This window comes from Bacillus rhizoplanae, assembly GCF_917563915.1.
GTDB lineage: Bacteria > Bacillota > Bacilli > Bacillales > Bacillaceae_G > Bacillus_A > Bacillus_A rhizoplanae.
The window spans coordinates 1-49,008 of record NZ_CAKJTI010000028.1; the positions used below are offsets into that span (position 1 = coordinate 1).

Annotated in this window: 38 protein-coding genes and 4 pseudogenes; 32 read left to right on the top strand and 10 right to left on the bottom strand. The window is 36.0% G+C overall.

The annotated features are described in order from the left end of the window. The first annotated feature begins 216 nt into the window (after positions 1 to 216). The 5 genes from LRP84_RS18355 (at position 217) to LRP84_RS18375 (ending at position 4,151) form a co-directional block, all read left to right on the top strand. Positions 217 to 648: a hypothetical protein gene (locus LRP84_RS18355; protein ID WP_230576391.1), complete on the top strand. Its 432-nt coding sequence runs from the start codon at positions 217 to 219 to the stop codon at positions 646 to 648. Positions 649 to 659: 11 nt separating this feature from the next. Beyond that, positions 660 to 1,334 (top strand): response regulator transcription factor, encoded by a 675-nt coding sequence (locus tag LRP84_RS18360; protein ID WP_098310290.1) that lies wholly within the window; start codon positions 660 to 662, stop codon positions 1,332 to 1,334. Then, positions 1,331 to 2,749, top strand: a complete 1,419-nt coding sequence (locus LRP84_RS18365; protein ID WP_230576392.1) for a sensor histidine kinase — start codon at positions 1,331 to 1,333, stop codon at positions 2,747 to 2,749. The genes LRP84_RS18360 and LRP84_RS18365 overlap by 4 nt, the downstream gene beginning before the upstream one ends. A 193-nt stretch (positions 2,750 to 2,942) precedes the next feature. Further along, the gene (locus tag LRP84_RS18370) at positions 2,943 to 3,542 is read left to right on the top strand and encodes an undecaprenyl-diphosphatase (protein WP_230576393.1); all 600 of its coding nucleotides are present in this window, start codon (positions 2,943 to 2,945) and stop codon (positions 3,540 to 3,542) included. A gap of 102 nt (positions 3,543 to 3,644) precedes the next feature. Then, a complete protein-coding gene (locus LRP84_RS18375) occupies positions 3,645 to 4,151 on the top strand; it encodes a DUF3189 family protein (protein ID WP_230576394.1) in 507 nt (168 codons plus the stop codon). A gap of 46 nt (positions 4,152 to 4,197) precedes the next feature. On the opposite strand, the gene LRP84_RS18380 is transcribed toward LRP84_RS18375, so the two are convergent. Continuing rightward, entirely contained in the window at positions 4,198 to 4,902 is a 705-nt protein-coding gene (locus LRP84_RS18380) for a hypothetical protein (protein WP_230576395.1), read from the bottom strand. A 593-nt stretch (positions 4,903 to 5,495) separates the two neighbouring features. On the opposite strand from LRP84_RS18380, the gene LRP84_RS18385 reads away from it, so the two are divergent. From LRP84_RS18385 to LRP84_RS18415, 8 genes and pseudogenes are all read left to right on the top strand, one after another. Further along, positions 5,496 to 6,719, top strand: coding sequence for an MFS transporter (locus tag LRP84_RS18385; protein WP_230576396.1), 1,224 nt, complete (start codon positions 5,496 to 5,498; stop codon positions 6,717 to 6,719). Between the two features lie 117 nt (positions 6,720 to 6,836). Beyond that, complete coding sequence (locus LRP84_RS18390; RefSeq protein ID WP_230576397.1) at positions 6,837 to 7,268, top strand: GNAT family N-acetyltransferase; 432 nt, start codon at positions 6,837 to 6,839, stop codon at positions 7,266 to 7,268. A 376-nt stretch (positions 7,269 to 7,644) separates the two neighbouring features. Continuing rightward, positions 7,645 to 7,905, top strand: a complete 261-nt coding sequence (locus LRP84_RS18395) for a heterocycloanthracin/sonorensin family bacteriocin (RefSeq protein ID WP_098310282.1) — start codon at positions 7,645 to 7,647, stop codon at positions 7,903 to 7,905. A 187-nt stretch (positions 7,906 to 8,092) separates the two neighbouring features. Beyond that, the gene (locus LRP84_RS18400; RefSeq protein ID WP_230576398.1) at positions 8,093 to 10,051 is read left to right on the top strand and encodes a putative thiazole-containing bacteriocin maturation protein; all 1,959 of its coding nucleotides are present in this window, start codon (positions 8,093 to 8,095) and stop codon (positions 10,049 to 10,051) included. Further along, a complete protein-coding gene (locus tag LRP84_RS18405; protein ID WP_230576399.1) occupies positions 10,048 to 11,991 on the top strand; it encodes a TOMM precursor leader peptide-binding protein in 1,944 nt (647 codons plus the stop codon). Before LRP84_RS18400 ends, LRP84_RS18405 begins: the two co-directional genes overlap by 4 nt. 22 nt (positions 11,992 to 12,013) lie before the next feature. Next, positions 12,014 to 13,585: a SagB family peptide dehydrogenase gene (locus LRP84_RS18410; protein WP_230576400.1), complete on the top strand. Its 1,572-nt coding sequence runs from the start codon at positions 12,014 to 12,016 to the stop codon at positions 13,583 to 13,585. Positions 13,586 to 13,752: 167 nt separating this feature from the next. Beyond that, a pseudogene (locus tag LRP84_RS22680) lies at positions 13,753 to 13,894 on the top strand (DDE-type integrase/transposase/recombinase); the annotation flags it as partial. 408 nt (positions 13,895 to 14,302) lie between these two features. After that, positions 14,303 to 18,784 (top strand): phosphodiester glycosidase family protein, encoded by a 4,482-nt coding sequence (locus tag LRP84_RS18415; RefSeq protein ID WP_230576401.1) that lies wholly within the window; start codon positions 14,303 to 14,305, stop codon positions 18,782 to 18,784. Positions 18,785 to 19,010: 226 nt separating this feature from the next. Here LRP84_RS18415 and LRP84_RS18420 read toward each other — a convergent pair whose 3' ends face one another. After that, positions 19,011 to 22,133 (bottom strand): efflux RND transporter permease subunit, encoded by a 3,123-nt coding sequence (locus tag LRP84_RS18420; RefSeq protein ID WP_230576402.1) that lies wholly within the window; start codon positions 22,131 to 22,133, stop codon positions 19,011 to 19,013. Between the two features lie 119 nt (positions 22,134 to 22,252). Next, entirely contained in the window at positions 22,253 to 22,852 is a 600-nt protein-coding gene (locus tag LRP84_RS18425; RefSeq protein ID WP_230576403.1) for an undecaprenyl-diphosphatase, read from the bottom strand. A gap of 222 nt (positions 22,853 to 23,074) precedes the next feature. On the opposite strand from LRP84_RS18425, the gene LRP84_RS18430 reads away from it, so the two are divergent. The 5 genes from LRP84_RS18430 (at position 23,075) to LRP84_RS18450 (ending at position 27,960) form a co-directional block, all read left to right on the top strand. Next, a complete protein-coding gene (locus LRP84_RS18430; RefSeq protein WP_230576404.1) occupies positions 23,075 to 24,364 on the top strand; it encodes a VTT domain-containing protein in 1,290 nt (429 codons plus the stop codon). 55 nt (positions 24,365 to 24,419) lie between these two features. Further along, complete coding sequence (locus tag LRP84_RS18435; protein ID WP_230576405.1) at positions 24,420 to 25,121, top strand: response regulator transcription factor; 702 nt, start codon at positions 24,420 to 24,422, stop codon at positions 25,119 to 25,121. A 1-nt stretch (position 25,122) separates the two neighbouring features. Further along, on the top strand, positions 25,123 to 26,481 hold the full coding sequence (locus tag LRP84_RS18440; RefSeq protein WP_230576406.1) for a HAMP domain-containing sensor histidine kinase: 1,359 nt from the start codon (positions 25,123 to 25,125) through the stop codon (positions 26,479 to 26,481). A gap of 608 nt (positions 26,482 to 27,089) precedes the next feature. Next, entirely contained in the window at positions 27,090 to 27,530 is a 441-nt protein-coding gene (locus LRP84_RS18445; RefSeq protein WP_335379671.1) for a phosphatase PAP2 family protein, read from the top strand. A gap of 286 nt (positions 27,531 to 27,816) precedes the next feature. Then, positions 27,817 to 27,960, top strand: a complete 144-nt coding sequence (locus tag LRP84_RS18450) for a hypothetical protein (protein WP_230576408.1) — start codon at positions 27,817 to 27,819, stop codon at positions 27,958 to 27,960. A gap of 72 nt (positions 27,961 to 28,032) precedes the next feature. Here LRP84_RS18450 and LRP84_RS18455 read toward each other — a convergent pair whose 3' ends face one another. Continuing rightward, positions 28,033 to 28,254 (bottom strand): hypothetical protein, encoded by a 222-nt coding sequence (locus LRP84_RS18455; RefSeq protein WP_230576409.1) that lies wholly within the window; start codon positions 28,252 to 28,254, stop codon positions 28,033 to 28,035. Positions 28,255 to 28,727: 473 nt separating this feature from the next. On the opposite strand from LRP84_RS18455, the gene LRP84_RS18460 reads away from it, so the two are divergent. Further along, the gene (locus LRP84_RS18460) at positions 28,728 to 30,212 is read left to right on the top strand and encodes a S8 family serine peptidase (protein WP_230576410.1); all 1,485 of its coding nucleotides are present in this window, start codon (positions 28,728 to 28,730) and stop codon (positions 30,210 to 30,212) included. A gap of 106 nt (positions 30,213 to 30,318) precedes the next feature. Here the strand turns inward: LRP84_RS18460 and LRP84_RS18465 are convergent, their stop codons facing one another. Next, positions 30,319 to 30,642, bottom strand: coding sequence for a hypothetical protein (locus LRP84_RS18465; RefSeq protein WP_230576423.1), 324 nt, complete (start codon positions 30,640 to 30,642; stop codon positions 30,319 to 30,321). A 5-nt stretch (positions 30,643 to 30,647) separates the two neighbouring features. Further along, positions 30,648 to 30,800, bottom strand: a complete 153-nt coding sequence (locus LRP84_RS18470; protein ID WP_176524671.1) for a hypothetical protein — start codon at positions 30,798 to 30,800, stop codon at positions 30,648 to 30,650. Positions 30,801 to 30,997: 197 nt separating this feature from the next. Here LRP84_RS18470 and LRP84_RS22510 point away from each other — a divergent pair, with 197 nt between their 5' ends. The 6 genes and pseudogenes from LRP84_RS22510 to LRP84_RS18495 all read left to right on the top strand — a co-directional run bounded on the left by LRP84_RS22510 (position 30,998) and on the right by LRP84_RS18495 (position 37,229). Continuing rightward, a complete protein-coding gene (locus LRP84_RS22510) occupies positions 30,998 to 31,123 on the top strand; it encodes a hypothetical protein (RefSeq protein ID WP_255258154.1) in 126 nt (41 codons plus the stop codon). A gap of 228 nt (positions 31,124 to 31,351) precedes the next feature. After that, a complete protein-coding gene (gene speD / locus LRP84_RS18475) occupies positions 31,352 to 32,188 on the top strand; it encodes an adenosylmethionine decarboxylase (protein WP_230576411.1) in 837 nt (278 codons plus the stop codon). Between the two features lie 172 nt (positions 32,189 to 32,360). Beyond that, positions 32,361 to 33,365, top strand: a pseudogene (locus LRP84_RS18480) (serine hydrolase domain-containing protein). Positions 33,366 to 33,647: 282 nt separating this feature from the next. Continuing rightward, entirely contained in the window at positions 33,648 to 34,850 is a 1,203-nt protein-coding gene (locus LRP84_RS18485; protein WP_230576412.1) for an L-lactate MFS transporter, read from the top strand. A gap of 552 nt (positions 34,851 to 35,402) precedes the next feature. Next, positions 35,403 to 36,227: a DUF2785 domain-containing protein gene (locus LRP84_RS18490; protein WP_230576413.1), complete on the top strand. Its 825-nt coding sequence runs from the start codon at positions 35,403 to 35,405 to the stop codon at positions 36,225 to 36,227. Positions 36,228 to 36,440: 213 nt separating this feature from the next. Next, complete coding sequence (locus LRP84_RS18495) at positions 36,441 to 37,229, top strand: hypothetical protein (protein ID WP_230576414.1); 789 nt, start codon at positions 36,441 to 36,443, stop codon at positions 37,227 to 37,229. Between the two features lie 324 nt (positions 37,230 to 37,553). On the opposite strand, the pseudogene LRP84_RS18500 reads toward LRP84_RS18495, so the two are convergent. Next, positions 37,554 to 38,987, bottom strand: a pseudogene (locus LRP84_RS18500) (IS4 family transposase). Positions 38,988 to 39,114: 127 nt separating this feature from the next. Then, positions 39,115 to 39,696: a peptidase inhibitor family I36 protein gene (locus tag LRP84_RS18505; RefSeq protein ID WP_230576415.1), complete on the bottom strand. Its 582-nt coding sequence runs from the start codon at positions 39,694 to 39,696 to the stop codon at positions 39,115 to 39,117. Positions 39,697 to 40,342: 646 nt separating this feature from the next. Between LRP84_RS18505 and LRP84_RS18510 the strand changes: the two genes are divergently transcribed. From LRP84_RS18510 to LRP84_RS18525, 4 genes are all read left to right on the top strand, one after another. Continuing rightward, positions 40,343 to 41,119, top strand: a complete 777-nt coding sequence (locus LRP84_RS18510) for a class I SAM-dependent methyltransferase (RefSeq protein WP_230576416.1) — start codon at positions 40,343 to 40,345, stop codon at positions 41,117 to 41,119. A gap of 586 nt (positions 41,120 to 41,705) precedes the next feature. After that, positions 41,706 to 42,290 (top strand): TetR/AcrR family transcriptional regulator, encoded by a 585-nt coding sequence (locus LRP84_RS18515; protein ID WP_230576417.1) that lies wholly within the window; start codon positions 41,706 to 41,708, stop codon positions 42,288 to 42,290. A gap of 387 nt (positions 42,291 to 42,677) precedes the next feature. Continuing rightward, positions 42,678 to 43,079 (top strand): DUF4064 domain-containing protein, encoded by a 402-nt coding sequence (locus LRP84_RS18520; protein ID WP_230576418.1) that lies wholly within the window; start codon positions 42,678 to 42,680, stop codon positions 43,077 to 43,079. A 349-nt stretch (positions 43,080 to 43,428) separates the two neighbouring features. Further along, a complete protein-coding gene (locus LRP84_RS18525) occupies positions 43,429 to 43,836 on the top strand; it encodes a DUF6223 family protein (protein ID WP_230576419.1) in 408 nt (135 codons plus the stop codon). A 509-nt stretch (positions 43,837 to 44,345) separates the two neighbouring features. Here the strand turns inward: LRP84_RS18525 and LRP84_RS18530 are convergent. Further along, a complete protein-coding gene (locus tag LRP84_RS18530; RefSeq protein WP_230576420.1) occupies positions 44,346 to 45,308 on the bottom strand; it encodes a helix-turn-helix transcriptional regulator in 963 nt (320 codons plus the stop codon). A 111-nt stretch (positions 45,309 to 45,419) separates the two neighbouring features. Here LRP84_RS18530 and LRP84_RS18535 point away from each other — a divergent pair, with 111 nt between their 5' ends. The 3 genes and pseudogenes from LRP84_RS18535 to LRP84_RS18545 all read left to right on the top strand — a co-directional run. Continuing rightward, entirely contained in the window at positions 45,420 to 45,899 is a 480-nt protein-coding gene (locus tag LRP84_RS18535; protein ID WP_230576421.1) for a GyrI-like domain-containing protein, read from the top strand. 22 nt (positions 45,900 to 45,921) lie between these two features. After that, the gene (locus LRP84_RS18540) at positions 45,922 to 46,386 is read left to right on the top strand and encodes a DUF8821 family protein (protein ID WP_230576424.1); all 465 of its coding nucleotides are present in this window, start codon (positions 45,922 to 45,924) and stop codon (positions 46,384 to 46,386) included. Between the two features lie 213 nt (positions 46,387 to 46,599). Continuing rightward, positions 46,600 to 46,860 (top strand): annotated as a pseudogene (locus LRP84_RS18545) (Tn3 family transposase); the annotation flags it as partial. A 308-nt stretch (positions 46,861 to 47,168) separates the two neighbouring features. Here LRP84_RS18545 and LRP84_RS18550 read toward each other — a convergent pair. Then, a complete protein-coding gene (locus tag LRP84_RS18550; protein WP_230576422.1) occupies positions 47,169 to 48,599 on the bottom strand; it encodes a PQQ-dependent sugar dehydrogenase in 1,431 nt (476 codons plus the stop codon). Positions 48,600 to 49,008 lie beyond the last annotated feature (409 nt).

The following is a 49,008-nucleotide window of genomic DNA, read 5'->3' on the forward strand; positions in this document are numbered from 1 at the left end:
AATTAATTATACACTTTCTCATCTAATTTTAATCTTTCTTTCATGCTCTTTTCTTTTTTTATGGTTAGAATATAAACCAACAATTACTTTACATAATCGCAGGGAGAAGGGAATGAAAATGTCAAGAAGTCTATTCAATCAAATTTTCATTTATCTATAAAAATTATAGGGTCTTGTATTATTGCATTTAGTGTTACAATGTTAGTGTTGGATTTCATGGTAGGAGATCAAATAGTATTAAAAGGACCGAATAAAAATCTTGGTTCTCTTGCAGAATATGGAGCGATTGCAGCAGGTTCTTTATGGTTATTTCGTAATATTTGGTTATATATGCATAAAAGGAAAATAACGGTTGCAAAATACACAAAAGAACTTTACATGTTATTAAAGCAATATCATACGTTTATCGGATATGCAGTTTTTTCAGTTGCTACTTGTCATGGTATATATTTTTTAATGGTAGGCAGCAGTCATATGATTCGGATTTATAGTGGAATTTTCACCTTGATAGGATTAGTTCTTGTTGCGATAGCAGGGATTCTATTACACAAACTAAAAGATAAGAAAAAATATATAACGTATCGAAAAGCTCATCAAATTGTTGCCATTTTATTTGGAATTGGATTACTCATTCACCTTGCCGTATAGGAGTGATAGTATTGCAACGTATTTTAATTATCGAAGATGAAGAAAGTTTAGCAGAATTTTTAGAGTTAGAACTAAAATATGAAGGATATGCAGTAGATGTTGTGTATGATGGACGAAAAGGATTAGAAACCGCTCTTAATCATAATTATGACATCATTCTTCTTGATTTAATGCTGCCTAATCTGAACGGGATAGAAGTATGCCGCCGATTGCGTGCAACAAAAGAAACACCTATTATTATGCTAACAGCTCGTGATAGCATCATGGATCGTGTAACCGGATTAGATAGCGGTGCAGATGATTATTTACCAAAACCTTTTGCCATCGAAGAATTATTAGCAAGAATGCGTGTAATTTTGAGACGGAATCAAAAAGAAGAACATAAAAATAAACTCCTTTTAAGATTTAAAGATTTAGAGCTCGATGTAGAATCTCGAACTTTGCACAAAATAGAAGAGATCATTGAATTAACAAATAAAGAATTCGAGTTGCTTATGATGTTTATGAAAAATATTAATCGTGTATTGACGAGAGATATGCTTTTGGAGCAAGTCTGGGGATACAATGCAGTGGTGGAGACAAATATAGTAGACGTATATGTTCGTTATTTACGTAATAAATTGAGTAGCCAAGACAAGGAAGATTATATTCAAACTGTCAGAGGCGTAGGGTATGTGATGCGATGATGAAGCAATTAAAGAATCGCATCCGAAATCTCCCTATAAAATGGAAATTGACAGTATGGTCAAGTACGTTATTATTTATCCTGTTCTTTTTATACAACATTTTACAGTATGTTATCATTGACCATTGGACGCTTAATTATGAAAAAAAACAAATTGACAGGCAAGTAAAAGAAATAGAAGCTTATTTTAATAATGAGAATACAAACTTTTCCGCAGATACGATTGAAAATAGCAGAGAGTTTCTTGCAAATATAAATGATAAAAATCAAATGATTCGAATTTTGGATGCAAAAGGAAAAGCGCTTGTCACTGTTTCCCGCGACTTTAATCCGAACTGGGTTGTTCCAAAGAATGTCGATCAATCAGAAACTTCTGTGACAAGGCATTTTGAGGATAGGGTACTTGTGCAGCGTATGCCTATTACAACGCGTACATTTACTGGCACAATTGAAGTTGGGCAAAATTTCGAAGCTTTCGATCATTTAATGAAGCTTATTTTTCTCGTTATGATAGCTGCTTGTATCGGTGGATTATTACTTAGCTTTTTGGGAGGTACAATTCTTGCAAAGCAACTTCTATTAAGTGTTCAAGCTATTACAGATACGATGAACAAAATTAAGACAAATGGTTTAAAAGAAAGAGTGCCGATTCACGAAAATAATGATGAATTTGCCAAGCTCGGATTACTTTTTAATGAGCTGATGGACAATTTAGAAACGTCCTTTGTACAACAAAAGCAATTTGTTGAAGATGCATCTCATGAATTACGCACACCACTTGCGATTATACAAGGACATCTCTCTATGCTAAATCGTTGGGGGAAAGATGATCCTGCTATCTTGCAAAAATCTCTACATTCGAGTTTAAAAGAAGTAGAGCGTCTCAATAAGCTTGTATCAGAGTTATTAGAATTATCCCGAGCAGAATCAGAACAAATGTATCCTGCTGCAGCCGAGCCTGTACATGTAAATTCAGTAATACAACAAGTCACACAAAATTTTGAATTGTTGCATGCTGACTTTCAATTCGCCAGACAGCTACATGCGAATCAGGCATATGTCTCTATTCCTGCTTCTTATCTCGAACAAATATTAGTCATCATACTAGATAATGCTATAAAATATACAAAAGAACATGAAAAATACATTTGTTTGCAAAGTGAGGTAGAAGAAGATAAAATTAAAATCACTATTGCAGATCATGGAGTCGGAATACCTGAATCTGACCTACCATATGTACTCAATCGTTTTTATCGAGTCGATAAAGCAAGAAGCCGGAAACAAGGTGGAAATGGATTAGGACTTTCCATTGCCAAGCGCCTTACAGAAAAATACAATGGACGTATCATGATAGACAGCAAAGAACAAGAAGAAACAAAGGTTACTTTATCGTTTTATTGTGTAAAAAATATATAACAAAAGCGGAAGATATATACGATATCTTCCGCTTTTGTTATTAAGGGGGGAGACTAGCATAGAAATTTTTAAGATACAGAAGAAAAATGAGAAAAAGATGAGAAAAATTTAAAGAGTATTTCATATAGCTCGTGTATACTGTGTAAATCAACAATAATTGATAACATGTTTAATTAATTAAGGAGAGACTGATATGAATTACACAATATTTCACTGGATCAATAGTTGGGCAGGATCATCTGCTTTTCTAGATAAAGGGATGATATTCATTACAAAAAGCGCACCCTATGTTGCAATTATTTTCCTACTTTCTTTATGGTTTAGCAACAAACAAAAAGGAACCGCTATTCGTAAGCAATATACAGCTTTGTATACGGTTCTTTCTCTTGTTATAGCATTACTTTTAAATGCTGTGATTCACTTAGTATATAATCATCCACGACCATTTATCACATACCATGTACACCAATTAGTACCGCACGCTAATGATTCTTCGTTTGTAAGTGATCATGCTGTACTTGTATTTTCTATTGCGTTTACAATGCTTTTACGTGGAGAAGCTTGGAGAAATATCGCTTTACTTTGGGCTATATTGGTCGGGATTTCACGTATATATGTTGGTGTCCATTACCCAGCAGATATTATAGGAGGAGCCGTTTTATCTTTCGTAACAAGCGCTTTAGTTATCAAATATACAAGTAAAATAGAACCTTTGGCACATCTAATATTCCAGATTTATGCTAAAGTAACAAAACGAATTCCATTGCTATCTAAGTATAATCACACAACTTGAAGTGTTCACCGCCTATCAATATAATAATGTCCTATTTATAGATTAGAATACAGATAAATGGTGATAATAGTAATACTGTACATCAATTTAAAGGATGATATTATGATCTATATCTATACTGACTATGGCGGAACACATACAACTTCACTAGCAGCAGCGTACCATCTGAAAAAGCTGCCTACTAATCGAAAATTAACCAAAGATGAAATATTAAACGTTGATTATTTCAATAAATTAAAAACCTCTGATATGGGGAAAATTATTTTTCATGGACGAGATGAAAATGGCAATCCTGTTTATACGGTTGGCCACGGTGCATCTAAAGTTGTCGTTCCAGCTTTAAAAAATTTAAGTGTACTATTACAAGATAAATATCAAAACCATGAAAAAATTGTGTTCTCTAATACATCACCAACTGTTCCAATCGCTATGACATTTGGTGGTTTATTTTCAAGAAGATTAAAAATCGATTTTATTGGTGTACCATTATTAGTTTTCGGCGCAAAACAAGCCTGTAATAATATTATCCGGCTTGTAGAATATACGAAACAAGCCGGAAGACTAACAAATGAAGATGTTGTGGTATTAGAAAATGAAAACTTTAAATAGTTTATAACAAAAAGGATGGCTAACAACATATTAGCCATCCTTTTTACTATAATATCTCAACTTTTTTTCGAATCACAATCTTGTCAATGTCCTCTTCTTCATCACCAACATATAGACCACGTTCTTTCAAATACACCTCAAAATACAAATCAGCTTCAGCACGCTCATCGTATGGCTTCACAGATAAAACAAATCCCATTTTATTTTGTTCTTCCAATTCAACCGTAGAAATATAGGCGGGGATTTTATTACGTAAAAATAACTCTTTAACTGGAATAATCATGTCTTTCATTAACTTTGATAAAAGACTCATTTCAAATTCAAAATTAAAGCGATCAATGCTAGATAAATCTGCAAAAACAACCCCAATAAAACCAGTATTAAAAATTTCTTGGTAATCTATCTCTTCTATCTTTCCATTGTAAAAATTCTTTTCAATTAAGTAATTTTTAAAATAAGCAACGCCTTCAGACTCTTTAAAAGGTTTCGTAGAAAGAACGAAACCGATTTTCTTTTGTTTATGTAAATACACGCATGATAAATAGGCAGCAACATTATGTTCAGCAAAAAGAGAGCTTGTTGCTTGTACAAGACCATCTAATACATGATGTGCAATATGTAGTCGTTTACGGGAAAAATAATATGATTTTTTTTGTAATTCCAGTGTATCGATAAACACAGAGCCAATAAAGCCTGTATTTGAAATGGTAGGAGTATGCTTTTTTCTTCCTCTGCGTTTATTTTGAGCCAATGTAATCCATCCTTCCTAATACCCATCCGATAGGGGAGAGGGAATATAAAGCGAACGTTTGTTCTTATATTAATATTGTACTATTTACTGGTTAAAAAGTAAATGTTTTATCTTCAAAAATAAATAAAAAGATGCCTCAAAAAGGCATCTAAATTAAGAAAAGGGGCGAGTAATCACCCCTTATGAATTATGTATATTTATATTAAGAAATGGATGCAATTTCTTCTGCATCTTCGACGTCTAAATGACAATCCATTGTACGTACATCTTGATCTTCATGGCTTCCAAAATAAATAGTAATTTTCATATGTATCGCTCCTTTATTTTAGGAATACCTAAAATAATCATTTATTGATTTCTATTATATACCACTTTACATATTCGTACAATCTTCTCAATATTAAAAAGAAATTTATTTAATATTGAGAAGATTGCTATAATAAAGTTATCTATACAGAAGGAGGAATTAACATGCAAAAAACACTAAAAACATTTTCAAATGAAGGAAGAGGAGTGAATATCAACTAACGCAAGATAACACTCCTACTTCCAAAATCATCATAAAAAACGAATGGTAGAAAGTAGGAGAACAATTGAAGAAACAAACTATCGCGTCACATAACATTGGAATTTTATTTTGGGTACAGTTTGTTGGAACGATAAGTTTTTTGCAGCCGGTAATGACACTTTTTTATATGGAAAGAGGATTAACGGCAGCAAATATATTTGTTGTACTCATGTGTTGGAGTGGGGCCGTACTTGTTTGGGAATTACCAACAGGTATTTTTGCTGATCGGTTCGGTGCAAAGTTGTCATTTTTAACAGGGTCGATCATAAAAACTTTTAGTATTTCTATCTTATTATTTGCAGATAATCTATGGCTATTTTGTCTATATAGTTTATTGAACGGTTTTTCGGTTACATTTTTCTCTGGCGCAGACGAAGCATTAATTTATGAGTCATTAAAGGAAACAAATGAACATCATTTAATGGATAAAGCAATGGGGAAAATCCAATCAGCAAGCTTTATTTCCATGTTAATCGCTGTAATCTTCGGTTCGTATTTCGCTAAAGATTTACGCGAAGAACAATTTACACTTTTAATTGTACTCGGAATATTATTTCATCTGATAGAACTTGTTTTACTATTTTTTATTAAAAGTCCAAAAAAACTATCATCTTACCGGGAAGAAACTTTTTCACAAGTAATCGAAGGAATAAAGGTTATTCGTAAAGCACCACAATTACTCGTTATATTTTTAAACGTCTCCCTTGTATTCATTCCGGCAAGTGCAGTATATGATGCGTTTAACCAACCATTGTTTACAAACGCAGGCCTTCCTGTATTTGCAATTGGTATTATGTATGCTTTAGCTGCCATCCTTGGATATTTTTCTTCGATATCAATCGGATGGCTTACTAGCAAATTTTCGCGTACAGTATTAATGAATGTAACAGGTGGTTTAGCTGTTGGTGGGTTGCTTTTATCAACATTTTATGGAAATACGCTATGGGTCGTATTAGGGGCGTTCTTTATTTTACGATTCGTACGTTCCATTCGATATCCAATCTATTTACAGCTTAGTAATGACATTATACCGTCTCATGTACGAGCAACAACGATTTCGTTATTGTCTATTCTAGATTCAATATTAGATCTTGTTATTTTCGGAACACTATCATTCTTAGCCGTTAATGAATTACCATTTGTATTTGCTGGCTGTGCATGTATTGCATGTATCGGAACCTTTTTACCGATTAAAAGTGTTAAAGCAGGCGTTGCAGCACATCATTCAATGAATCGAAATGTAGAGTAAAAAAACACCCCCAGAGCGTGCAATACGCTTTGGGGGTGTATAAAAAAGGTGTAAACAATATTAAAATTTATTGCTGGAAGTAGCTTGAAATGATTTTATATCACGGAGGTTAACACAATGCTATATATACAAAAAGCTAACCTAGATGATATGCAATGGGTTAATTTTCAATATGAAAAGGCTAATTTTGTGCCATCACATTTAGAAAATGAAGAGATTGGAATTGCATATTTTAATGGTCAAAAAGCGGGCTTAGGAAGGTTAGTAAAATTTGATGAAAACAACTTTGAAATGGGTGGAATATATACGTTAGAAGACTATAGAGGAAAGAAAATTGCTGATAGTATCGTTGCATTTCTTATTAAAGAAGCCCGGAAACTTCAAATTCAAAATGTATATTGCATTCCATTTGCACATTTAAAACCTTTTTATAGTAAACATGGATTTCAAGAAGTGGTAGATTTAGCTGCAATCCCTAAACAGATAATAGATAAATATAATTGGTGCCTAGAGCAATACGATATAAAAACATTATTAATGAAATTATAAGTTTGAAAACACACATAGGATGTGTGTTTTTCTTTTGTCAAAAAACGTTCAGGGAATGAAAAATATAGAAATATATACATCTTCTTTTACAGTTATATTTTTCATTCATTCATACTTCTCCTAAAACTATGAACAATTTACTTTATACTTGTTTCCTTATATTTATATTTTAAGTTTTGATTTTGGAGACTTTTGTATTCACAAGCTTAGAACTATGATTATTTTATATAACCCCAAATTAGGCATTTGAACAAGTTACAATACCTAATTATAGGTCATACTTTGTTGAAGAGTGCATTCAAAAAAACTATTGTTCTATCTATTACAGGACGTATTTTTATTATGGCTTGCTAATTATTTACATGGGGGTTATGAAATGAATAATTTTCAACATGAATTACAAGCGTTAAATCTGAATGATTATCAAACTGGAAATGTCGTATACTGGGATAGCCAAATTCCTTCTCCATACTATATTGATGAGGACTATACTCGTCGTTGCGGAGGATGTGGTCGTTGCGGAGGATGTGGCCGTTGCGGAGGATTCGGTCGTTGCGGAGGATTTGGATGCTTTGGATGCTTTGGATGCGGTGGATGCGGTGGTTGCTTCGGATGCTCGTTGTTCTGGTTTATTTAATACTGATTTGTTAACGGAAATTTTACTTCAAGAAAAGTGTTGCTACATGATTTTTGTTGTAGAAACACTTTTCTTGAACCGTTCTTCACTTTTCCATTTGACATAAGAAAAGATAGTATACATAAAATTGATATGACGGAAGTTATCACGCTCATTCAAGAACAATGAACAGAGAAGGAGGAGTACAATGACAAAATTAAACGCTTCTACACGTTTGAAAATGAGAAGAGATACTTTTTTTCTCTCTGATCCAAAAGGAGAAGTGTATTTTAGAAATAATGCCAGTTCATTCCGAATGGAAGGGCAGTCTATCAATCAATGGATTGAAAAACTGATACCAATGTTTAACGGAGAATACACATTAGGAAATTTGACAGATGGCTTACCTGAGCCGTATCAAAAGCGAGTATTTGAAATAGCAGAAATACTGTACCAAAATGAATTTGCAACAGACATAAGTCAAGATCATCCACACCAATTGCCAGAAAATATTCTTAAAAAATACGCATCTCAGATCGAATTTTTAGATAACTTCGGCGTTTCGGGTGCATATCGTTTTCAATCTTATCGCCAAACTGAAGTATTAGTTGTCGGCTCTGGTTCTTTTTTTGTTTCTCTTATTTCCGCATTACTTGAATCCGGGTTACCGAAATTCCATATGATGATTACTGATCCAGTATCAACCAATCAAAGACGAATAAAAGAATTAATAGAACATGCCCAAAAAACAGACCCCGAGGTAAAAGTCGAAGAAATTTTTCCACAAAAAGAAAATATTTTAAAAAAGGTTTTGCAGCCATTTCATACAATTTTGTATGTATCACAAGGAGAAGACATAGCGAAATTAAGAATTCTCCATGCCATTTGTAAAGAAGAAAAAAAGATTTTCATCCCTGCCATATCTATGCAAGGAGTCGGATTAGCCGGACCACTCGTACACCCAGAAAGTGATGATTGCTGGGAATCAGCTTGGCGACGTATACACAAGTCTGCATTTTCTAAAACTTCTCAAGAACACACTTTTTCTTCTACAACAGAAGCAATGTTAGCAAATGTAGTTGTATTTGAACTGTTTAAAAATGTTACAGATGTAACAAAATCCACGCAAACGAATCAATTTTTTCTGCTAAATTCGGAAACATTAGAAGGAAACTGGCATTCATTTCTACCTCATCCCTTAGTAACTGAAAAAATGGAAATCGGATGGTTCCAAGATTTCCATACAAGAATCAAACAGAACGGAAATAAAAATGAATTGAATGAATCTACTCTGAACTTGAATTACCTTGTATCAAAAGAAGCAGGGATTTTTCATATTTGGGAAGCTGGGGACTTGAAACAGCTGCCATTGGCTCAATGTCGTATTCAAACAGTTGATCCGCTGTCAGAAGGGCCTGCTGAATTATTACCAGCTATGATCTGTACAGGTTTAACACATATGGAAGCAAGATACGAAGCTGGATTAGCCGGAGTTGAGACTTATATGTCACAAATGGCTAGCTTACTTGTTTCAAAACTTCCCGAACATCAACAAATAAAGAACAGCATGATAGATTCTCAGGAATTTGTAGGAATTGGAACAGGGAAAACAATCGCAGAATGTGTTTTACGAGGATTACAAAAATGTTTAAATAAAGAATTTTATAAGAGACAGCAGCGTCAAAATATTGCCGTTTCTCGAATAGAGTTAGATGTCATAGACGATGAGCGTTGTCGCTTTTATTTGCAAGCACTTACCACCCTGCAAGGAACACCTACAATTGCTTTTGGAGAAGCCATTTTTGATTTCCCTGTTATATGGGTCGGCACGAATAATCGTTGGTACGGAAGTGTAGGATTCGATATAACTATAGCACTGCGAAATGCATTACAGCAGGCACTTATAGAAGCACAAAATTGTGATGATTGTCTTACATCACAAGCATTAGAGTCTTCATCAGTTTTATTACCAGATAAAACGCCATTACATTTCGTTATTTCTTCTTACGAAGACAAGACACAATTAGAAATATTACAATCTGCTGAACAGATACTAAAACAGAACGGAAAACGGCTCTGTGTATTTGAAATAACGCTAGAAGCAGTCTGGAAGGAGGAGTTGGCAGGAATATTTGGAGTATTATTGGGAGAGGAGGAATCCCAATGAGCACCTCCATTTTAATTATTGGAGAGGGACTATTGGCAAATCACGTATATGAAGAATTATCTGTCCAATATGAAATCAATCAACACACTGACTTTGATCTAAAAATACCCGCAACAACTGATTTAGTTCTCCTATTACACGATACTTGGAATCCTTCTTTTCATATAGAAGCAGAAAGTATACTTCAATCAACGAATATTCCTTGGCTGCGAGCCTTCGTTTCATTCGGAGAAGGAATAATCGGTCCACTAGTTCGTCCTGGCACATCAGGATGTTCCCAATGTGCAGATATACGCCGTACTTTCGCAGGAAATGATTCTAAAGAGATGTGGAAAATATTGCAGAGCCTAACAACAAAAAAGGAAATGCCCCGAGACACATGGGCATCAAGGAATGGATTATTACAGATGACGCATATTTTGTTAGAAGAAGTGCGGTGCATTTTACAAGATGATCATGCACGATTAGAAGGACACATGTTTTTCGTTAATTTACAAACATTAAAAAGCTCATATCATTTTTTTCAACCTCATCCTTTATGCTCAAATTGTAGTCAATTGCCTAATGATTCATCAAATTTAGCCGAGATTTCATTGCAATCAAGCCCGAAGATTAACATAAATGATTATCGTTGTCGTTCAATCTCTGAACTGAGTAAAGTATTAGTCAAGGATTATCTAGATTATGAAACTGGTTTTTTAAATGCTAAAATGTATAACCTTACACCTCCATTTGCCGAGGTAACTGTAAATCTTCCGTTTCTCTTTGGAAATGAAGTAACAGCTGGCCGTACCCATTCATATGCAACTAGCGAATTAACCGCTATTTTAGAAGGATTAGAACGATATTGCGGTCTAGAACCTCGGGGGAAACGTACAGTTATTCAGGACACATTCCGCAATTTAGCTCATCAAGCACTTAATCCCCTTGAAGTGGGTGTACATGCAAAGGAACAATATATGCAACCTAATTTTCCATTTAAACCGTTTCATCCAGATCGTCCAATGAATTGGGTATGGGGTTATTCATTTTTGCAAGAACGTCCAATTTTAGTTCCAGAACTACTTGCTTATTATAGTTTAGGCGGTAGAGATGGTTTTGTTTATGAGACTTCCAATGGTTGCGCATTGGGTGGCAGTTTAGAGGAAGCGATTTTTTATGGCATTTTGGAAGTGATTGAGCGCGATTCATTTTTGCTAACTTGGTATGCTCAGCTTCCTCTCCCGCGTCTTGATCTTTCTTCTGTCAATGATCAGGAGTTGCAGTTGATGGTCGAACGAGTGCATGCAGTAGGGGGATATGATATACATTTGTTTAACTCGACAATGGAGCACGGAATTCCAAGCGTCTGGGCACTGGCAAAAAACAGAAAGGAGAAGGGAATAAATATTATCTGTGCAGCTGGAGCTCATTTAGATCCGGTACGGGCAACGAAAAGTGCAATATATGAATTAGCTGGCATGATGTTAACGCTTGATAATGAATTTGAGGCGAATCGTAAGAAATATGTACAGATGTTCCATAATCCTTCCCTCGTGAAGCAAATGCCTGACCATCCTATGGTATGTGGTTTGCCAGAAGCGGAAGAACGGTTTCAGTTTTTGCTAGATAAGAATTGCTCGTTACAAATATTTGCTGAGGCATTCAAACAGAAAACAAGACATGCGGATTTGACAGATGATTTAAGAGAAATGATTCAGATGTTGCACCAGTTAAACTTCGATGTGATTGTAGTAGATCAGACAACACCAGAAATAATGCGAAATGGATTACATTGTGTGAAAGTACTCATTCCAGGAATGTTGCCAATGACATTTGGGCACCACCTTACGCGCTTAACAGGTTTAGAGAGAGTATTACGGGTACCAATGGAACTTGGGTATACGAAGCAAGCGCTAACGTTTGAACAACTCAATCCACATCCGCATCCGTTTGCGTAAGCGATGATTAGGAGGGAGAAGGATGGGTTTAGAGACATTTTTGAACAATTTACATTTTAATACCGACGAATCAACATCTTCGACTTGGGAGGTGGATTGGGAAGACGGTCCACTTTCATATAAGCTTTATCGGGACTTACCGGGAATTCCGTTATCTTCAGAAGTAACACTGACATTTGAAAATCTCGAAGTATCAACAGAACCTAATCTTCGTGAAATCGGTCATTTTCTCTGGTACGTATTTGGGATTACTCAATTCTGTCAGTCAACCTTACCAGCACCAGAAATAAATTTTATGCAGTCGTATCGGAGATTTGTTCCCTCGGGCGGAGGCTTATATCCAAATGAATTGTATATATATTTAAAGACAGAAAATGTGCCTGTTGGAATTTATCACTATGATGTAGCGCACCATCGCTTAGTGTTATTAAGAGAAGGTCATTTTGATTCATATGTAGCGCGGGCTCTTGGGAATAGTTGTGACATATCCACTTGTTTTGGTGTTGTTTTTGTATCGACAATGTTTTGGAAAAATTTCTTTAAATACCATAACTTTTCTTATCGTCTGCAAGGATTGGATGCAGGCGTGTTAATCGGACAATTGCTAGAAGTAGCAAAACGATTTCAGTTCACATCAAGCGTGCATTTTCAATTTCTAGACCGGGCCATCAATCATTTACTTGGGTTATCCGAAAAAGAGGAGAGTGCGTATGCAGTAATCCCTCTATCGGTAAATTCTGTAACCCCACAGTTTAATAATGAAGATGATACTGCGAATAAAGAAGTCTCTGCTACTCAATTATGCGAAGAATTACCAATTATTCATCATAATCACTACGTCCGATCACGAAAGATTGCGGAGTATCCGATGGTGATTCAAATGAATGAAGCATCTATACTTGAATCTACACGATCATTCCAAAAAATTAAGAGTGAAGCGAATAAAATGCATGATGGTCAATCGTTAGTTCTTCCTCGTATAAAGCGAATGTCGTATGACTTAGCAGCTGCGTGTCGAAATCGATTTTCACCGGAAATGGATTTTTCTTTTAGGAAAATGAGTCAAGAACAATTGACTACGTTACTATATGATGCAACTGCTTCTTTTACCTATCGAAACGATTTGGATGAAACGTACGAAGCACGCATGACCCGAGTCTCACTGTATGTATGTTTGTTTGGCATTGAAGGTATCCCAAACGGCGCTTATCATTATGACAGTGATGCTCATGCATTACGACAAGTATATCTTGGAGATCATCGACTCTTACTGCAAAGCGGGATGACATTCCACAATGTGAATCTCTTCCAAGTACCGCTTTGTATACATGTAGTAGGGGATAAAAATCATCTCAAAACAGCACTTGGCTATAGAGGATATCGCATTCAACAGATGGAAGCAGGCATCCTTGTACAAAAATTATTGTTAGCAGCTTCTGCCCTGGGGCTAGGAGGACACCCGCTTCTTGGGTTCAAAGCTAACGTGTGTGATGAAATTTACAAGCTAGATTCAGAAGAAAAAACAAGCCTAATCCAAATCCCGATTGGTTTCCATCGTCATCGTCCTTGGTTGAAAGGCAGTTTGCATAGTTAAATAGTTATAAATTAAAAATAGCCTAGTTTATAAGGAGTATTAGATAGCTTGAATTCAATTGAATTCAAGCTTTTTAATGCAGTAAAGACTTTTATAGGGTCACACCATATAGCCTTCAAGCTAAGATTTCATGATGTTCCCCAAAAAGAAAAATTGTGACTTTTATGGTAATAGGTCAATGGATGGTACTTCTATCATGCAGTCTATTCAAATGGGGATGCCATTGATTTTTTTCTTAGTAAAACGAGAGATGCCAAATTAGGCCAAGCGCTTCTTAAAAAAGCCTTGGCTTTTTCTTATGTTTCGAAAATTCCCAAGTGGAGAAGTCTGTCCAAAATCAAATGAATCTCATTCATCAACTATTCAGTAATCCAGCATAAAAGCGGATTCCATTAGGAATATCTTCTTTATCCCGCATTAACGGGGCAGTAAGATCCCCAAGCGAGGAAGATAGGTGGGGGATAACTGCCCGTAAAAGCCCGATTGATTCAACTAACCATCAGTGGGGATGAAAAAGCCCCCACTGATGGAAGTTTCACTTTACATCTTCAAAAAATGTTTGCATCAAAACCGTAAAAATTCCTCTTTTACACGCTGTGCACTTTTAGAATCTTTCTTTACAAATCCTTAACACTAAGTTTATTTCGACAACATAATAATTTGATAATTTTTAATAGAATGAATATTTTGTTAAAATATGACGAAGGAGTGTAGATGATGACGAAGGAATATTTGCCGATAAAAATACGGCAGATCAGTATTGTATGGCTGGTTGTTTTTTATGTTGTAAGTATGCTAGTATCAACTGTTTCTATGCCTGTATATGCGGCTGAGTCTTTATTTCAACCCGTTAAAGAAGACGACTTTACAGTTGGGCCTGGTGTGGTGCATAAGAGTCTCACTCTTAAGAATGAAACTCATATTGAAGCGGTAAATATGATAGAGGTAGATCCGCGCAATCCTCATATTAAGCTTGAAGTCACTTCTCCGAAAGGAAAAGTAGTGGCACTGGATACGGTGCGGAATCAAGCGAAGCAAATTGACCGCGAAGGATATCGGGTAATTGCTGGCTTCAACATGGATTTTTATAATACAGATCCGAACTATGCAGGTGTACCAAACGGATTGCAAATTACACAAGGAGAAGTGATAACTGCTCCTGTAAGTACGCAATCAGCGCTGGCTGTAATGGCAGATGGAGGCTTTAAGATTGCTAAGAATCTTAAAATGACAGGTACTATTTTGAATCCTGCAAACGGTCAGGAGAGAACGCTTGATGGAGTGAACAGACCACGTACAGATTCTGCTTCTAACAACCTGTACTTATATACTTCTAAGTTCAACTCTACTACAAAGTCTGCTGGCGCAGGAGTAGAGGTTGTGATAAATCCTTCAAACACGAAGCTTGAGGCAAATAAAGTGCTAACCGGAAAAGTAGAGGCTGTCTATGAAACAAATAATACAGCTATTCCTGATGGGAGGTGGGTTCTTTCTGCGACAGGCGATCAAGCAGCTTGGTTGAAGGAAAACTTTTTTGAAGGAAAAGAAGTGCAAATCAATATACAGTTCAATGAGGATTTTAACAATGCGGTACAAGCGGTTTCTGGCGGTGTTGTGCTTGTAGAAAACGGAAAACCTACTGAACAAGCTTTAAATGATGATAAAGATCGCCATCCGAGAACGTTTGTTGCTTCTAAGCAGGGAAAGCTGCATGTAATTACATTTGACGGAAGACAGCCGACATATAGTGACGGTGTAACTTTGGCGGAGGGTGCCAAATATCTTGCTGAGCTTGGTATGGAAACGGCCATTAATGTTGACGGCGGCGGCTCTACGACATATGCAGCTAGAATGCCGGGAGATCAAACACTTTCTGTTTTAAACAGTCCATCTGACGGCTATGAGCGTTCTAACTCTAATTCTTTAATGATTGTATCAACAGCGCCGGTTTCAGACCTTGCATATCTTATTCCGGTACCAAAAGGACCATTAAAGGTTCTTGCAAATGGAGTAATTGATTTTTCTGCAAAAGGACAGGACCAATATTTTAATGGTGTGCCTGTTGATACACAAAAGTTAACCTTTGCAGTAGATGGTGCAATTGGAAATATTTCCTCAGCTGGTAAGTTTATTGCAAGTAATACAGCAGGACAGGGAAATGTAAACATAAACTTAGGTGCTATTTCTCAATCTGTACCTGTAGAGGTTGTAAATGAACTTTCCTCAATTAAGATTTCGCCAAATCCGGTTATTGTCAATCCAGGGCAAAAACAAACTTTTAATGTAAAAGGATATGACCAGAGCGGAAATGAAATCATCGTTTCTCCAAATCTCCTTAAGTGGGAAGTGACAGGGAATATTGGCACCATATCTCCTAATGGGGAACTGACGGCTGTAAATGAAACGGCAACAGGATCTATTATTGTTTCCTATGGAAGTACAAAAGCGGAAGTCGCGGTAAGCGTCGGCAAGCCTCCTGTTGTGATTGAGGATTTTGAAGACCTAAACGACTTATATTTTTCCTCGGCAAGAGCAAATAGCGTAAGTCTGGATTTAATGAGTCGTTCAAAGCCTGTAAGAGTCGGCACCCATTCCGCAAGGCTTTCCTATGATTTTACTGGAACAATTGGAACGTCTGCAGCTTATGTAAACTTTAAAGGTGCAGATGGAAATATAGGACGTGAATTAGAAGGAAGACCTTCTAAGCTTGGATTATGGGTATATGGAGATGAAAAGAACCATTGGCTCCGTGCAGTTATTCAAGACGGCAACGGTAAAAACATTCCGCTTAGTTTAACGGGTGCAGGAGAGTTGAACTGGGAGGGATGGAAGTACGTATCAGTAGATATCCCATCTGATACAGTAACTCCAATTAAGCTGCGTCAAATTTATGTTGTGGAAACGAGTAATAGTAACAAAAATAAAGGCGCCGTTTATTTTGACCATTTGCGTGCAATTTACTCTGATACCGGAGAGGACCTAATAGGGCCCGTCTTTTCTGATGTGTCTCCCGCAAAGGGAAAGCGCGTCTATACGAATACACCTGATATTTCAGCAATCGTAAAGGATGAAGGAAAGGGTGTAGACACTGGTTCCCTTAAGATGATGATTGACGACAACGTTGTACAGCATCAATACGATGCAACAACAGGCAAGATTTCTTACAAGCCTGCTGAGCCATTAGCGGATGGAGAGCACCATGTTGTTATTGATGGCATGGATATTGCAGGAAATCCTGCGCTGCCAAAAGCAGACTGGAAGTTTGTTGTTTATACAGGAGATGATCTGGCTAAGCCGGAGGTTACTATTATTTCTCCTGCTGATGGCATCACAACACGTACAAACCAGCCGCGCATTGCTGCAAAGTTGTTTGACGAGTATAAGGGAATCGATGTAAATAAGATACAAATGACGATTGATGATAAAGATGTTTCGTTCCAATATGATGAAGCGAGCGGAACCGTGTATTATATGCCTAAAATTGCATGGGAAAACGGAACAAATCATAAAGTAAAAGTAACCGCAGTGGATAAAAGCAATAATGAAACGGTACAAACATGGTCATTTACCATTGGTTCGCCGCTTGGACAGCCTAAAAAACAAAATCATTTTCAAATGAGCGTTATCGGTGATGGCGGTTATTATACAGCAGGACAGGGACAAACGGCAGCGGATATTTTGCTTCGAGAACAAATTAATCGGATTAACCAAGAGCCTTCAGAGCTTATAGGATATACGGGAGATATCGTGGAAAATGATACAGCCGAAAATTTTGCGACAGGTCTTGCAAATATGAATCTCTTTAAAATGCCGTATATTGTAAGTATAGGAAATCATGAGATTTCCGGTACAAATTCGCGCTTAAACTATCAAAAAACGTTTGGCGAGCCGACATATATGTATGATTATGGAAATACGCGCATCATCGGACTGGATAGTGCAAACGGGGGTCTTACAAATTCTGATGCATCACAATGGCCTTGGCTGCAAGAAGTGCTGGCAAACAATAATAAAAAAAATGTACTTGTGTTTATGCATGTACCTCCAGATGAAATTAGCGCCGATGGAGAAGACTATAATACAGGACACGGATTTTCCAATCGAGAAGAAGCACAGAAGTTTTATGATATGATGGGTGCCTACAAACAGCAGAACCGTAATAAAAATATTGTAGTATTGAGCGGCGATCTTCACGCATATCAGCATAAAAATGTACAAGGTGTAGACTATATTATTTCAGGCGGAGGCGGAAAGTATACGCATATCCCTCCGGAAAAAGGTGGCTTTTATCATTACCTCAACTTAAAGATAGAAGGTAATACAATAAGCTGGGATGTTATTCCTTTATTAGACTCCATCAGCTTCAGTGCAGCTTCCGTAACGGTAGAAACAAATGCGAAAGTGAAACTGGAGGCAAATGGCAAGTTTATGACGAGCACGAACACCCCAATTACGCTTCCAATTGCACCGCCATTCGAGACAGAATGGAAATCGAGCAATGAAAAGGTTGCCTCTGTAGATGACACAGGAACCGTTACAGCTTTATCTCCTGGAGAAGCGGTAATTACGGTAAAAAGTGGCTGGCGAGAAGCACAAATAAAGCTTATTGTACCAGATTCTCCTGCAAAAGCTGCAGTGATATATGCAGCGCAGTTGGCGAATGGAGATTTAACTACACAAGAAAAAATTATGGATGCCTATAAAGCTATTTCTTCTGCAGAAGAAATAGTAAAAGCATTGCCAAATAGCAGGGAAAAAAGTGACTTAATAAAAAGAATAAGCATGCTTAAGGCAATCGTTAATTTAAACCAGCGTATATACGAAATTCAATCAGCCGCATATACAAGTGCTGAATCAATAGATCAAGGAATTACCAACTATGAAAAGGTAGATGCACTCATGAAGGTAATTCCGGATGAAACAGAAAGAAAGCTTGTGAAGGAAAAGTTGATACAAGCAGAAGTGCCGATTGTACAGGGTATAAAGGTAGTGTTGGAGCAGCAAGATAAAATGAACCGAATGAAGGATACGTGGCTTCGTTTTGTAGTCATACATGGAATCCATAAGTTCAATCCAGCCGATGAATCTAGTATGCAGCAAGTATATGGTTATATTAAAGATATTGTAAAAGAACATGCGACAGAGCAAGAAATAAAAGCTGCAATTCAAAAATATATGAAACACGATAAAAACATCTAAAATAGTTAGTTTCAGATACTATACGTAAGTTGCTTTTCAGTCTTTAGTATTTTAAAGATTAAAGCTGTTTAAAAGAATATCCAAGAAATTTAAGAAAACAGCCGGCTGCATATATGCAGCCGGCTGTTTTAGTTCAGACTTATTTAATACCGTACTAATAAAAACTGTAGTTTTTGAGACTTTTGGTTGCAACATTTACTTTTATTGATAGTATTTCAAACAACTACTAGGATAGGTGTTTAGCATTCTTTGTTACTTCAATTTTACTGTGAGCATACTTCTTATGAAGCCACTCATAAATAATAGGGATGATAATAAAACTGTTAATTGTTGATGTAACCATTCCTCCTATAACCACGATACCTAATGTTTGAGAAATAACTGTATCCGCATTATGAGAAAATGCAAGTGGTAATAAAGTAAGGATTGTTGCCGCTGCTGTCATTAAGATTGGTCTAATCCTTGAAAGACTACCATTCAAAACAGCCTCTTTAATAGGCATTCCTTCTTTTCGATTTCGTTCGATTTTGTCGATTAATACAATTCCGTTCGTTACCACGATTCCCGTCAACATAAGTACGCCAATTAAGGCTGCTAAATTCCACTCCCCGCCGAATAGCGCTAGTGCAACTACTACACCACTTAAGGCAAGCGGAATGCTAAGGAGTACAGCTAATGGAGCTCTCCAACCTTTAAATACTGATGAAATAACCAGTAACACTAACAAAATGGAGAATGCTACAGCAACGGACATATCAAAAATCATTTGTTTGACTTGTTCTGATATACCTCCTATAGAATAACTCACACCATTCGGAAGCTTCATGTTTTGCAGTGTTTGATCCACTTGGTTTGAAACTTTGCTAATGTCACTTGAAGTAATCTGAGCTGTAACGGCAGAAAATGGTTGGCCATCTCGTTCACTGATTGTAGACGGAGATGTATCTTTTGTAATCGTTGCTAGCTGGTCAAATCTTACACTATTTCCGTCTTTCGTTTGGAACGTTTCAGCTCCTAATGAAGCCATTACATCACTTGGCGAAGCATCGATCTGAACCTTTGAATCCTGTCCAGAAGCAATTTGATCTAGATATACGTCTACTGGAAGGTTCTTGTGATCAATGGTAATCGTTGCATCCTTCGCCTGTACCATATATCTGTTTACTACTTTTAGGATATCGGCAACATTCACACCTTGTTGTTCAATAGCTGAACGATTTAAAGTTACTTTATATTTCGGTAATCCATTCGTTAAATCTACTTTTCCATCTACGCTTAATCCAGGTATGTTTGCTAACTCCGTTCTTACCTTTTGAGCCGTTTGATCGAGTGTAACTTGGTCTGCACCAGTCAGCAATAGTTTCATTTGTGAATCATCACCGGAGATATTTTGACTAGTTACGGTATAGGCTACTTTATCGGAAAGATGCGGCAATTGAGATTGTAAATTTTGAATAACAGAATCTGCATCCTTGTCATTTTTCAATGTAACAGAAAGGTTTGCGACATTTGGGCTTTGAATAAATCCTCCTCCTTGGTCGAACACATCATCACTTTGAGGGGTCATAGTGGAACCAAAGCTAGACGAATACGATTTCACCTTCGGATTTTCTTTTAAAGTTTGTTCCACTTTTTGAACTTCTGCATCTACCTCTGGTAATGTACTTCCTTTTGGTAATTCTACCTTAACAGCAATTTGACCAGATTTGGCGCTTGGCAAAAAGTTAATAGGAAGGAAGGCAGCATAAATGGCTGCGAACACAAAGATAATAACAGACCCAAACACCATTGCTTTTTTATGTTTTAGAGCAGATTGTAAAACCGGCTTCATCATCGGCTCTATGCTTACTGATTTTTTATTGGATGGAGCACCTTTCCAACCCATGAATGCTAAAGCTGGGATGACGAACATCGCAACAAAGAATGAAGTAATAAGCGCAATGACTACTGACCAAGCAAATCCACTGTAAGATGCACTAATCATACCTCCTACCATGGTGATTGGTATAAATACTGCAATAGTTGTTAAAGTGGATGCGAGAATTGCAGGTAACATTTCCGTTACCGCAGAGCCCAGTAATGAGAGTAAAGATTTCTCTTTTGATTCTTCTTTTTTACGGTACATGTTATCCAAAATGACAATCGAATCATCCACAATTCGTCCCATCGCTACAATCAAACCGGAAACCGTTAAAATATTTAACGTGATACCCATAGATTTTAATATCGCTGTTGTTGCCAATAGGGAAATCGGCAATGAGATTGCAATGAGCAAAGTAGATCGAACATTACGGAAAAAGAAAAATACACAGATCATGGAGAATAAACAGCCGAGTAATCCTTCACGAACTAATCCGAATAAGGAACTGTTTAACTCCTGTTCGCGATCCAATAAGACCTGCATTGAAACGTCACCATTTTTAACGGAATCAAGATGTTGTACTCGGTCTTTTACCTGTTCTGCTACGTCTGTAATATTAGCAGAAGGAGTTTTAATGACGTTTAGCACCACGCTAGCTTGACCATTTGTTCTAGACACAGTCTTCACATCATTTAAGGAACGGGAGATATCTGCAACCGTTGATAAAGGAACTGTTTTCCCTTCCGCATTTTTAACAGGTACATTTTTAATTTGTTGTTCATCTAGTGTTAATCCATCAAAACTTACTGGAATGGATAATTGATTATTTAGCATTGTTCCTTTTGGCAAACTTGGAAAAGATGTAGATAATGATTTATTTACATCATCCAGTGTTAGTCCGTTTTTTGCTAAATCTTTCGTGCGTACGGTTAATACAAATCCATCCTTTGCTCCGCCAAAGGCGCTCACATCTGAAACACCTGGTACGGATTTGATTTGTTTTACAATGTCTTGTTGTACGTTAGAGCGCAGTTCTTGTTCATTAAACTTAGAGCTTGTTAAGCTATACGTTAATACAGGAAATGAACTTGTAGTTACTCTCGTCACAGTTGGTTTCGTTGTAACAGTAGGTGGTAACTGTGCATTTGCCAACGCTTTGTTTACGTCGTCTTCTGCTTTCTTCATGTCAAAATTCATAGGAAAATACAAACTCATAAACAAACCACCATCATATGAGGTTGTCTCTACGTTCGCTAATCCGTCTACAGTTTGTGCAGCACTCACAAGTGGGTCTGTAATCTCTTTCTTGATTTGATCTGCTTGCTCCGCAGGAACACGCATACTTACTGTAAGAGTGTTGTTGTTAATTCCTGGTAGATAGTCACGTTGCATTTGGAAAGCAGAAATGCCTCCCCAAGCCAATATAATGAGAGCACAAACAATCATTAATATGCCTCGTTGCATCGCTCCCTCAACAATCTTTTTCATTTTCTTACCTCCTCGTTTCATTCATGTAAATAGAATCAATCACAAGTGACAAAAATAGAAAATATAACATTGCTCTAGTAATCAGAGGATCTATTACAGCCTATTTTTCTCATTTTTTCTTAGCTTACTTTATAGCTATACTTAGCTAAAAAGGGGATATGTTCCGTTAATCTCTTGTACATGTAGAACACTAATTGTACTAAAGGCTCCAATTTTTTGGAGAACTGCATAACCAATATGCTTGTCCCATATGAGACAAGGGCACCGCCAATCACATCTGCAGGATAATGGACTCCGACGAATACACGGGAAATGCCAACAATGATAGCCCATACTAATACGGGATATTTCCACGAATCGTTTCGTAGCAACAGCGTACATGCTATAGAAAATACTAATACCGAATGATCACTTACAAATGAAGAGTCAGCAGGATGCGGTATTAATTGGTGAACATGATGTGCCACGAATGGACGTGGATGGTAGTAGACAAGGTGAAGGATTGCGTTTATGGACAATCCAAGTAAGCAAGAAAAGACAATGTATATAGCTGTATATTGTTTCTCTGCTCTTTTTTCTTTGTTTGCAGTAAACCATAGAAATAACATAAATGCGATTACGACATAAGGGACGCTATTTGTGATGAATATCATACCTCTATCTAGATAAGAGGAGCGGCCGGCCAAATTGTTAATCCATTGAAATATTTCATAGTTCATATTGATCAGCTCCTTATTTATAGTTTTTTTGGTGTCATATGTAGAAAGAGAAAAACGCAAGCTCACCAAAAATGTGTATTCTGAGTGTATCGTGAGAAGCTGAACATCCTATGAAAATTACATTAAAAATGAATTAAAAATGAAAAAGGACCGTGAGTTTAGTGCTATAGTAGTTTATAAATGAAAATAAAAACAAAAAAGAATGAGGCCCGGAGGAACGACATGGAACATTTTATATCATTATTTGAACAGCACAGCTATATTATTTTATTCACTGTTATTTTGATTGAACTGCTTGCGATTCCGATTTCGGCTGAATTCTTTATGAGTTTTGCCGGATATTTTGTGTTTCAAGGAAAAATGGATTACACCTTGGCCATTCTGACAGCTATTGCCGCTGGAGGAGTCGGAATTACAGTCACATACTGGATTGGAAGGTTAGGAGGCTATAAACTGATCGAGAAGTATGGACGATATATTCACCTTGGACCTAAGAACTACAAAAAAGTAGCCGCTTGGATGGAACGATCAGGCAGTAAATTGTTGGTAGTTGCTTATTTCATTACTGGGGTTCGCCACTTCACAGGATACGTATCTGGTATTTCAAGAATGCCGTATCGAACCTTTCTTGTTCCAGCATATATAGGGGCAAGCTTATGGGCAATTAGCTTTATTACACTAGGGAAAATATTAGGACCGCGCTGGCAGGATTTTCATAAATTGGCCGGACAATATCTCATCTACATTGTCCTTGTACTCGCTATCGTTATCGGAGGGTTACTAGTTTACAAATTTTACAAAAAGCAAATCAAAAACTTTTTCGTACGACTGCTTAATCGGCTCATTTCTTACTTTCGAACCATTCGAGCAACGGAAGTGTTCCTTATCAGTCTTACACTAGTCTTATTAGGAATGACAACCTTAATGTTGGGACTTGCACAGGATTATTTATATAATGAGTTTACTCAGTTTAATGAGGTTACTATATATATTGTTCATTCTATACTTCAAACAGGTTGGACAAATAGTATGAGCAGATTCCTATCGTTGCAGTTACCTATCGCATTTGGTGTTCTAATTATTATTACGATTTTAGCCATTTGGAGAAAAGGAAGGAATAGATGGCTTGAAGGTCTTTTACTTACCATTTCCATAGTTGGAGCGCATATGTACCATATTGCGGTCTTACACACACTGTCTTATTTTCATTTTATTGGAAAAGAAGCGGCAACTCGTTCTTCTACTTTTCCAGATGAAAAAGCAACAATTACCATTATTGTGTATGGCACCTGCTTATTTCTAATGGTACGCCACCTGAAGAATAAGTATATACAATTTGTTCTCCCTCTTCTGGGTATCTTGCTTTTACTATGTATAGCAATTGCAAACATTGGGCTTTCTCATATACTTCCAAGCGATATCGTGGGTGGATATGTGTATGGCGCGGTGTGGATGTTCTTGAATTTCTTGCTATTTGAGATGTTTCGCCTTATCGTAAATAAGCAAATTTAATATCCAGTGCATACAGGAATATGACAGACAATGAATGTAGAAAGAAGAGGGTATTATGAACAAACGTATTTTAGTTGTAGAAGATGAAGTGCAAATAGCAAGAGTACTACAGTTAGAACTGGAGTATGAAGGGTACGAAGTATTAGTAAAACATGATGGAAAATCAGGATTAGAAGTAGCCTTACAGACAAACTTAGATCTAATTTTGCTGGATGTAATGTTGCCAGAATTGAGCGGTATAGAAGTGTTACGACGATTAAGAAAGGCTGATAACTATGTACCAGTAATCCTTTTAACGGCTCGAAATACAACATTAGATAAAGTCATGGGCTTAGATCAAGGGGCAAATGATTATGTTACAAAACCGTTTGAAATGGAAGAGCTTCTTGCGCGGGTACGTTCAAGTATTCGTTCGAACACCATGATTACAGCTGGTGTTCCGTTAAATGAACAAACACCTCTTTTATCCATTGCCGATTTATCGATAAATATGGATACGAGAGAAGTGACAAGGAACGGGAAATCCATTTCACTAACTCCAAAAGAGTATGATTTATTAGTATATTTACTTACAAATAAAAACAAGATTGTAACACGTGAAGGTATTCTTACTCATGTTTGGGGATATGAATACGAAGGAGAAACGAACGTAATCGACGTGTATATTCGTCATCTTAGAAAGAAGATAGACGAGGAGTTTTCTTCTCCGTTAATTCATACGATCCGGGGAATAGGGTATTCCATAAGGGAGAAATAAGATGAAGATTACAACAAAAATTAATTTGTTAACGACAGCTTGGCTATTTTGTATATTACTAATTATAAACGTTGTTGTATTTTTTGCTTTTATGAAAACGACTGTAAATATGGAAGAAGAAGTGCTGTTTGAAAAAGCGCACGATATTATACAAGAACTTCATAAACAAAATACAACGACGCTAACAGAAGACAAATTAAAATCATATTTAGTCGAGCATTCCTTCATTCGGATTATAGATCCTGATTCTCAAGTGATTAGCCAAGTCACGGATGATAAACATTTATCTAATATAGAAGCTAAATTCTCTAAAAAATCTGAGTCACAGTTATACAAAATTCGAGAGGAACAAATCTTAATCACTCGCGTTCCCATTACTTCGGATAATCATGTTGTGGGCACATTGGAGATTGGCGAGCGATTAACCGGACTTGAAACGAGAAAAGACATTTTATTATCTATTCTTATCGCTTGTTCCGCTATCGCCATTATATTGTCTCTTCTCAGTGGAAGATGGTTGTCAAATATTATTATGCGACCTATTTCCAATATGATTAAAACGATGGAAGATATTGAACAAAGTGGTGTTCCAAAAACAATAGCTATTCATAAACAAACAAAGGATGAACTTGAAAAACTGGCTACAGCGTTTAATCTTATGATTAAGAGGCTACAAGAAAACTCTGAAAAACAGAAACAATTTATTTCGGATGCCTCTCATGAACTAAAGACTCCTCTTACAGTCATTAGAAGTTATGCCAATTTAGTAAGAAGACGAGGCATCCAAAACGAAGAAATGACAATAGAAGCGATTGAGGCAATCCATTCAGAAGCAACTCGAATGCAAAGAATGACGGAAGCATTACTGGATCTAGCAGCATCAGAAAAAGAAACTGTTTTAGAAATAAAATCATCTGATTTAGTATCACTATGTCACAGCATTCTACAGCAATTCAAAGATGTTTATAGAAGAGAAATTACACTCCATTACGATCAAGCACCTATCATGGTTAAAATGGATGAGCTGAAGATAAAACAAGTCATCATCATATTGCTCGATAACGCTATCAAGTATAGTTCTAACAAAATTGAAATTTTCTTGGACAAGAATGAAAATCATGCTGTGATACGAGTAAGCGATTATGGTATCGGTATACCGAAGGAAGAAATAGAGCATATTTTTGAACGATTTTACCGAGTGGATAAAGCAAGGAGTCGAGAGACAGGAGGAACGGGATTAGGACTAGCTATCGCAAAAAATATTATGAAACAGCATAAGGGAGAAATCAAGATACGAAGCGAGGAAGGAAAAGGAACAGAAGTGGACTTGCTTTTACCCGTTTCCTATATGAATGAATAAAGTAGTGAGATTAAAAAATAAAAGTGAAGGTATTAGAAATCTAAATTATTCTTTTATTTGTTTCACTTGATTTCCACACTTTTTCCATTTAGCCATTTCTCTGATGCTTTTCTAGCTTTTCAATACCGATTGAGATGTTTTCTGACCGTATTGATTGATGACCTGATTTTTGATTTTTGCGGTCATGTACTTTGGATTAGGATACTGTTTGGTTCATACGGACTCTACTACACCTTTACAGACGGAGTACAAAAAGCTTATTATATCCGAAGAACAGAGAAGTATAGGGATAGGTACCTTTAATGCTATAACGGATTTGATGACATTGCCGGTAAATCCATTATAGCGAATATTTGGATCTACCGTTTCTTGCCTTCAACATGCTGTAATCGCTGTATTATTGATGATAGGCACGCGTATTTAAGGAGGATTGTTTTAACGAAATGAATTTAAAATTACTATTAACTCGCGCGTTTTTTATTAGTCTTTTGTGCGCTAGTGCATTTGGGCTCATTGCACTACTTATAAGTGACCAAAAAATTGTTGGATTTGACAATACCATCATTTCTTTTATTCAAGGACTGGAATCTCCAATACTTACAAGTATCATGAAATTCTTTACTTTTATCGGGTCGGGATTACCCGTTGTTTTTCTTACGTTAGCTATAATCCTTTTCTTATATAAGGTTTTGCACCATCGAAGAGAATTGATTCTATTCGTGTGGGTTGTTATTGGATCGGCACTTCTAAATTGGATATTAAAGATGATATTTCATCGTGCCAGACCGACTATTCACCGCATTGTTGATGCGAATGGATTCAGTTTCCCTAGTGGTCATTCGATGGCGGCATTTAGTTTGTACGGAATCGTCACTTTTTTGCTATGGCGGCATGTCAAAAGTTCATTTGGTCGTGTTATTTTAATTTTAATTAGCGCAACAATGATTCTTGCTATTGGCGTAAGTCGTATATATTTAGGAGTTCATTATCCAAGTGATGTACTGGGAGGTTACCTAGCTAGCGGAACTTGGCTTGCCGCTTCAATCTGAGCTTATCAGTTATATGAAGAAAGACGTTATAAGGCAAAACAAAACGAACATTAAAGTCGTTAAAGATTTACTCAAAACCTTTTTTGTTTTTCAGAATCCGTTAGTGCGGGATAGAACAATTAGATAATAAAAATCAATGTCTAATTTCATTTACCGTATTTTTACAATTATTTAAAAACAAAATAAACGAGTAAACATATAATCAACTTCTTATCATTCAAATAGAGTAGAAAAGAGTAGTATAGGACATAATTACATTTGAAAAGATGTTAAGGAGATGATCCAAATGGAAAAACAGCCTAATCATGATAAAAAACAAAACATTAAAAAGTTGGATATAGAACAAAATGCTATTTACAGTGATCCGAAAGATGCAAGTAATATGCAGCCAGTACCACAGCCGAAAGATTATGATGAAATAGAATATTAATTAATTAGAAAAAGAAACCGAAACGATATTGTTTCGGTTTCTTTTTGGATGACAGCTTTTCTGCTACTACTCCTAATTAGAAGGAGGAAGAGAAAGAAAGACTAATGAACCAATGAGTTCAACTGAAATGCTAAAATCATCGTTAATTGTAATTTCAACACATGCAACTAATGGTAACGTAATGATGGTTACGTTACCATCAATTGAAACCCCTGGTGAACATGTGTCGTAGTCACTTATAGAAAGCTCTATATCTGTCTCCGGAGCAATTAAAATTTCTAAGCATATATTCATGCATTGTTCGAATGAATAAGCTATTGTAGACCTCTCCTTTCCAAATAACCCATAATTTCTATGTAGATAGACACATAAAGTAGCGTTTATAAGAACAAGAACGAATAGAAAAACGCAAGATATGTTGGCTATCTTTTTAATTGCATCTTTGAAGGTAGTTCTCATACCATTCTATTTAAAGGTATATCCTCTTGATTGGACAGGTTATCTATTTATAAAAAATAATGTACGTAGTAAGGAAATGATTGGGGAAATAATCTAGAGTAAAAAAGCACTATATAGGCTATCCCCCTTAAAATGAAGAATAACAACACTCCCCTCTGAATCGTTTACTGTCCGAAAGCTACTTAGTTTATAAAGATGAGGACAGTAAAAAAATCATCTTGACATAGGTAATTTATTGGAGGTTTTATTATCTCTTATGTGGAATAAAATCTTATCCATACATTACTAATTTTTTAGGGGGAATTGTAATGAATTTTAAATTAGCCTCTGTAACACTAGCCACAGCTTTAACATTCAGCGCTCTCGCAGGAAACACTGTGTCAGCAAAAACAAAAGCTAGCGCTACTCAAACGGAAAAAAATTACTTGATTGCCTTTAAGAAAGATTTACCAAGCAATTATCAATCTATTATTTCGGATGCAGGTGGACAAGTTATCCGCGCCATTCCTGCCATCGGTGCTTTAGAAGTAAAATCGAGCAATGCTTCCTTTTTGGATAATTTGAAAGGGGTTTCTTCTATCCAAGCTGCGAATCAAGAAATTGTCCATACTTTAGATAAAGAAGAAATAAGTCCAGCAGCTGCAGATGGAAAGCCAGTAACCGATATTCCGCAGCCAGAAAATATAGGAAGCTATTGGAAATATCAATGGGATATACAAAATGTAACAAATAATGGTGAATCCTATAAGATTAATGGAGGGACTGGAAAAGGAGCAACAGTCGGTGTAATCGACAGCGGGATCGACGCTAACCATCCTGATTTAATAAAAAACTATACCGGCGGTCAGAACTTTGTACCTGCTGGCGTGGACGAAACTGAAACAGGTAATTCTGCTGATGTAAAGGATCGCGGGGGACACGGAACTCATGTAGCAGGCTCAATTGCAGCGAACGGTAAACTAAAAGGGGTTGGACCAGATCTTAAAATTCGTTCATATCGTGTTTTCCCTGAATCTGGAAGTGCACCAACAGCTTGGATTGTAGACGCTATTGTTGCTGCTGCAAATGATAGAGTAGACGTTATTAATATGTCTATCGGTGGATTTGATAGCTTGAAATACTATTATAATGGACAAAGATATAACGATATTGCCGATGTTCTTCTTTGGAAGCGGGCAATTGAATATGCTGTACAAAAAAATGTAACAGTCGTAGCTGCAGGTGGAAACGAGTCATTGAATATGAATGATAAGAAGATGGTAACAAATTACTTAAATGAAGAATACGGATCAGCTGACCTTATTTTTAAAGGTCCATCTGTTGAAACTCCTGGTCAACTTCCGGGTGTAATCACTGTATCTTCTTCTAATCAATGGTCAACTGATAAAATTGCATTCTACTCTAACTATGGAAACAGCTTTATTGATGTAGCGGCACCAGGCGGTGATAACGGCCCTACATATGCTGAAACAGGAGATTTATCACAGCGGGATTTCCATTATCGTGCATTAAGTACATGGCCAACATATTTAGAGCCATATTTTACTTCAAATCTGCATAACTATGCTCTACTTCACGGAACATCAATGGCTTCGCCAAAAGTAGCAGGAATTGCAGGGGTTATTAAAGCAGCTCATCCAACATATTCTCCTGCGCAAGTAGCAAACTTAATCGAGCAAACAGCAAAGGATTATGGTAAACCAGGACAAGATACTTTATTTGGAGCTGGTGAAGCAAATATTTATAACGCGTTATTAAATAAAAAAAATAATAAAGGAATTTGGGGATTTTAGGATATTGATACAAGTCCGATATAACCTTAATACGGTTAAAATCGGACTTTTTTACATGAAAACAACCTTATTAATATGGTTTAATTAGCAAATTTTAAATAAAACCTTATAAATTTGTATATCTCATCCATCCACTCTCAGATCGTTCCGCTTTATACTTACCATAAGACAAAAGCTTCATCGCTGAACGACTAGCAGCATGGAAAACTAAGCTCAGTTTCCACTCCTCATCCATTTCATCAGGATAGGCTGTGGATTCGTAAACATAATAAGCCGCCATAATGCAAGGGATTACTTGTTCTAGCTCAAATTCATAAGTAGTTGCATCATCGACAACCAAATCAATGACACGTCTTTTTTCAGGTTGAATTTCTTTTTGAAGCAACTTCTTTACCGTTCCTGGTACTGATTCTAATATCTTATCCTTCATGTTAGTCATTTCTTTGGTCTTTCAGCACGAAGAATAGCATCATTCGTTGGTGTGTTAGGTACATAATTCCCATGGCTGTCGATGCTGTGCGCTTCTTTATCGTATTGTCCATTGGCATTACGCTTCTTTGTTGTGAACGGATCTTGATTGTGTCCCATAATTGTCACCTCCAATAAGAATAGTATGTACTAACAAGTATGTATTTTGCCTAAAAGAAAGTTCACAAAAAGTGGAAACAAGGGTTGTACATCTCATCAAATCATAGTGTATTTACCTAGAAAGGAACAATTTAATCTGTATCAAATTGTTCCTTTCGTACAAAATAGGTACAAACTTAAAAAAAGGAGGATAATTTATGACGAACCGAAATGATAATCGAGAACGTAAAAACAAATATCCTAACAATTTAAAAAATGATACTGAATTCTCCAAAGATGTAAATATTAGAAGCGAAGTAACGAAAAAAGATTTAAATAAGTAATGGTTTGAACTATTAGATATATAAAAAGCTTGGATTCAATCAGATCCAAGCTTTTTCATATAACAAAAATTCAGTCATACTTCTTATAAAATAGAATGAATTTCATTTACCGTATTTTGGTAAAAAATAAAAACAATTAAATACATAAAGAAAAAGAATACACAAACCATATTTCATGAAGGATGTGTAAATCATTATTGAATATAAAAGAAAGAGGGGAGTTTCACCATGAAACTAACACCAGAGCAGCGTGTTCAATTGCATGGATTTAATAATCTTACTAAATCATTAAGTTTTAATATGTATGATATTTGCTATACAAAAACGAGAGAAGAACGAGAAGCCTATATAGAATACATAGATGAACAATATAACGCAGAAAGATTAACAAAGATTTTAAAAAACGTATCTGACATTATAGGTGCACACGTATTAAATGTAGCCAAACAAGACTACGTTCCACAAGGAGCAAGTGTAACAATTCTGGTTTCAGAAGGCCCAATTGTAGAAGTTCCAACTGAATCATTTAACGAATCACCCGGACCTCTTCCTGGATCGGTCGTCATGCAGTTAGATAAGAGCCACATCACGGTTCATACATATCCTGAATATCATCCCAATGAGGGGATTAGTACGTTTAGAGCCGATATCGATGTGTCTACATGCGGAGAAATTTCACCACTTAAAGCATTAAATTATCTTATTCACTCATTTGATACGGATATTATGACAATTGATTACCGAGTGCGGGGATTCACAAGAGATATAACAGGTAATAAATTATTTATTGACCACGAAATAAGCTCAATCCAAAATTACATTCCAGAGAATGTAAAAAATTTGTATGACATGATTGATGTTAACGTATATCAAGAGCATATTTTTCATACGAAATGCAAACTAAAAGAATTTGACCTAAACAACTATTTGTTTGGATATACACAGGAAACATTATCTATAAACGAACAAGAGGAAATTACAAAGAAATTAAAAGTGGAAATGGATGAAATATTTTATGGGAAAAATATGAATCATGGTTCAATTGAAGAGAGTTCAAATGAATAAAACATCCAAAGTATCAGTTAAAAAGCAGGAAAACAATCTCCTGCTTGTTTGCTTTTAGTTGTGAAAAAAGCATTCTTTTTTTGGTCAGAACTTGAAGTACGAAAGAAAGGTGTTTTTCATTTTTTGTCGAATTTGAAATTCGGTATAGATCCAATAAAGAAAGGGATAAAAAATGAAAAAATACGAGCGGTTAATTTCATGGGTAGAACATATAAAAGAACGAAACCATAGCTCCGCAGCAGCACTTTTTATTATGAAAGACAATAAAGTTGTAATGGAGCATTATAGCGGAACTCATTCTAATATAAAAAATAGCCCTCCTATTACACCGACTTCACAGTTTAATGTTGCTTCTGCAAGAAAGAGTTATTTAGGACTTGCGATTGCCTATGCAATTTATGAGAGAAAAATTAGGAGTCTAGATGATTATGCTATAGATTACTTCGAAGAATATGATAAAACTTTACTCGGTAAGACAACTTTAAGACATTTAGTAACACATTCTCACGGTTTACATATGAGTGACAACGGAATTATTTATCGAGAGTTTGAACCAGGAGAAAAATGGGCTTATAGAGGCGTTAACATCGAAATGCTGACACATCTAATCTGCAAATTATACAATAAAAGTTTTCCAAAATTGCTGAGAGAACGAGTCTTTATACCTGCAGATTTTAAGGAAACAGCCTGGCAAACAACAGATCATGAAAATTTAGTAAAAGTAGTCATAAATCCAAATGAAGAAGCTGTATGAAAAATAGGAGTATCGGATGACGGAACAGAAACGAATCTATTTGTCTCCGCTAGAGAATTTGCTTATTGGGGAAACCTTCACTTAAATAAAGGATATATGAATGGAAAACAAATCGTACCGAAAGAAGTCATTGAATTATCAATACAACTTCAAAGTCCTGATTATAAAAATAAAGATTTACCGCAGAACGGATTATTTTGGTATGTTCAACATACACCAGCATTACAAAGTGAAATAGGTGAAAGAGTTCCAAAAGGATCTTATCAAATATTAGGTGTGACAGGACCAACAATTTTAGTTATTCCTGAATATAATGTCGTTGTCGCCAAAATGTATAACAAAAGATATAACTATGGAGGAAGCAACTATCTTCAATATTTAAGAGACTTTAGCAATTTAGTGGCCGATATATTTGCTCACTAAACCCTTTGTTCATACAAATTGTTACGATAAGTAAAAAGTATCCTTAACACGGCTTTACTGCAATAAAATCGTATATATCTAATCAGCAAAAAGACACTTACCAATTAAGTGTCTTTTTGCTGCTAAAGAACAATACAGCCATTTTTATATGAAAGGTATTACTCCGTATTAATTTTTATTTTAATTTCAATAACCGTATCTCGCGCAGCATTGTGGTTATAATAAACATCGTTAGACAATTATTGAAAAGAATTAAAGTAAGAAAAGAGAGGAAAGGATGGTATGAAACATTCATCTGTTAATCCATGGCTTGTTGTCTTTGGTACAATCATTGTACAAATAGGCCTTGGAACGATTTATACATGGAGCTTATTCAATCAGCCTTTAGTGAATAAATTTGGTTGGAATCTTAATGCCGTTGCTATAACCTTCTCAATCACTAGCTTTTCTTTATCGTTTTCAACTTTGTTTGCGAGTAAATTACAAGAGAAATGGGGAATTCGCAAACTCATGATTATAGCCGGATTAGCTCTAGGAATTGGCTTGATGCTTAGCTCACAGGTTTCCTCATTACCAATGCTTTATGTGCTAGCAGGTGTTGTTGTAGGTTACGCAGATGGTACAGCCTATATCACTTCACTATCCAATTTAATAAAGTGGTTTCCAGAGCGTAAAGGTTTAATTGCTGGTATTTCTGTCTCTTCATACGGTACGGGCAGCTTAATTTTTAAATACATTAATGGAAAGCTAATTGATTCAGTTGGCGTATCACAAGCGTTTTTCTATTGGGGCTTAATTGTTGCAATTTTGGTGGTTATAGGTGCATGTCTTATACATAAAGCCCCTGAACAGGATACAGTTCATGAAACAGTGAGTCATGATTACACAACAAGAGAAATGCTACGTACAAAAGAAGTTTATCTGCTATTTATCATGCTATTTACATCGTGTATGAGTGGCTTATATTTAATTGGCATGGTAAAGGATATTGGTGTTCAACTCGTAGGGCTTAGCGTGGCAACAGCAGCTAATGCTGTCGCTATGGTCGCTATCTTTAATACGATTGGTCGAATCATTCTGGGGCCGTTATCAGATAAAATCGGCCGTTTGAAAATTGTTTCAGCAACTTTTGTCATTATAGGTATGTCTGTTTTTGTTCTCAGTTTTGTGAACTTAAATTATGGTATCTATTTCGCCTGTGTAGCAAGCGTTGCTTTTTGCTTCGGTGGAAATATCACTATTTTTCCAGCCATTGTTGGTGATTTCTTTGGTCTAAAAAATCATAGTAAAAACTACGGTATCGTGTATCAAGGTTTTGGTTTCGGAGCACTCGCAGGTTCCTTTATTGGTGTAATTCTAGGTGGATTTAAACCAACTTTTCTTGTAATTGGCGCATTGTGTATTGTGTCATTTATCATCTCTATTTTGATTCGGCCACCTAATCAGCAAAAGGAAAAGCAAAAGACTTATCACGAAGCATCGTGAGCATGCTTCATTTTTATTACATTCTAAAAAAGAGACTCATTTAAGGTTTAAAGACAAAAAAAGAGGGATTTACTTTTCATTAGAAAAGCAAATCCCTCTTCTTCATTCATACTTTTAAATACATACGATTTTTAAATTAGATTAATGTGAATTTACATACTCTCTAGATCTTAATACTTTCCCTTTTTTCTACATAAAAATCTAAGCTAGGACCTGATCCGCGTTGAAGTACGCAAAGGACATATTTTTCAAAATTTGCATCAGCTAATTCATTGATAATGGCATCTATATTATCTCCAATAGGTGTATTTTCTTGTTGTTTAGAGTGTCTTTAATTCATTTTTATGAAGTATTCATTAGGCGTATCCAGCGATTATGGATTTAGTAAACAAATAGATTAAAATTGGTTTTGGAGATGCAGTTACACGCGAACAATTGTCACAGTTCTTATATAATTCTATGAAATTATAAATAGAGGATGGCATTTAAAGAGAAATATAAGGTAGTATAAAAAATAAGACATGAAAACTTTAAGAGAGGACAGAAAATATTATGATGGACCAATACGAATTGAAACAAGAGCTACAACATATCAAAAATAACAATTACTCCGTTCCAGAAGATGTGGACGCATATCCATATGCACAATGGATGCTTGACTATATCGGATCACCTGATGCCGAGCTGCGCGATGAACTGATTTACAGTACATTAGAACGATGGATTACAGGCGAAGTATTTAGACAAAAAGAACTACGCGGACTACTGCTGCAGGCACTAAGTCCTGATTATTTATTTTACAAAATCGGTGAAAAGGAAACAGATTCTGTTTTTAAGCGTGCATTTTCTATTCTAATTCCACCACTTATTTTATCTGTTCATGAAAAAGAACCGTTCTTATCTGAAGAACAGCTGTATAGCGTCGCAGAACAAGTTCTTGAATATGTGTACCTTGAACAAGATGTAAGAGGATATGTAGAAGGGAAAGGATGGGCGCATTCCACAGCGCATGCTGCAGATGCCCTAGATGCTTTAGCCCGTACGATACGAAATCGCGAATTTTCGCACGCAATCCTTGCTGCTGTTCGTCATAAGATTTGTCTGCACGATTACTTGTACATAAACTTTGAGGATGAAAGATTAGTGACAGCAGTAATGTCTTTACGAAACCAAGGTATATTAGCCCAAGAAGAATGGAAAAACTGGCTTCACAGCTTTACGGTGATTGAAGAAGCCCCAGCTCCTCGAAATGATATCTTAGTACAAAACATTAAATCATTCTTAAGAAGCTTGTATTTCCGAGTTTTAGAGAAAGAAGCAAATTCTGAGTTTACGATTGCTGTATTGGAAACTTTAAAAGAATTGAAGAAATTTTAGTAAAGAAATGTTGGATTCCGTTAGTAAGTGTTACTTTTATAGTGTTAATTAAAACATGGCTAGATCGAATTATTAGAGCACAAGGAGATAGATATTGGGAATGGTCTAGTAAAATTGTGTATTTAGATCCCTAAATGTTTATTTTGAAGATACTTTATGATTAGGTACATAAAATTAGTTTTTCTCACAATTAATAAAATCGAGGTAGAAGAAATGAAAAAACTTTCAGCACTCATGTGTATTTCTCTACTCTTACTAGGGGCATGTGAACAAAAAGAAACGAATACATCTAAGAAACAAACAGAAAAACAACAAGAGTCTCATGCATCGAAACAAAAAGATGTGTTTGCAGCCACTCGAACAGCTTTAACAGCAAAGACAAAAATGAATATACTCTTACCAACGGAAATCCCTCTGTCTAATGAAAACAAGTTTTTATCTGCCTACACAGAAGGTCAAGATAAAAATTACACTGTTACATTTTTTGAAAGCAACAGCCCATTACCTGTCGATTCCACTGCACTTTCGGATTCTAATCAGGCTAAGCAAATTGCAAAACTTTTTGTCCAACAGTATGAGACAAAGGAAGAGGCCGGTAAAAGTTTATGTTCAACATTTGCATTAAATCCTGATTACGATAAAGATGTACCAAGCAATGATGATCCTAGCGGAATAGATTTAGGATATGGAGTCAAAGGTTTTACTGATGGGGCAGCAGGAACGATGTATTTGAATGCTGTTAAGGATCATTGGGCAATTTTCGTAAAAAGTCCATCGGCAAATAAAGATGACAATATACCTGTAGCAAAATCCATAGTGAAACAACTAGAGAATGAGCCACTACCAACTCCAGACTCTTACGCAGTTATAGAAGTGGGTACGAGACAGAAACAAAACCGTGTATATTGGCAAAATGGAAATACTTTATATGGGATAGAAACTAGCGGTGCTATCGAAGATGCATTAACGATTGCTGCTCACTTTGAGTCTACGTCTAAGTGATTAACAAATGTATTTGCTCAATTAAGTGGATAAAAGGATCTAAAAAGGTCATTGCCTTCTAATCAATTTAGCAAATATATTTCAATAAAAAGAAATACAAATTGTTTCTCAAAAAGAGTCTTAATTATTAAGACTCTTTTTGAGTATTAGCATAGCAGTGTAAATAAAATAATATCCATGTAGGGGTACCGTCACATGTCCATCAAGCTAAGGTTGGGTCTTCCATGAACTTCCGTTCTTGCTACCTACATGCTTGATATTTTGTTTATTTGTTTTTAAAAATACGCATACCAAATAAACCTTGATAAGGTGTGTTTTTAAAGATTATGCAGTTTTCTGTTTTAGATTGGATACAGTACACTGATAAACGACACCTAAAATATCAAAGACCGTCTTTTTCTCATATCGATGGGATTTCCGTCCGTTTTTCTGTAAGAGGCCAAACAGACGCAGGAAAATTTCCGATACTTCTTGGGTGTCTTTTTGTATAGCTTCATATACTAAGTACAGATAATCTTGAATCATATAAATTGCTTTATATTCACTTAACTCTTTTTGTTTTTTCTGTAGTAATAGCTGTCGCATTTTGAACATAGTAGAAGAACAAAGAAAAATAGCAATTAACTGTCCATAAAGATGACATTCTAGACGCTCTCGCTTAATATTATGACAATGATTGATACCAAAAAGAGATTTCCATGTTTTAAATACAATTTCAATTTACCAACGTAGTCAGTAGATATCATGAACCTGTTCCATCGGAACAATTTCCCATGGTATGTTGGTAATATAAACGTTGATTTCTGTTAATCGTTTACTTTTTTCAGAGTATGTAACTCCTTTTTTCTTTTCAACATAGGTTTGCTGTTTCCTACGTTTATGAATTTGAGTTGATGTCAGTCTGTATATTACAACTCGTGAGGGTAATTTTTGTTGTCCAATATAGGCATTCTGGATTTCATAAGTATCTCCTGGTTTTATCTGATGCATAATATCTTCAAGGTTAAGTAAAACATATAGAGATTGCTTTTTTACTGTCCCATCTCGAAAGAATTCTGGAGAATCATTTTTTACATATACTCTATTATTTAATTTCAACCGTGAAACATAGAATACACCTCGTTGATCCATCTGGTCTAAATCTTTTAGAGAAAAGTATCCTAAATCTCGAATACATAAATCTCCTGGGCGTAAGGTATCTAAACAATCTGTACCAAAGGTTTTATCATTATTTTTACCTGACTCCATTTGAAAATTGAGGAATTTTCCACTATGTAAATCATACTCTAGCTGAACTTTAATACCGGCTGTTTGTGCACATCCTCCTGAACCAGGATAAATAGGGGCCAAATGATTAGGGACTTGAAGAATAGTAGCATCTAAAATACGTATGCGTTGAAAATAAGAAGTATATTGATTTTGGATTTGAGACGAATCGTTTAGTAGACTTTTGACTAAAAGAGAAAATATACGCTGTAGAAATAAAACAGCGCATCGGTTAAAACGTTGATTAAGTCCTTCTGGACTCATAAGTGTAGCCGTATTTGCATAAAGTTGACTACATAATCGAGTGAGGGAATCACTTGCTACACGTTGACTAATCCAAATACATAAAGCAGTCAATTCTCGTGCACCATATTTACTTTTACGTTTTACAAAACCCGTTTCTTGGGCAAGTTGTTGAAGGATATGGGGAGATAGATGTCGCTGTAGTTCTTCAGCAAACAAATAAAATTCATCTTTAATCGAAAGATTCATAAAAAACGCCATCCTTTCTGTATGTTTCTACAAAAAGAATAACGTTTTCTATGAATTATGGATATAAATTTATCTTAGCTTGATGGTGATGTAAGGTGACCCCTAGTATGGTAATTATTCTTTCAGTCTAATTAGTAAAGAAGATGGAAGACGCCTTATCATTCCAAGTTGACCCGACATAGCTGACATTGATACCGGATTGCACCCAGAATCTTGCCCCTCCGTAGTTAATATCCCAACACAGAACTGTCCAGTTATGATTGTAACCTGCCTTCAACGAAGAGATTCTGTCGTTCCAATATGAGCTCACCCGGCTAATATTACTGGAAGCTCCAAAAGAATTCCCTCCAAAATTAGAATGTTCATAAAAATACGAATTGTAGTAAACAGCTTGGAGTGTAACCGTATTGCTCTTAGTATCCTTTTCACGTTCAACAACAGCACTCTGTAAATGAGCATTTAAATGGTTTTGATTTGTAAACCCATAGACTACTCCCTCTGCTTTTGCTGCGTCATCGAAAACAAACTGAGTTACCTTCTTTACATGTGGATCGTTTTGTGCATATTTAACACCATCAATCATAACAGGCAAATCTTTTAATTGGACTATACTCTGTTTTGAAGTTGAGGTTGGTGTCGTAGCGGCAAAAGCAGTGATAGGAATGACCATCAAAACAAAAGTCAGTAATGTAATAACTATTTTCTTCAAGAAAATCCCTCCTAGATAAAGATTCAGAATAATTTGGTATCCCAACAGCACCTCCTAATAACTGTATCTATTGTTCTTTCTCTCTAGTTACAAACCCATTATAACTATTTTATTTAATAGAATTCGTTTCAAGGTTATATGGGTATGACAACCAAAATTATTTTATGGGGCTATACGTATATGTATTCCAATTATTTACAGTAAAATAATACAATTGTACCATCTAGGGGGCCCGCCGCACACCCATCAACTTAAGAAAAGAAAACACTCCTAAAACGAAAAAATGCGCTGACTTCTCAAAATAACTAACTATAGAGAAAGAAAACGTGTTAAGTGACAAAAAAGTTGTTTGATTTACAATAAAGTCGCTTAAAAAATAATAAAGTTGTTTAAAAAACTCTAGTCATGCTATTCAACAATCGGGCCAGATTGTTGAGGAACGTTTTCAATAAAATTGGATATTTCTGTTGAAATATAGAGTAAGATTGTGAAGTTTCTCACTTAAACTAACGGGGCAGGTTAGCTGAACAAAATAATCCACAAGAAAGTAAACAATAAAAACTTTGTGAATAAGTATAAATAGGAAAGATAACATTCGAACATAAAGAAATATATAATGAAATTAGCAGAGGAGGCGTGTGTTAATTTGGAAAATAAAAAAGTCTTTAATGATATAATCTCTGATTATGCAATAGCTCGACCAGGTTATCCATCTGAGTTGTTTAGGGATATTATTAAGTATTCAATGATAAAGAATGATGCAAAGATACTTGAAATAGGTTCAGGACCAGGTCAAGCTACAGAATATTTTGTGAAAAATCGATATTCAATTACAGGATTAGAGCTTGGAGACAAACAAGTAGAGTATTTATTAGAAAAATATTCTGAATATCAAAATTTCAATGCTTTATGTACGTCCTTTGAGAATTACAATTGTGAACAGGAAACATATGATTTAATTTTTTCAGCTACAGCATTTCATTGGGTTAAACCGGAGATTGGATACCCTAAAGCATACGATTTATTGAAAAGAAACGGAGTAATGGCTGTTTTTGGGCATATGTCATCAATTATTGAGCCGAAAACTGAAATGCTAAACCAAATAAGAAATATTTTTCGAAAATACGCTCCTGAGCTTGATACTTTTATAACTGTGAATGAAGCCGAGGACCTACATAATCTTAGGATTTCGGAGATAAGAACCAATAATTTATTTGATAAGCCAATAACCAAGATTTACAGATGGAATGATGAATATACTACGCAAAGGTATCTAAAATTAATTAATTCATACTCAGATTTTCAAGGGGTAAGCGATAATAAGAAACAAGCTATACTTAATAATATTGGAGACTATATTGACAGTAACGAAGGTAAAATAGTTGTTCCACAAGAAGTAAGATTATATATGGCAAAAAAGTGATTTGAAAGGTTTTTATATGAAGATTATTATTTGTAACATATAAATATTTAACTGAAGAACTTTAACTGAATTCAACCAGCTATTGAAATATTGATGAAGCCGTTAGGATTATATTATTAACGGTTTTTTCTGTTGTAAAAGATTGTGAAGGAATGTACTTACACTAACGGGTGCGTTAGTTCAACAAGCTATAAGCGATTTTAGGAATAAGCCCATATTTTAGTTATTCCATTAAAGGGCGCTTTAATTGAGCAAGGATCACAAAAATTATCAAACTTTTTTATAAAAGGATGATTCAATTGAAAATATTAAGAGTGTGTTTTGAGTTATTAGTATCAATTTGATCAAGCTTTATTTTAAAGCAACATTTACTTCATATCTTTCACCCTCTGTACGAATCAAGTATTCAGGCAAAAGGAAATTTAGTGCTTAAGGACACTTTCCTTTTCAGTCAGTTATTTTTTCGGAAACAGGGACGCGGTACCTGTCCCTGTGTTCCTTTGTATTCACAATTCATTTTATACCGCATATCATGGTGAATGAATGTAAAATTTGTTCATTCAAATTATATGGGAGGTGGTTAAACTTGATTCAATTAGATAAACGTCAAACACTTTTCGACGCAGCGCGTGCTCTTTTTTTGGAACAAGGATTTAAGAAAACCAACATAGCAGCAATTACAAAACGTGCTAACGTGGCAGTCGGTACATTTTATAAATACTACTCTTCGAAAGAACAGATTTTCTGTGAAGTTTATCTGGCTGAAAATGAACAGACCAAGCGCAAAATCATTTCGCAAATCGACACTGATCAATCACCTAAGGAGGTTGTTAGACAATTTTTTGAAAAGATCATTCAAATAGGTAAACATAATGCAATTTTAGCTGAATGGTACCAGAATACCGAGATCAGCCAACTCATTATGGAACGTAATCAAAATCGTGACGATTGGCAGAACAGCTTTGTATACAGTTTTTTAATCGACAATATTAAACGCTGGCAGGAGTCCGGTCAATTCCGCCGGGATATCGACTTGGATACAATGATTAGTCTTTTTAATGTGTTGATTGTTGTTGATATCCATAAGGATGAAGTAGGCAGTCAGCATTACCCGCAAGCAATGAAATTACTGGCAGAATTGATCGTTGATGGTCTGTCTGCAAGATCATAAAACGCTACTTATAAAAGTGGTGTATGTTTTTACATTTAGGTGAATGAACAAATATATAATTCATTCAAAAAAATGAGTATCATTATGCAGGTATCCAAGAAGTCACCTCTGGTATTCTTTGCACTATCATGAAAGGTTTAACCAATGGCCGTAAATAGAGAGATAAGCAGCATTCTTTATTGCCATTTGGTGAATGAATAAAAATATATTTATTCACCTCTTAAATAAAGATGAGTATGAGCGACTAAAAAGAGGGATGCATAGAAAGTCAATCGTTCTAAAGGGAGTAAACAAGATGCGCTAAAAGGACTGTTACAAATAATCATTAATCTGTAGAATCAATGTCTTGAGTTTGCGTTAAGTTTATTTCAATGGAGGTTCATTCATATGAAACGTACAGTAGAAATCGTATTAAGTGTTCTTGGAGTGATCGTGAGTCTTGTCATGGCTGGAACTGGAGTTGTTTTTTTATACCTCAAGAATAATGAGGCTTTTCTACGATATTTGGATACTGGTTGGAGTGAAAGCCAAAACGCCTACACGCTGGATCAGTTGAGTCAAGCTGGAACCATGTTTATTTTGCCCGGAATTATCGGCATTGCACTTGGAGCAAGTGCTGCAATGTTATTGAAAGGAAATCGAAGTCCAAAACTTGCAGGATGGGGATTGATTATTGTATCAGTGGTGATTTTCATCATTTCATTATTTGGTTCTATTCCTGCCATGTTCTTTATTGTTGCGGGTATTGTGGCATTGGTTAAAAAGCCAAAAGGTAATGCGGAAAGGTAAAAAATTCTCAGAGGTTTGTCGAGACCCTGCGTAAAGCAGGCCTACGCTTCCGCAATGATATTGTCAAAGGTTTTGGTGGTAAGCAAATCTTACTAGATGACCCCGCAGGTAATCCTATCGAGCTCTTCGAGCCTCCAAGGAAATGATGGAAAGAACATTATCTCATTTGCATCTAACTATCAATTAGAAGAACAAGAAGTGATTGCTCGTTTTTGTTTTTCCTATAATAATGTGAGAACTACAACCATCCTAAAATCTGTTAACTGAAAATATAGAATGCTATATACATGGTATGTATAAACGGATATATATTCAGTTTGCAAAAACAACAAAAAGGAGGAATTAACAAATGAAAATGAAGCTAGTTTCATTCGTAATACTTTGTACACTTCTACTTCTGCCAGCTATTGCCTCTGCTGCAGCAGCCAACGGTAATGTCGGATATGGAGTAATCACCCCGGGGCGACTCTGGGCCACCATAGACGCGGTGGTGGGGTTGATCAGCGCGATCCTCGCTGGGCTGTCTTTGGCTCGCTCCGCCGGTCGTTTCGGCAGCGGCAGCGGGCGACGTGGGGCCATCGTGGCCGCGGTGATAGGGCTGATCGTCATAGTCTACGCTGGGTTGCATCTGACCATATACACTGGTGATTTCGGAACTGGCGACGGGCGAGCTGGGGCCATTATTGCCATAATGATGGGGCTGACCGGCATGGTCCTCGCTGGGTTAACTCTGGCCCGCTCCCGCCGCACCGGCTGACCCGACCATGGTGCCAGATGACTTAATTGACTTAAAAACAATATTACCTAAATTAAATAAATAACTATTCTGTTCTTCAATTATCGGGCGCTGTTATGGAGTGAAACTTAGATTTTTAAACGACTTTATTGTTATTTTTTAAGTTCGGTGAAGTGTTTTTCATCAAAAATAAAATTGTTTAAGGTTTTAAAATTAAATAACTTTATTGTCATTTTACAAAATTTTCATTTAGGGGGTACTTCAAAATCTTAGCTTGATAGGTATGGGGTACCGTCAGGAAAATGCGGATTTACAGGAAGGTGACATATATCGTTGCAACTCTTTAGAAAACAATTCTAGTTCCTTAAAGATTTAGTTTTAAGGAAACTTAACCTATTCAGCAACTGTTGACTGGAAGACTTTACAGATGTGGCCCTTTATTTGTCTTTTGGTGGTTATATGCCGTAAAGGAAGGTTTCCGACTAACTTTAGTCCTTGACTAAAGTTAGTCGTTTTTTTTAAGAGTATGCTTATGGGCAGTATAAGCATACTCTCTCTTTTAAACCTTCTAAGACTTCTTCTGGCACTTCCCTGACATTGATATCCTCACCTAGGAAAAGTAGCCAATTTGTTATTTCGGTCAATTCCTCAGGCTTATTAACATTGATAAAAGTCTTTAGAATGGCTGTGGTTTGGTAAGGATTCGTATAGGAAATTGAAACTTTTAAAGGATGATATTTTTTGAACTGGGCAATCGCTTTTGGACCAAGTTCAAGGACAAGGTTGATTACTTCTTCCTGCTTACTTAGTTTTTCTAAAATCTTTTTCTTACTTAATCTTTTTTTCGTCGGATAGGGTTTGACATTGGTGAGATGGCCGACAGGAAAAATCTGCTTCTTTTCTTCCTTTAAGTCAAAGCCTTCAATCAGCCAAAGGCTTTTTTCATGATAAAGGTGCAAGAGATAAATTGGATAAGACTTTATTACATTCTCTTCTTTGATGGTAATCAATAAATAGCTATCCAAAAGAAGGATTTGGATGAGTCTTTCTAACATGGGATCGGGGAGGTCTGACAAATCAAGTAGGTCGGGATTATTGGGATTGGTCCCTTCAAAAAGCAAGATTTGATTTAAAAGAACAAGGTCATCTTGCTGGTTTTCTGAGATGAGGCCTAGTAATTTTTCAGCTAAAGAATGACGACTCTTTAGATAGGGGAGTTGTTGATTTCTTGTAGCCATAAAGGCAATAAAAAGAGCTTTGATCTCATTATCGGTAAAGCGAACAGTGGGCAGGACAGAGTTATTCATGACAAAATAACCCCCATCCCTTCCAACTTCAGCGACGAGTGGCATCCCCATGGCTTCAATTTCTCTGATATCTCTAATAGCTGTCGAACGAGAGATGTTAAATTCTCGCATGATTTCAGAAATTGTAAAGTGGGCGCGGTTGTTGATATACCGCATGATGATATTAATCCGCTCAACTTTTTTCATCGGGACCTCCTAAACAGTATCATTTTTTGACATGATTTAAGGCTATTATAAACCTATCAAGTGAAAAGACAAATCATTTGATTAATTTTTTTAAAAAGGAAGGTTTTGAATATGGCAGATTATACACTAGAAGAAAAAGACAGCTTTACCGTTTTAGGTTTTGGAACTGAGCTTAAGAGCGATTACACAGACTTTGCTGGCATAAACAAGGAAAAGTCAGACTTTTGGCGGGCCGTCAAACAAGATGGAAGGCTTGACACTTTAAAAGCTCTAGCCACAAATGACTACATTTTTGCCGTGAACGAAGCGGTGAATAACAAAATGATGCATTATGCTGGCGTCATGACAGAGGCATTGGTACCAGAAGAATCCAGAGTTATCCAATTTCCTAAAGGGGCATACCTAGTTGTTAAAGGAGAAGGGGAAACGGCTGATGAGTTGAGTAATAAGCTTACTGGCATTGCCTTTGGTCAAATCTTGCCAGAAGCAAAGAATATTGCCTATGTTGGCGGGCCAAATGCAACGGTTGAGATGGGGCAGCGAAACGGCTTAGTATTTGGTGAAATGTGGATTCCTGTTGTTAGGAAATAAAGAGATAAAAGGAGGAATGGAAGTGTCCTATATTGTTGATTTTAAAAATGTGTCTACAGTTGGTTTAGAGTCTTCACCTGTAGTAGAAGCGCTTGCTGGTTTACGTGCTAATGAAGCCCGTTACTTTATGAACAAATACAAGCATGAATTTACGGTTGTACCAGCTAGCGAAAGCCAGGAGACCCTTGATTATGTGAACCAAATTTTGAAAGAAGAACGTGATATTGAGTTTGCGGCCAAACCTTTAGAAACGTCGCGTTTTCAAGTGGAAAATATCAAATTTGCCTACGTCTTTTATGAGGATGGTCTTGAGGTCAACGTCATGTATACGGTTGATGATCCTAAGAAGCGGGCCGTTGGTTTTAAGCTTTCTGAGGGGATGGAGGTACCAAAGGAGTTAGAAGGGAAGTTTAAGTTTGCTAGGCAGAAGTCTAAACTAGCTGGAACAATTCGGGGCTCGTTTTTTGTAATTAAAGGAGAATATTAAAGTAAGCAAAAGCGCAAGTGGAGGAATCCAGCCATTTTTTGTATTTGGTCATTTTTTTCTTCATTGAAATTAGTGAAAGCTATTTTCTCTCTAGGTAAAAAATAGCTTTCACTCGCTAGAAAACCCAATGGATGCGGACATTTTCCATGGTAACTTCTACTTTGCCAATAGGGGTTCAGGGGAGATACGTGTAAAAAAGAGACATAGCCTAGGAATCGACTAGAAGATCAAGAGGTTGCCGTTCTTTCCCTGCATTTATTGCAAAACTGTCTCGTGTATATCAACACACTCATGATTCAATCCGTTTTATCAGAAAAGAAGTGGTTGGATATGATGACACCTGAAGACTTAAAAGCGTTAAGTCCGCTTATCTATAGCCATGTAAAGCCTTATGATATCTTTAAATTGAATATGATGGAACGAATTCCAATTGAGGAATGGGCATCAGAGATAGAGAACCCTTTGCATCTTTGATTTTTAATCCTTATTGCGGGTGGTGACAGCTTCGCTGGTACTACCCCGTTTTGCAATACTTTGATTTTATGTCAATCGGGTACGGCAACTAAAAGTGAAATACAGGGATATGTATAAATAAATTCCAATTGGAAATAGCGTGAAAGGAATAAAACATCACAAATGTCATACTTAAATATAGCTTTGAAATAATGCTATTAATATTGATAAACCACATCGTCAAAGACTAGCAAAATGCACAAAATTTTTGTTCTGGGGTATTATGAGATCTTAACTTGATGGACATGTGGCGGTATCCAAGTTATAAATCATGGAACAATTTCAAAAACAGTACCTTGGTTAAAATCAGTCACTTTCATAGAGCCGTAAACCCCTAAATATAGTCTGGTTTGATCCAGATTCGTTCCCAAACTAACATAATAAGATGATTGAGACCCAAAATTATAATCGGTTTCAATAACACTAAAATCATTTAGTTTACAATCTGTACTTAAGCTAGTATAAGCTAAAACCCCTCTAACCGGAGGTCGAGATTCTTCTTTCTGGGCAAGATCTGTAAACACAACGCTTCCCGTTAAATTTGGGATTCCATTCCCCATATATGGCTGGACTCCTGTAAGTGCAGTTCCTCCAAACTTGTCGGGTCTAGGATCTTTATGAAAATAACTAGTTAAAGGTTGTAGACGTCTCACTGAAGTTTTTACTGTTTCATTGTAATAAGCAATTGTTTTCTCATCCAAAGTCGGATTCGTAGAACAGCCACTTATAAACGCAGTAGGAAAAGCACCTTCCCACCCCCGCCAACCAAAATTAATAAGTCCGTCTGGGTCAGGATTAGACCCCATTAAAGAAGCTTGAATAAGCTGAGTAACCGGTATTGGTTTATAATGTACGAATGAAAAAATCGACTCTACCAAATCCTGTCCGACAATCCCTACATATTTGATATACTGATTATAAAACCTTTGAAATGAAATGCCTGTTATATTACGAACCCCTTTGGCAATTACCGTAAGCGTTTCCTGAATAGGTAAGGGAAGTTCATTAAAACGTGTGACTACGGGTGGATTATTGATAAATGTATTCTTAACTACATCAATTTCAATTATTTTACCAGATATTTCCATATCATCCTGGCTTAAATTAAATGGATCATATCCTGCTCCACCATCACCAGTTGTTAAAACAAGTTTTCCAGTTTCAGGTGAAAAGTTTAAGCTATTGACACCATTATGATTAAAAAATGGTCTTCTTATGTTAAGTAATGTCCGTCGTTTTTGAGGTTGACCATTCGATTGTAAAATCCATTCTTCAACTGTATCAATATGATCATATTGAGTTTCTCTATTTGTCCACCTTAGGTTTAAAGTACTGGGATCACACGGGTTAGGCTTAAAATGTTCAGAAAGAGCCCCTGGACCTTGTGTTCCAGCTACTGAATAATGAAGATAAAACAAACCGTTATAATAAAATTCTGGATGAAACGCTAGCCCTAGCAATCCCCGTTCATCATATCCACTACCAGAAACACCTTGTTCAGATTTACCTAATTTTATGATTCGCGGGCGAATATCTAAAAAAGTCCTTATAACTCCGTCTCCTATGTAAAAGATCTCTCCTATCTGGGTTGCAATAAATAATCTTTCAATTGAGTCACCCGGAAGTATAGTTGTTTTCAAAACAGTGGGTAAATTTATCTTACTAACAATGGGCCGTAAACTAACCTTAACTTTTATCAACTAACTTTACACTCCTTCTTATTGTTTTCTTTTAAAAGAATATGATTAGAACTGTTCTATTAGTATCAAATTAGGACCGTGAGTTTTGGGAAATTACCTTTTAGAATTCAAAAACCCTCTTGAACTAACGGGTGCATTAGTCTAATAAGCTAAAGTAGCAATCATAATAATTATCTTGATTTTTCGCAATCGGGCGCTTTTCTGGAGTAACGAGAAAAGCCCAATTTCTCAATTTTAATACTGAGAAATTGGGCCTTTTAATATTGTAATTTCCTTAACGTTGTAAATCCGCATTTTCCTGACGCTACCCCATGCCCATCAAGCTAAGCTTATATAAGTTTAATTTCACATAAGATTTTTTCTTTTTTCTAAAGGTCCAGTGTAAGTTCTTTAAAGATTTGCATACTAA

Bases quoted from the DNA above. Each gene is read 5' to 3' on its own strand.
- LRP84_RS18390 (WP_230576397.1), top strand. From the start codon at position 6,837: ATGCTATATATACAAAAAGCTAACCTAGATGATATGCAATGGGTTAAT.
- LRP84_RS18435 (WP_230576405.1), top strand. From the start codon at position 24,420: ATGAACAAACGTATTTTAGTTGTAGAAGATGAAGTGCAAATAGCAAGA.
- LRP84_RS18465 (WP_230576423.1), bottom strand. From the start codon at position 30,642: ATGAAGGATAAGATATTAGAATCAGTACCAGGAACGGTAAAGAAGTTG.
- LRP84_RS18530 (WP_230576420.1), bottom strand. From the start codon at position 45,308: ATGAAAAAAGTTGAGCGGATTAATATCATCATGCGGTATATCAACAAC.
- LRP84_RS18455 (WP_230576409.1), bottom strand. From the start codon at position 28,254: ATGAATATATGCTTAGAAATTTTAATTGCTCCGGAGACAGATATAGAG.
- LRP84_RS18520 (WP_230576418.1), top strand. From the start codon at position 42,678: ATGAAACGTACAGTAGAAATCGTATTAAGTGTTCTTGGAGTGATCGTG.
- LRP84_RS18415 (WP_230576401.1), top strand. From the start codon at position 14,303: ATGACGAAGGAATATTTGCCGATAAAAATACGGCAGATCAGTATTGTA.
- LRP84_RS18440 (WP_230576406.1), top strand. From the start codon at position 25,123: ATGAAGATTACAACAAAAATTAATTTGTTAACGACAGCTTGGCTATTT.
- LRP84_RS18400 (WP_230576398.1), top strand. From the start codon at position 8,093: ATGACAAAATTAAACGCTTCTACACGTTTGAAAATGAGAAGAGATACT.
- LRP84_RS18370 (WP_230576393.1), top strand. From the start codon at position 2,943: ATGAATTACACAATATTTCACTGGATCAATAGTTGGGCAGGATCATCT.
- LRP84_RS18430 (WP_230576404.1), top strand. From the start codon at position 23,075: ATGGAACATTTTATATCATTATTTGAACAGCACAGCTATATTATTTTA.
- LRP84_RS18535 (WP_230576421.1), top strand. From the start codon at position 45,420: ATGGCAGATTATACACTAGAAGAAAAAGACAGCTTTACCGTTTTAGGT.
- LRP84_RS18525 (WP_230576419.1), top strand. From the start codon at position 43,429: ATGAAAATGAAGCTAGTTTCATTCGTAATACTTTGTACACTTCTACTT.
- LRP84_RS18405 (WP_230576399.1), top strand. From the start codon at position 10,048: ATGAGCACCTCCATTTTAATTATTGGAGAGGGACTATTGGCAAATCAC.
- LRP84_RS18450 (WP_230576408.1), top strand. From the start codon at position 27,817: ATGGAAAAACAGCCTAATCATGATAAAAAACAAAACATTAAAAAGTTG.
- LRP84_RS18495 (WP_230576414.1), top strand. From the start codon at position 36,441: ATGAAAAAACTTTCAGCACTCATGTGTATTTCTCTACTCTTACTAGGG.
- LRP84_RS18420 (WP_230576402.1), bottom strand. From the start codon at position 22,133: ATGAAAAAGATTGTTGAGGGAGCGATGCAACGAGGCATATTAATGATT.
- LRP84_RS18395 (WP_098310282.1), top strand. From the start codon at position 7,645: ATGAATAATTTTCAACATGAATTACAAGCGTTAAATCTGAATGATTAT.
- LRP84_RS18425 (WP_230576403.1), bottom strand. From the start codon at position 22,852: ATGAACTATGAAATATTTCAATGGATTAACAATTTGGCCGGCCGCTCC.
- LRP84_RS18470 (WP_176524671.1), bottom strand. From the start codon at position 30,800: ATGGGACACAATCAAGATCCGTTCACAACAAAGAAGCGTAATGCCAAT.
- LRP84_RS18445 (WP_335379671.1), top strand. From the start codon at position 27,090: ATGAAATTCTTTACTTTTATCGGGTCGGGATTACCCGTTGTTTTTCTT.
- LRP84_RS22510 (WP_255258154.1), top strand. From the start codon at position 30,998: ATGACGAACCGAAATGATAATCGAGAACGTAAAAACAAATATCCTAAC.
- speD (WP_230576411.1), top strand. From the start codon at position 31,352: ATGAAACTAACACCAGAGCAGCGTGTTCAATTGCATGGATTTAATAAT.
- LRP84_RS18490 (WP_230576413.1), top strand. From the start codon at position 35,403: ATGATGGACCAATACGAATTGAAACAAGAGCTACAACATATCAAAAAT.
- LRP84_RS18460 (WP_230576410.1), top strand. From the start codon at position 28,728: ATGAATTTTAAATTAGCCTCTGTAACACTAGCCACAGCTTTAACATTC.
- LRP84_RS18365 (WP_230576392.1), top strand. From the start codon at position 1,331: ATGATGAAGCAATTAAAGAATCGCATCCGAAATCTCCCTATAAAATGG.
- LRP84_RS18410 (WP_230576400.1), top strand. From the start codon at position 12,014: ATGGGTTTAGAGACATTTTTGAACAATTTACATTTTAATACCGACGAA.
- LRP84_RS18485 (WP_230576412.1), top strand. From the start codon at position 33,648: ATGAAACATTCATCTGTTAATCCATGGCTTGTTGTCTTTGGTACAATC.
- LRP84_RS18355 (WP_230576391.1), top strand. From the start codon at position 217: ATGGTAGGAGATCAAATAGTATTAAAAGGACCGAATAAAAATCTTGGT.
- LRP84_RS18375 (WP_230576394.1), top strand. From the start codon at position 3,645: ATGATCTATATCTATACTGACTATGGCGGAACACATACAACTTCACTA.